Source organism: Paraburkholderia nemoris, assembly GCF_905221015.1.
Lineage (GTDB): Bacteria > Pseudomonadota > Gammaproteobacteria > Burkholderiales > Burkholderiaceae > Paraburkholderia > Paraburkholderia nemoris.
The window spans coordinates 1-46,231 of sequence record NZ_CAJNBO010000043.1 but is presented as its reverse complement, the minus strand read 5'-3'; the positions used below and the strand labels follow the sequence as shown (position 1 = coordinate 46,231).

Genomic DNA, 46,231 nt, shown 5'->3' with positions numbered 1-46,231 from the left:
GTTTGAATTCGAGCGTGTACTGCGCCCGCTTTGCCTTGACCGTCATCGTTTCTTCTCCTTGCTTGAGTTTACACACTCAGCAAGAGATTCGTTTTTCGGGGGCAAGGTCACACCTAGCTGCCCTCAGTATCGCCAATGTTTTGCATGGCGTCACGTTAGACCTCGAAACGGTAGACCGGCCACCTCTATTCAACGTGTTAGTTCTGAAAATGTGCCGCGTAAGTTGACGGGCAGCCGGCGGCCATGAACGGTCGTTCGACACCGCCTCGAAGATGGTTGACAATCGCTATCCGATCTCTCGGTAGTCATCCTATATCGCAATCAACGCGCCATGAAACCCCACCAATACGCTTTCGCATCGATCACCTGTGCGCTCGCACTAGCTTCCTTCCATGCTTTCGGTGCGCCGCCGTTCCCCAAGGCCATCAGGGTGTTACACATTGAAGATGGCGGAGTTTACACGACTGATTGGACCGTTTATCCGATTCGAGTTGAAAAAATCAACATGAGCACTCAGAAGCCTGAAGAGATGGTTTTGGGACTCTTCGAGGATGGGAAAGACGGCGGGTTTCAAGGAATCGTACAGATTTACTGCGATGAACCGGTCACTTCCTTCGTGGCGACTGGCTTTAGCGGCGAGCAACATTTCAATGGGGTCTCGTTAAAAGACATCATGAAGAGCGACGTGTTTCCCCGCAAACTCGTTAGCAATATCTTTGCTTTATTTTGTAAAGGCTCCTCGCTGAATGCGGTTGATCTCAACATGAGGCGCTATTGATCGCCATTTTAGGGCGCCTAACCCCGCTGCGCATTCGTTTGCGAACGGCCGTGGAGCGACGCCGACGTCCCTTCAGGGCTGATTTATGTCTTTCGCATACATGCTGCCATCAGTGATCGATTGAGGTCTGCACCGGATCGGGTTCGGCAAAACTTCGGACGTTGATCCGTCTCTGTCAGGTCGGCGACAATCAGACAGCACGAACGGTAGGGAAGCTTGAATCTATGCTGATTGGATTAATGCCGTGTTTTTTCAGCCAACGGCCAGACCTTCGTGCAGAATACCTACCCATCCCATTAGTGCCCATCTGAAACATCGGGCTCGGCAGCGTCCAGAGCATCGAAGAGAGTAATGCTCGGGTCATGTTTAATGATGGTTCTAATCTTTACTCTAAATATGAACAGCCTACCTCAAAGTACCCAGCCGGAACTCATCGTGCGCGGCAGCCGCTTTGCGATGCCGTTTCTCGTTGTAGTTATGCTTGTGATTGCAGCGTGCTACGTCTTCTTCGCGCAATCGAACCCATTTTTAGGATTTGGCGATGTTTTTATGCTTTTTGCTGTCCCTCTCGTGGCGCTAATAAGCATGAACTTCACGACTCGTGCTGTATTTTTTGACGATCGGTGTCGAGTGAGCCGCACTGTGATTTTTTACCAAAACATCGTCAGTGTAAATCGAGGGCGGTTTCTTTTGACTATTCGGTACAACCGACCGAATGAGGCACGCGCTAAACCGCGTCGTGCCAAGTTGTCGTTTTATGAAATGCGGCGGTCCGAACAGGAAAAATGTCTCGAAATTCTGCGTACGCATCTCCCAGGAGCAGCCGTTTCAAACCTTTAGGTTTCGAGGTGGAACACAGACGAGCGACTAAAGTGGACGGGGCGCAGTTCTAGTTGACAAGCGCGAGAGGGCGCGGATGACATCTATAAAGAAACTCAACGATATCAAGCTGGTATCGATTCTCGCGATTGCCAATATCGCAATCTTTCTTTTCCTTTGGATGCAATCGGGCTATAGCAGTCCCGACAATGGGCGCCTGCTTGACTGGGGGGCCAATTTCGCCCCGCTAACGCTGACCGGAGAGTCCTGGCGCTTGCTCAGCAGCGCTTTCCTGCATGCGAACTGGCTGCACCTGGCGCTCAATATGTACATGCTGCTGATACTGGGCAGCCTGCTCGAACGCATGGTCGGTTCATTGCGGTTTGGCGTCATTTATCTGCTGTCCGCGATCGGCGGGAGCTTGCTGAGTGCATTCTGGCATGGCTACCACGAGGTTAGCGGTATGCAACAGGCGTTGGGCGAACTGATTCCCGTGACAGCGATTCGTCCAGTGGTCAGCGTCGGTGCGTCGGGTGCGTTGATGGGTCTCGCCGGCGCCGCAATTGCGTTGGCAATTTGGCATCGGGACGGCTGGCCTCGCGATTCGCCCATTCGCATCAGCGGTCGCGCCGTTGCGCAGGTTATCGCGATCAATCTGGTGTCCGGTTTCTTCACGGCCGGGGTTGACCAGGCCGCGCACTGTGGCGGTCTGATTGTGGGTTTTCTGGCTGCGCTCGTTCTCTGTCAGGGCGATCCCACGAAGTCGATTTTTCAACGTGCCGGCTTGCCGCTGGTAGTCGGAGCACTCGGCAGTGCGGCGCTTTTCGCGGTAGCCCAATACGGTCAAAGCCCCGCCTTGCTGGATTGGAAGTCCCAGATCTCGGCCCAACGTGCCGAAGAACAGGCTCACCAGAACGCCATCAAGGAGACTCAATCCGCTGAGCAGATGATCCGCGAAGACAACCAACGCCGCCCCGCACCAGTCGCCGCCAGCACCGCCGCCGGCGCGGTCATTAGCGTGAGCAGGAATCCCGACCATATGGCTATCGGCTCGTCGGGTAAGTATGTCTACGTCACGGACAATGCCGCCAACACGCTGAGCGTGGTCGATATCACGAAGCGCGCGGTGATCCGCACTATTCAGGGAGATTCCTTCAAGGCGAGCCAGTGCCTCGATAGCTACTGCCGTGGCGTGGGTGCCGCGGGTATCGCGGTGAGCGCAGACGAACGCTATGCCTATGTCGCCTCGATGCGCGAAAACAGCCTGGTGCGCATTGATTTGTCGACCGGTACGTTGCTGGACGCGGTCAAGCTGGGCAGCTTCCCGCGCGAGGTGCTCCTCTCCCCGGACGGAGACAGGCTCTTTGTCGCCAATGGCCAGGAAGACAGCGTTTCCGTTGTCAGCGTCACGCATTGGCCCCGGGTCATGGCCACACTGAAGCTGTCGGACCAGCCCGTTGCGCAAGGGGAGTTCAGGCACCCGGTCATGATGTGGCTATCGGCAGATAATCGCCGCTTCTTTGTGAATACCGTGTCGAAGTCTTCCATGCTCGAGTTCGACACCCAGACTTTCCGTCTCGTCGGGGAGCATGAACTGAACGGTTTCTCCGCTGCCATGCCCATATCATCCGCTCGTGGCGTGTGGCTCTCCGGCGGACAACCCGCATTGGCGTGGGCTGATCCGGATACGCTCGCCGTGCGCAAGACCTATCCTGTCTGCACCTCGTCCGCCCAGATGATCGCCGGCACCAATGACGGCAAGCTCGTCGCCGTCGCGAACACCTATAGTAAAACGCCGGCGGTGAGCGTGATCAAGGTCGCCACGCGGCTCTCCATGGGAAGCTACCCTGTCGTAAACGGCGCTTCGCAAGCGATCTTTGGCACGGACAACAAGACGCTCTATGTCATCGGCTCCGGGCAGGATAGCGGCACGCTCTCGATTCTCAATCTCGACAAGTATGTCGCGGGGGATGATGGGGAGCGAGGCGACTTCCTGTGCCCAGCCTCGGCGGAAGGGGAATCGCAAGGGTCCTGAGGCTGGAGGACGGTCTTGAGCCTCCCGCCCACTGATGAAGTGCGAGCGACCGGGTGTCGATCGACACCCGGACAGAAGTAACTCAAGTGGCGGCCGTGCTAAATAACACTCAGTTTTGATTCACGCGATCATGTCGTTCAAACCGTACGTAAACTTTGGCGTCGGCGTCATGTGAGATGCATTGGCCTGGAGTCGACGTTGCTATTTTCTCCCGTTGTCCATTCGATAGGCACCGCCGTGTTCGCCTTCAGCGTCGAAATGATTCGCCGCGGTTAGGTGCCAGTACGACGAATGCTTAATCAGTGGGGGAACATGCCGTTCACACTGAGATTGTGCTGTGCGTTCATGAGTTGGTCCTGCCACTCCTCCTGCGCCGTCTTCACATGCGGCGCATCCCAACGTACACCGTTGACGAACACCGTGCGCCAGCGCAAGTAACCCCACAGGAAATAGAACTCGCGGCCGCTTTTCTGCAAGGCCAGCCCCTGAGTAACCTTGGGATCGGTCAATACTGCACTGTCGGTCGGCGCCGTTGGATCCTTGGCCTGACGTGCCTGCTGAGCCGACTGCATCCCCGCATCGTAGCGCTTCAGTTGATCGGTCTCGTCTACCGTCAACGGTGATTTCGGTTCCTGCGAGAGGATGACGGCTCCAGCCGGACCGAGCGTCGTCAAGCCGGCCTCCTTCACCGCGTCCCACGCGCTGGTGGGCATCGCCCCCTTCATGCGCGCCTCCCACGCGGCATGCTCGCGCTCATAGGCCGCCTGCTTGTCTTTCAGCCTCTTGATCTGCTGGTAGTTCCACACGTCGTCATCGTCGCCGAGCGGCTTGAACCACGCGCGTGAATCGTGCATGTAGTTGTCGTAGAGCGCCGCGATCGCATCCTCAGGCGCCCCCATGTTCCAGTCGTCACGCACCTCCAGCCACTGCTGCCATTTCTCCTGAAGCTGGGCTTCGACCGTACCCTTCACCGAAGCACCCAGCACGGCTGCCGGCAACCCCACGACAACGGCCCCCGGTACCAACATCGGTTCAAGCACGGCCACAGTCTTAGGATTACTGCGGATCCAGGCCCCCACGCCTTTTACGGCGTAGCGCGCCAGGCTCGGACCGCCATTCTTCTCGCTTTCCTGTAAATCAGCCCACTCCGCTCTGAGTTCCTCGTTTGCACTGTCAAGATCCGCGGCGTCCTGCGGATATCCGGCCTGCGCTGCCTTGTAGCCCGGCTGATCCCGCAAGTTATTCAGCCGCTGTTTGCGCCAGCGCAAGTAGAGCCCGTAATGCGCACGCATCAGGCCCGGAGTACCGTTCTCTTTGGCGTAGTAGTAGTTCTCGCTGGTCTTCACGTAGGCGGTGAACGCTTGCTTCAATCCAGCGGATATCCTGAAGGCATCCGCCGACCTTGCGGCAATACCCGGTCCCTTGATGTCCAACGGCACGCCGGCCTTGCGCGCCTCACGGTACATGTCCAGCAGCGGCACCTGTGACAACTTGTCGGCATCGCCCTGGCCACGTCCCTGTTCAGCGGGCCCATAACCGCCGCCGACATCGGAATGCACGCCCGGGTAGACGATCTCTTCGCGATCGCCCACCGTGTGATCGATCAGATCCAGCGGAAACGAACCACGCGGCTCGTGCGCCGCCACCATGTGCACGCAGCGGCGGACATGCGGCGGTATAGCCATCAATTCGGCGCGCCCCCAGCCACCGTGGCCGTCGCACAAGGTTGCGGCCGTACTCTGGGCAATCCCCACTGTGGCTACCGTATCGAATATGCCGAGAAAATCGACCGATACCGGCACGCCGCACAGGGTGAACCCGTCATCCAATGCATCGACCAGCCAGTTGCAAAAGGTGCGTGCCTCGGCGGAGCCACGAGAGAAACCGAATACCGACAGGCGGATACGTTGCAGCTTCGGGTTGCCCTTGGTCAGTTTATCGCCGACGCGCGCGTTGAGTTGAGCGCGACGATCAAGTAGCACTTTACGTCGTTTCTCGTCCCAAACCTGCAGGGCTTCTTTCCACCGCTGGGAACCAGAGAAGTCTCGCCACAATTGCGCCCACGACGAATCCTTGTTCCACGTAAGTTCGACGCCGGTGTGCTCGGCGGAGATCATGCTCATGGCACCCAACGTGGTACTGGCGCGCGCGTTGACATCGCCAATGCTGCCCGGGCGAGGGGGCGAGCCGCCGAGGTTGATGCCTGCGAAGTTCATGTCGGCGCTCATCGCTTTCGCGATGTCTTTGTCGACCTGGCCGGTGGCCAAGCTAAGCGAGACACCGTGAGCATACGTATGTACCGTATTGTGAAGTTGCAGCAGCGCCCAGTTGATGCGGCCTTCACCCGCCCAACCGGCCGCGGCACCCGCCGCGGCCTGCAGACCCACACCATAGTCGCCTACCTCATTGACAAACGGTGTGCCGACGCCCGCCACATAGATACGTCGATGATATTGATCTAACTGATAAACATCCAAGAGCCGGGCTACGTTGCTGTGCTTATTACCCGGCCGATCTCGCTCAGCATTATTCCGCGTGCCGTCGAAGAAGAGACCTATATGCAATGTTTTGCAACAGCTCATCCCCTCGTCCTCTGTAAGACGGCGCAGAATTGCCGCTTGCTCGTCCTTCGTTACCACACCGATATCAGGCCTCTCAGCCGATGCAAAACGGAAACTCATGGCTTAATCCTCTTATCGGGTGCAGGGCAGCGTGGATCGCTATTCTTCAGAGTGAAATGACCCGGGCACGACGCGCCTGGCTCCTGCAAGCCTTCGGGAAAATCGGGGTATCCTGGCGCCCAAGGCGACGCATACACCTTGATCTTGTCATTGGGGAAAAACAGCACGTATAAAAATCCATCCGAGAAATATTCATATTTCTCGACAGGCACCACGCGGCTCGCCAGTGCATTCGGATTCTTCTTGTATAAATTGTCGTCCTGCCACTGCACTGCGACAGTCAAACCAGGATGCCATTTCTTCGGCAACGAAACACAACAAATAATCGTTCCGCTCCAGCTACCGATACGGCTTGGGATCGCGGCTCCCCACGTGCCGTCGGTATAGAAATCGCCAATGGGTATCTCCGTGTAGTTCAAACCAACCAGCTTGAGCCCCATCGTGTCGTCTTCTGTTTGCGGCGCGGGCGAATCCGCCGCGCGCGAGCACGCTGAGAAGAGCAACAATACGAGGGCTAGCGGAGCCAGCCATTGGACGAATTTCGTCATCGTAGAACGGTGATTCATGAAGGCCTGATTCTCTTATCGGTTTACAAACAGCGCGGATCGCTGTTCTTCAATCTGAAAAGCCAAGTGAAGCGACGATGTGAAGCGAAGCACAACTTGCGCGAGCATGGACAACACTCGATCGCGCGCATCCGACGCCGACGCCACCCGCCGCACCAAAGCACATGTCCCACGTTCAACCCTCGACCAGCAATCCGGCCGCCGTGAGCGCCGCTAACGCTACCCGCGAGGCAGCCGCCGGCGAGGGCAACTCACCCGCCATCGCCGCACTCACACATGCATGGACCTCCGACGCCGAGGCCGTCAAGCGCCCAAAACTCTCCGGTCGCTGGCGAATATGGAAAATCAGCGTATCGACTTTTGCCGCCTGCTTGAGCGGCTCCAATTGCAGCGCGTCAAGCCAGTACGGTCCTTCATCGGCAGCAGCGGCCTCGCGGTTTGCGGTGTCGATCGCCTGCGCGTCGACCGGCACAAGCGCCGCCGTGCGATCGAAAATCCACCAAGTGTCTATACCTGCGAAAAAGCGGCCACGCTGAGCCACGGTCAAGGCACCGGCCAATACCGGCAGGCATCGCGTGTCGGCAAAACGCATGAGAAACGCGTCGCCGTTTTCGGTCCGCGCCTCCAGTTGCCTACGCAGATGCGCCGTCAACTCGGCGAGCCGGTACGTGGTGCGCAGCAGACTAAACATGGGACGCCCGGCGGTGCGCTGCAAGAGCTTGGTACAGACGGCATCGAATCGCTCCGCGTCCTCGGGAAGCGGCATGAGGCAAGGCGATATCCGCATCAGGTCGTCAGCTTCGTACACGCCATCGTAGAGCGCGACGACAGTGGCTCCGAGCCCAATAGACGGCAATTCATCGCGCAGCGGCGGCGAAAACACCATATCGAACAATGCGTAATACCGAATATCGGTACCCGGCGGCGGGTCGAACGCGTCGCGCAGTTGTTCCAATGCATCATCCGGATACGGATCAATCCAATCGGTAGCGTCCACGATCACGCGAGCTTGGTGGCCAGAGGACTATCCGGTTGCGTCGCGAGCAACAGGCACGCGACACGGACTTTCTCTGGAAATTGAGGAAGGGGCGTTTGCATCTGATCCGGGCAGACGAATGCTTGCTGCATCCGGGACACGAGGAATTCCGCAGGCGGTGGATTCGTACCGCCGTGGGCTTGTTGCTGCCACGCGGCTGTTAACTGGGAAATAGCGTCCATACGGGTCCCATTACCTATTCGAGCGTGTTTTATTTACCTGCGATGTGGCAACGGACAATCCAGTTGCGGAAATATTTACTCAACGATTGCCGCTAGGTTAAGCTGGATCGGAGCGTTTTCGGATGAAATCCGCGCTAATCCTCAGTAGAATCTGCTGTGGAATTTACCATAGGAATACGGCGGTGCAGCCTGTCGAGTTTTGTCCGGTTCATTTACTATTGCTGTCCGCGGGGGAGACCTGTAATGACACGTCCATTTATCGTGTTATGCGAAAAACATAGCCACGGTGGCACTGTTACTAGCACCTCGACAATCGCGGCGACCGCCAGTAAAGGTAGTGCGCACAATAAGCAGGTCACGTGTCCCATTCGCCGCGATAATCACATTGCGGGCAACGACGATACGGTTGTTATTGAAGGCGCAGGCTGAAAATAAAAGAACGATGAACGGGGAAAATGCATGAGCCAGCGTTCGACGTTACGCAACGTGGCCTCTGTGGCCGCGGTGTTCGTCCTGGTGTGGGGGATCGCACTGATTTACTGGAAGTCGATCTATCGAGTGCCTAGCGGGCAAGATCTGCTGCTGGTTGGTATCGCGCTGCCGGTGTTGTTGATCGCCAGTTTCATCGGCGTGCGCAAGAGCATTGCCCTGACGCGGACGCCAGTACCCGGCGCGCCCGCGATAAAAGCTACCGCGCCCCCCCCCTCCATTGCCGGCGACGATTCGTCGACATGGACGCTCGCCGTGCTCGACAGCAGCCTGTCCCTTCCCGCCGGCACCACCTCCGACGAAATTGCCGCGCTGGCAAGACAACAGCAGGTGGTCGGATTGCATGCCGAACTGAGGCGGGCCGACCAGACACGCATTTTTGCAAGCAACGTCGCCTCGGTTTCGCTAGACGATTTCGATGAAAACCTGCTCCCTGACGGCACCGCCGCGAACCTTGGCGACCAACACAGGCGCGCGCTGATGCTGGCTGGCGAGGCGCTCGACGATCTGATGCAACGCCATGCGGTGGTGACCCTCGCCGCTCATGAAGACGCGCACCCGGATGTCGCACCCTTCGAACTTCATCTGCTGCTGCCCGAGCGCTGGAAGCGCGAGGCACCCACCCTCGCCACCTGGTTAGATGCGCACCTGGCTCGCGAACCCTGGTCGCCAGCTACGACGCGCGCGCGCGTGACGACCGTCGCCAATCCGGTTCAGGCCTTGGCTGTAGTAGACGATCTGAATGTGTCGCTCAATCGAGATTCATCGCCGGCCCGCCATATCGTGCTGGCCTGCGACTCGTGGCTTGGGGAGAACGAGATGACTCTTCTCGAACGCACCGACCGGCTTTACGGTCGCAATCGCCCGGACGGCCATGTTCCTGGCGAAGGCGCTTGCGCCCTGATGCTCGCGCTTCGAGGCGAAAACGCCGCGTTGCCGGTGGCGCGGGTCCATCGCATGCGGGCGGCCGAGCGTTTGTCCTCCGCCGACGAGCCGGAGCAAGCGCGCGACGACACGACGATGCATCTACTCGACAGTGCGCGCACGCAAACGGCGGCGCCCGGTCTGGAGATGAGGGCCTGCGCGCTGGTCAGCGACGCCAGTCAGCGCACTAGCCGGCGCACCGAAATTACCGGCGTGGCCGAGTCGGTCTGGCCCGGTTCGAATGCGGAAAGCCGGTGCCAGCACCTTGGCTTCGCCAATGGGGAGAGCGGCGCGGTACTGGCGCTAAGCGCGGTCGCGATTGCTGCGGCCCATAGCCTCAACGAATTGCAACCGACTTTTGCGGTTTCCCTCGCCGACCCTCTGGCGCGAGCCGCGGTGCTGGTCAGCCCGCCCTGGACGGCGCCGGTGCACGCGCAAACCGAGGCGCGTACGGGCGCTGCCGCATAAGCGCATCCACACAAGCCGGGCCGCGGAGTGGCAGCCGGGTTCGTATGGGCTGTGCGCTTCCCGTATCCTGTGCGAACGATATCCCTGCGAGAGAATGACTCATGGACGACCTGGTACGCTATTACGAACGGGAGCTTGCTCTCTTGCGCGAGCGGGCACGCGAGTTCGCGGAGCGTTACCCCAAGATCGCCACGCGCCTCGCCCTCAGGGGGGATAGCGGGAGCGAAGATCCTCATGCAGAGCGTCTGTTCGAAACGTTCGCGTTGCTCGCGGCGCGCGCGGCGAAAAACATCGAAGATGACTATCCAGAGTTCACGAAAGCATTGATCGGGACGTTGTACCCGCACTACCTGCGCCCGTTTCCCTCCTGCTCCATCGCCTGCTTCGATGTGGACAGCAGCCGGGCCGCGCAAATGTCCTCGTCGGTTACTATCCCGCGCGGTACGGAACTCTATAGCCGTCCCGTGCGTGGAACGAAAGTATTCTTCCGTACTGCGTACGATGTGACATTGTCGCCACTGCGATTGACCGGTGCCCGCTTTCACGCCATCGCGCAGGTGCCGAGTCTCTCCCGTGCGCCAGCCGGGGCTAGCGCGCAGATTTCGCTGACTTTCGGGATTCAGTCGGGCCATGCTTCGGCAGCGGAATTGCAGTTGGATTCGGTCCGGCTGTACACGCGGGGCGAACCGCTATTTACGGCAGCGCTTCGCGATGCGCTGTCGATGCGCGCGTTGTGCGCCTATGTGGAACCCGGACAAAGCGGACGCTGGATTGCACTCGACCGCTTCCCCTTCACCGCTGCCGGGATGGCTCGTGCCGACGCGCTGGTACCGTACCCTGAAACGTCGGATCCTGCCTATCTGCTGCTCAGCGAATATTTTGCTTACCCGGAAAAGTTCGGCTTCTTCGATTGTGATCTCCGGCAGGCTGGCCGTTTAGGTGGAAGACAGTTCACCTTGCATGTGCTGCTGAAGGATATCCTGGCCGATTCTGCCGAGGCGCGCGTCCTGCAGAGTCTCGCAACGGAGCATGTTTTGCTGGGTTGCACACCGGTCGTCAACCTGTTCGAGACATCGGGCAAACTTGGCGATCAGGCCAGTGCGTCATCGACCGAGGCCGCGTATCCGCTGGTGGTGGACGAGCAAATTGCGCATGCTTACGAGGTGTATTCAATCGACTCCGTCGTCCAGACCAAACAAACCCCGCAAGGCGACAAAGTCTCGGTGTTCGATCCGCTTTATTCATTGCGGCACAGTCTGCGTCCCAACCGCGATACGATTTACTGGAAGTTGCACAGGGACGATCTAGCGGCGCGCAATAGTCCTGGTCTGGAAGTGGCCTTGAGTTTCGTGAACGGCGATCTCGAAGTCGCGTCACCGCCGAACGCCTTGGATTGCAAGCTCACCTGCAGCAATCGCGACCTGCCCGAACATCTCGAGTATGGCTTGCCGGGTGGAGATTTGACGCTGGAGGGCGGTACGCTCGCCCGGCGTATTTCCCTGCTGCACCGGCCTACCAAGTCGATACGCTTCAGGCACGGACACAATGCCCTGTGGCGGTTGATTTCGCAGCTGTCGCTCAACCCTGTGCAGTTGACAGGGGGGGCCGAGCCGATTCGGGACTTGCTTAAACTTCACAACCTTCAGGACTCCGCGATCTCCGTCCGTCAGATAGAGGGCGTGGTGGATCTGACGCAGAAAGTTGTGACAGCATGGGTGCCCAGTCAGCCCTTTGCGGGCATGGCGCGCGGCATTGAAATTCACCTCACCGTCGACCCGGACTGCTTCGCCGGCACGGGTGTTCACGTCTTCGCAAAAGTGATGGACGAACTCGTGAGCTTGTATGTGACCACCAATAGTTTTACCCAGTTGGTGTTGCTTTCCAGTAAGGACGGTGAGGAATTGCTGAGATGCCCACGCCGCACCGGCAGCGCGTTTCTGACGTGAGCGCGACTTTCGCGCACACGCACGAACATGGCATCACACCGAGTCCTGAGCGTTCGACGGCGCGGACGGCTTCTGCGGGAGGCTAACAAGCATCACCCCTCGCGCTGTCGCATCGTTGGTCGAGACGGCGAAAGTCGGCTGTTGCTCCCTGAGGCTGTGGTCGCCGGCCACTGCGATCGCGCTCAGCGCCAGCACCGCACCGCTCTCGCCGTTTGCGAGACCCAGATGCAGGCAGCGCCCGCTGATGTCCGAGTTTGGCCACGCCAGCTCGGCCACAGCCGTCATTTCCGCACGCCGGCTGATCCGTTGGTCGGCGTCGCTGACCAGCGCGCACGCCGCGATCTCCAGTTCGGGCGCCACCGTATGCTTGCGTGCCGAATCGAGCAATTGCATCACAGCGTCTCCCCGCTGTTGGCCGGCTTGCTCGACGGGAGCAGAAAGGCGGCTCGAGATGAGCCGATGAATGTGCGCTGCTGGAACGACATCCGCCGCCGCAGGATGGGCGAGCAACAATGCGCAGGCGCCTTCGCCGAGCACGTGCCCGTTGGGGCGCTGCTGCGTGTAGAGCTGGTCGAGATTGTCCAGCGAATCGACCGTGGCCCAGCCGAGGGATGAATCGAGAGCCAGCACGATGTGACGTGTCGTGAGCGGCTGCTTACGGAGGACCTCGTTCAGTCGGTCCAGCATCGCCAAAGCTTCGACCGGATCGGCCACGCACACCGGGGCGACGCGCTCCATGCGTGGCATCCATTGCTCGCGGGCGAGGTGCGCGTCGAGCCATGCGGCGAGCGTCGCCGCCACCGGCTGCCAACGTTCGGGAAATAGCAGATGCAGCTTGAGCGACGGTTGTTCCGTCGAGATGTTGGCATCAGCGCTCGCGGCGCCGGCCTGGCGTTCCATCAACTCGTCGAGCGTCTCGGCAGCCAGCAGCATCGCGCGCCGGTGTTCGTCGTTCAACGCCTCTGCCGAGTCGGGCGGCAGCAGACTTTCATCGAAACGATCGGGCGCGATTGAGGCGACCCCGCTGGCAAAGATTCTCACGCCGTCGTGGCGCGTCAGATCGGGATGCAGTTTAACCACGGCTGCTTCGCGGGCAGCGTCGCCGATTTCCTCGGGCGTGATACCCGACGGCAGGCGCAGGCTGCTGTCGAGCAATGCCATCGTCCACTGTTGTGCGGAATCGTCGCCGGAAGCCACGCCTGTCGCCTGACCGGCGGGTTGGACGACGCGCTCCGGCTGCCGTATCCGCTCGATACTCCTGCGGCCCAGCGCGAGTCCCACGACCAGCAGCATAGGCAATGCCACGCCGCATAGCAGCAGGTCCCGCCAGGTGGGCGCGTGATAGGTTGTCTTCCAGTACAACGCAGCGACAATCCATACAGAAACGAATATCGCGACCGCTGTCAGGGCGGTGCTCAACCTCGAGCGCTGGACCACGCTTTTCCCTGCCGATCCCTGTGCCGTGCTCATGCGCCGCCGGTGGTCGACTGGCTCGCGATCAGCGTCGCGCCGCAGGCGGTTTTGTAGCCGTCGCGGGCCGCGCCTTCGTTTTCGATGATGGCCGTGTCGTCGCCGTCGGCGATGTGGTTGGGGCCATGAATCGGGCAGGTCACCTTATCGTTGCGGCGGGCAATGTTTTTGCCGCCGATTTTGGCGCTGGTTGCCGCGCTGGTAACGGAGCCGCCGTGACTATGTTTGTCGCCGAGGACAATGAATGGACGTGTCATGCGCTGGTTTCCTTATCGTTCTATCCGTTTGAGCTATGCGTATTGAATGCCCCGAGCGCACTCGGCCGATTGGCTGAAACGGGGATTCCCGATTTTACTTGCTAATGCCGATTGGAAGCGATACTCCAATCAGGGGTTTTAATTGAGGTATCAGCGATTCCGCTTTCAGATAAGGCAATGCCGATGGTCATTGAGGATTTGAATTGCTTCGGTATAGTGCTGCCAATTTCGCGCCATTTGTTAAATATCAGAGTTTTTATGGATAAGCCTCGGACTGTCATTTAAAATGACTGGCCGCAAACGGGGCCGCATCGACACGCATCAAGTGCGCGGGGTGAGGCCGCCGCCGGTCAAAGAAAGCGGTCATATTGGCCGATTAAAGAATCGCCGGTTTCTTATGCGGCAATATGTACTCAAAGAAAGCGGTCGTAATTTGAGAGAGAGCGGGGCCCACATGAGCGTTATTGCGCAATTCACCTCGATGTTCAGCACGTTTAATCGTCTCTATTCGCTCGAGGGGAGCGGGCCTTTATCGGCCATGCAGATTGAGCGCTGGGTTGGCCGCGAGTCGCTTGGCAACAACTATCAATGGGATGTCTACGCGTTGGCCACCGATCCGGGTCTGGATCTGGAGGCGATGCTCGGTCAGCGCGCCACGATTCGAACCACGTTGGGCGACGGTACGGTCGCAACCCGTAGCGGCCTCGTGGCCGAGGCCGAATGTATCGGCTATGACGCGGGCCTCGCCCGCTACTATCTGCAGTTGGTGCCCTGGCTGGCGGCATTGACCCACGGCCGCGACGAGCGCACGTTCGTCAACCAGACGGTGGCCGAGGTGCTCGGCACGGTCTTCGGCGATTACGCCGATATCGCCCAATGGCGCTTCACGACGGACGCGAATCAGCGCATCGAGGCGCTTGGCCCGAACGATTACATCGTCCAGTACCGAACTCACAGCCACTACGATTTCGTCCGCCATCAGCTTGCCGCGGCGGGCCTGGGTTTTTGCTTCGTCGAAGATGCGGATGCGCCGTCCGGCCATACGTTGCTGATTTTCGACGACAGCACGCAGCTTCCCGAAGACGATACTTCCGTTCGCCTCGGTGGCGTGCCGCAACGCCTGAGCGATATGGCGACGGCGGCGGACGACATGATCCTCGGCATGGGGCAGTCGCTGTCGCTAACGGCCGACCGTCTCACATTGATCAGCAGCGACTATCGCAGCAACCAGTCGACCACGGCGGCGGCGAGCCTCGGCAATCCTGGCGGGCCCCGCGAACTGTACGACGACGTCGGACCGGAGGCCTTCGCCAGCCTTCGCCAGGCCGAAGACACCGCGCGGCGCCAGGCGCAAGCGATCGTTTCCGACGCGCGTTTCTGGACCGGCTGCAGCACGTTGCGCACTGCCACGTCCGGCCGGGCGCTGCGGCTAACGCAGGCGCCGTGGGGGCAGGTTCCCGGCGGGGCACAGATGCCCGATGCGTTTCTGCTGACCGCTGTGCAGCATGTCGGTGTCAATAATCTGCCGCAGACCGTCATGGAAACGGTCGAACGGAGTCTCGGTGCATTGCCGACGGCGGATCTCGATTCGCGCGTGCTCAAGCAGGCGAAGGCCGGCGGCTACGCGAATCGTTTCGACGCGGTACCGCGCTCGCAGCCGTGGCGCCCAACGCTGGAGGACGGCACGGGGCAACGCTTGAACCCGGTGTCGACGGCGCTCGGCGCGCAGACCGCCATTGTGGTCGGTCCGCAGGGGGAATCCAGTCCGGGTGCGACCGGTCCGCTTCACATGGATGCGCAGGGCCGATTGCGGCTGCGCTTTCACTGGCAGGCCGAGGGCGACAACGGCACCTATCCGACCCGCGCCATGCAGCGGCTTGCCAGCGACGGTCACGGCCTGCAGCAGATGCAACGGATTGGTCAGGAAGTGCTGGTGCAATTCCACCATGGCCTGATCGACCGGCCGATCGTGCTCGGCGGCCTGTTCAACGGCCGCGGGGAAGGCGGCGAAGCCCCGACGCCCGGCGGTGAACCGGGGCAGCCGCTCGACGAATCGATCTACCGGCAAGCGGCCGACCAGATGGCGAGCGCTCAAGGCAATCTTTCCGGCGGTCACGGTCCAGCCTGGCACGGCGCGGGTGCGGGCGCGAACCGTCACAATCACGCTGGCGCGTTGTCGGGTTTCAAGAGCCAGGGCTTCGACGGCCAGGGGGCCAATCAACTGGTGGCGGACGACAGCGACGGCATGGGCCGCCTGCAGATGAGCGCGAGCCATGCGGCCACGCAGCTCAATCTGGGACATCTACGCTACCAGGCGGATAACTACCTCGGCAGTTTCCGTGGGCAGGGCGTCGAGTTGCGCTCGGATGCCTACGGGGCAGTGCGCGGCGAGCGGGGCGTGCTGATCAGCAGTTACGCGGCGGGCGCGGGGCAGCCCGCGGGCGACGTTGCCCCACTGCGGTCGTTGCTCGCGCAGCAAATCACTCTGGCCCGTCTGCTCGACAAGACGGCCGACACGCACCAGACCCTGCCGCTGGCAGCACAGCGCGGCGTGAAGAGCGCCGATCAGTCAATGATCAACGGCCAGGCCGCGCCGCTCGACGCGCTGGCACAAAGCTTCGGGACCACGGTGAGCGCGGACGGCTTCCAGCAAGGGGTGGCCGATGCACCGAACCGGTCGACGGACAAGCCGCTGCCTCACACGGGTGACGCCGTGCTGGGCATCGAAGCGCATGGCGGCCAGGGTGTCCTCGCCGGACAGGCGCTGCAGTGGGTAGCGGGCGAAACCCTGACCGTCGGCAGCGGCCTCGATACCAACGTGGCCGTGAACAAAGCACTGCGCGTGCACAGCGGCCAGGGCATTGGCTGGCTCGCAGGCGCCAACGCGGCAAACGGCGTGGGGTTGAGCGTGATCTCCGGCAAGGACAATCTTGACCTGCAGGCCCAGCATGACGCGTTGGCGCTGCGTTCACGAGACGAGTTGAAGGTGGCGTCCATCGGTGCGGACGTCGAGCTCGCCGCAAAGAAGACCGTGCACCTCGCGGTGAGCGGTGGCGCGCATCTGACCATCGAGGGCGGCAATGTGACTTTCGGCTGTCCGGGCGCGTTGGTGGTGCACGCGGCCGAGCACTCGTTCGACGGGCCGGACCAGTTGGATACGCAATTGCCTAATTTTCCCGACAAGGTTTGCGTGGAGTGTCTGTTGCACGCAATGGAATCGGGTAGTGCTTTGGCCGCAAAGGCAGCCTGATGCAAATCGCCAATTCGAAATCGCCGAGGCAGGCTATGCGCTCGAGCGTACAGTGCTCGCGCAAGAACACGGGGAAATGACATGGATCTTGTTGCCGCACTGACGGGATATTCGCAGGCCACGCGCCATATCCAGATCGATACCGCATTGCCGCGCAAGTTCGCGGTCGAACGCTTTCACGGTCGCGAAGCCGTCAACGAATCGTTTCGTTTTGAAATCGACTTGCTGTCGAACGAGCCGTTCCTCGACCTGACCCCGCTGCTCGGCAGCGCGGCGCGTTTGCGTCTCGCGACCGGCGCGGGCGAGCGCTGCTGGAACGGCTACATCACCCATGCCGCCTATGCCGACAGCGATGGTGAGGTCACCCGCTACCGGCTCACGCTGGAATCGTGGCTCGCCTTCCTGCATCTGCGGCGCAATTGCCTGTACTTCACCGATCTCGATACGGAAGGCATCTGTGAACGGGTGTTCGGCGATTATCCGGAGGCGCGTCGACGCTACGAGCTCAAGGAGCCGCTGCGCACGTTCGCTTTGCGAGGTCAATATCGCGAGACCGATTTCGCTTTCGCGATGCGCCAGCTATCGGAAGCCGGCTTGTCCTTTCGCATCGAACACGCGCAGGATAGCGGCACGGCACCGTCAGGCGACCACACAGTCGTGGTGTTCGACCGCCGGTCCGAGCTCGGCAAGGGCAGCACGATTGCGTTCAATCAACAGGACGTGGGCGATCCGGACGGCGTGATGACGCAGTTCACCGAGCGTCATCAGATCGTGCCCGACCGGGTTGTCGCGACGAGCTGGAAAGCCAGCGAGTTACTGGCGCTCAGCGGGCACGCCCAGGGTCAAGCCGATTCCGGGGCGCCCGTGATGCCCGTCCGGGAGATTTTCGATGGGCAGCGTGCCGGGCGTTTCGACACGGTCAACGGCGCCCAGCGTTATGCCGAGCAACGCTTCGACGCCTTGCGTCTGCCGAAGCTGATCCATCATGGCGCCGGTTCTTCGCGCACATTGGAGGCCGGCAAAGTACATACGCTGACCGGCTATCTGGACAAGACGATTTCGTTTGTCCCGCTGTCGATCGAGCATGAGGCCGTCAACAACCTCGGTGCCGAGATTGCTCAGCTTCTGGAGTACGGGGAACTGGAGCAGGGGCATTATCGCAATCGCTTTGTCGCGGTGCCCGCGGGCGTGCCGATCGTGCCGCCCTATCGCGATCGGCCGACGGTATCCGGCGTACAGACCGCAATCGTGGTGGGCGAGCCCAACAGCCGGGTTAGCAGCACGCGGGATCATCAGGTGCGCATCCAGTTCCCGTGGATGCGAGGCGTGGCTCCCCTACCCGGCGGTCTCACCGACACGGCGAGCCGCTCGAATCCGGCCGGCCATGCGCCGGGCAACCATCAGTCCGGTGTCGTGGCGCGCCTCGCCGAGCAAACGGCCGGTCCCAATTTCGGGCACAGCTTCACGCCGCGGATCGGTGCGGAGGTGGTGGTCGGTTTCGACTCCGGCAACATCGATATGCCGGTGGTGTTGGGGCAGGTTTACGGCGGACGTGTGCAGCCGCCATTCGCTGCTGGTGAAGGCAGCAGTGCGAATCACCCGGGCACCTTGTCGGGCATGCAGACGCAGACGCTGGACGGCCAATCCGGTAGCCGCTGGGTGATGGACGACGCGTCAGGGCAGTCGCGCCACGAGTTGGTCAATTCGGTTGCGAACAGCGGCCTGTCGCAGGGCTATCTGATCGCTCAGCAGGGCGCCGTGCGCGGCGCGTATCGCGGTGAAGGATTCGAACTGGCCACGCAGGGTTGGAGCGTCGTGCGAGCCGGCGAGGGGGTGCTCGTGTCGAGTACCGCGCGTGCGCAGGGAACCTCTACTCAAATGGACGTCGCCGAAAGCGTAGGCCAGTTGAAACAGGCTGTCGCAACCGCCAAACGCCTCGACGGCTCGGCCACCGGCGCTAAGGCGGGCGGCTTCGCGGGCAATGCCGCACAAGCCGATTTCCTAAAGGCGATCGATCCGCAGCAGGACGGTAAGTACACAGGTGCCGTCAACGGCCAGAGCGCGACTCGGCCGGTGGGCACGCAACGCGACGGCGGCGACCCGGTCGAGCGCTTCGCGACGCCAGCCGTCGTGCTGGAATCGCCGGAAAACATCGCGTTCACCACGCCGGCCAGTGCGGTCTCCTATGCCGCCGAGCATGTGCATCTGACGGCACAAGGCGACGCGCATCTGGCTGCGGGAGCGACCGTGGCAGCCGCGTCGGGCGATGCCGTGAGTTTGTTCAGCGCTGCCGGCGGGCTCAAGGCGATCGCCAATCAGGGGCCCGTGAGCATCGAGGCGCACACGGCCACCATGGAGATTCTCGCGGATCAATCGGTTCGCATCATGTCGACCGAAGACCGCCTCGACGTGCTGGCGCAGGATGCCATCGTACTGCAGCAGGGACCGAACCGGATCACGCTCAAGGGCGCGGACATCACGGTCGAGACGCCGGGGCAATTCCTCGTAAAGGCGGGCTCGCATCCGTTCCCGGGGCCCGCGACGACAACGGTGTCGTTACCCGCACTACCCGTGACGCCGCCACCCGGCGACGTCTGCGACTTTCTCGCTGGCGGCTTCACAAGCAGCGGCGCTGGCGGGACCTCGTCGCTTGCGGTGACGTCGGCGTCCGCGGCGGTACCGGCATCAGCATCGGCATCGGCATCGGCGGCATCGATGTCCGCAACGGCTCCTGCATTCGCGGCGGCGTCCGCAGCCACTCCAGCACTAGCCGCAGCATCGGCACCCGCGCCGGCTGCGCCGCCAGGACCGGGTCCGGCGACGCAGGCTAAGGGCGCGTCGGGACCGAGGCCCTACGTACCGATTTCCAGCGAATTGGCCGGGCCGCCTTCGAAGCAGCCCGCGCCGCCGCCGAGCGTATGCGCCCAGCAACTGCAGGCGGCGAAGCAGGTCGACTACACCGTCAGCATGGGCTGTGCCGATTATTACCAGACGGACGGGTCAGGCCACAAGGTTCTGAACAGCGCCGGGCAACCCGTGCTCCTGAATTTCGGGGGACAAAGCGGGACATTCGACATCGAATATTCGCCTTCGACGTCGACGTTGACCGCCACCGTCATCATCAAGGTTGCATTGAAGGATCAGTACCTGCTCGGCGCCAACGGGCAAGTCGTCATGGACGCAGCTGGTAAGCCCAGATCGATTCCCTTTGATAGCAGTGGACCTGCTCCGGGCATCCAGTTAAAGACCGTCAATCGCACAGGCGGCCTGGCCAAAGTTGCGGGCTTCCAGAAGCGGATCGAGCATGGGTTGAACGCGAATAAGTACTACATGCGGCCGAAGGCCTGCCCCCGCGCTGGCGCTTGCACATGTAAGGTCGCTATTGCGCTGAAAGTGAAGTTCGTCGAGCAGGGCAGATGTCACAAGACCATCAACCTGTTTCCGACCAGCACCCGCTTCAACTCCGAAAACTGGGGGGAAGTACAGGTGGCGTGGGACGGCTTGACGCAACAGTTCAAGCCGATCCCGACGCAGAACGCAGTGGTACACGAGACAGGCCACCTGTTCGGCTGGCCGGACGAATACTTCCTTGACGGAGGCGCGGTCTACAAGGGCTATATCAACGCTCAGAAGGTTGTCGATGTCACCATGAACCAGCTGACCGACAACTGGCAGCGATCCACCAATACGAATTTAATGGGGCTTGGCATGTATAACGCTGCGCCGACGATAGCGAAGTACTACATGTATGGCTTTCGCGACTGGTTCAAAGGCAGGACCGGCATCGAATGGGACGTATTGAAATGAACCGAACAGCTTTGCTGGCGTTGGTTTCCGTGTTTCTTTTCGGAGTAACAGAAATGGCTAGCGGTAAGAATCCTTCCGACTCTTTCGTGATTCGTGACGGCCAAGGCACCGTCAACCCCGCTCCGCCGATGATCGTAACGGTCGAAGATGGCAAGATTTCGTACTATGCGCGCGGGCGCAGCATGAGCGCGCTACCCGAAACTGGTTATACGGGAATCGGCAAATATGTGCTGGATGTGGACAAGCATACTGGGCAGCAGATCGACTCGGTGAAGCAGGCTTTGAGCAGCCACACCTTTGCGCCGGCGCAGGGATTGGGGAGCGGCCCAGTGCTGGATTTTTCGTTCGAGAAGAACGGCCGACAGTATCAGGGCGAATATAACTATCAGTTAGGCGAAGCGTTCAACAACAAGCTTTACCCGCTTTATCAACTTGCCGACAAGGCCCTGAAGAACGGCCACCCGGAAATCAATCTCCATCCGGTCTTTACTGCGCACTCGGGCAGAGACAGTTTCGTTCTCGAGTTGACGTTCGGCAATGACGGGCAGAAGGACATCAGCATCGCGGGACCTGATACATGGTCGCCTGACCTCGCTCGCCCCGACCAACGGAACGTGCGAATCGGCGCGATCAACGGCGCGGGCACGAGCTTTTATGTTCGTCTCGTCAGCAAGTATCTGAGCGAAGCATCGCGACGCTATGCCAAAGAGATCACCGTGAAGCCGGGCGAGCCGGTCACTCTGGCGTTCGCTGTTCCCTACTCCGCTCTTACCTTTACCGACACCTCTTCCTCGCGTCGGATTACCGCAGGAAGCTATCGGTTCATCGGTGAGATGACGGTCGACGTTCTCGCGCCGGCCGAGATGCAAGGAAAGATCTACACGCCAATGAAGGACGTGCAGTCGATCGAGCTACAGGCGCAGTGATAGCTCGCGGCGGGCCATACCGTCGCAGCGATTTTGGGGCATAGAAACATGGTGACGACTCTGGATATTCTGCAGGCACTGCTCAGCGGCTGGTCACAGCAGAACCGCTTCTTGTGGCTGACCACGTCATTGGGCGCTCAGGCGCTGGTGGCCGAAAGCCTGCAAGGGTGGGAGGCGATCGACCACGGCGGTTTCCGGTTCCAGGTGACGGCGCTGTCCGAGCGTCCCGGCTTGCCGCTCGCCCAGTTGATCGGCGCTCCCGTTCTGGCCGAGTGGCTGGCGGCCGAGGGCAGCGATGGGCGTCGCCCGTTGCATGGTCATGTCGTGGCGGCCGAACTCGTCGGCTACAACGGCGGCCTGGCCCGCTACCGCCTGGTCGTGGAGCCCTGGCTCGCGTTGCTGCGCCAGCGTGTGGACAGCTACAACTATCAGGACGCGAGCGTCATCGACATCAGCGAGCAGATTTTTGGCTACCACACACGCGGCGCGGTGGCTCCCGCGTGGCGCTGGGCGGTGAGTGATCGATCGAAATACCGCAAACGCAGTCTCACTGCGCAAGCCGGTGAATCCGATTTCGATTTCCTTGAGCGTCTGTGGGCGGAAGAAGGCATCTTCTATTGGTTCGAGCATGAGGGAGACGCCGATTCTTCAAGCTTCGGCAAACACACGCTCGTGCTGGCCGATTCGAACCAGCGCTTCACGCCGGACAATCCGGAGACCATCGGTTTTCACCAGACGAGCGACGGCGACCCGCAAGGGAGTATTCAACATTTCATGCCAGCGCGGCGTTGGCGCATCGGCAGTGTCGTGCGAGCCAGTTGGGATCACCGGAGCCTGTCGACCCGGCCTACCGGCGCGCGGGCGAACGGTGCCGTGGTCCCGGGCGTGGACCGGGACGTCGCGGGCCCCTATGCGTTCCAGACGGGTTCAGTCGGCGATCAGCGCGCGCAGCAGCAATTGGATGCCCAGCGGGTCGCCGCGTTGCGCAGCGAAGGGGCGAGCACGCGCAGAGACCTGCGGCCCGGCTTGCGCTTTGCGATCAGCCAGCATCCGACGCTGAATGCATCGGATCCGTTTATCTGCCTGCGTGTGCAACACGAAGCCCGTGCGAACCTCGACGCGAATGTTCATAGCGCGATCGCGCAGCGACTCGGCACGATACCGCCGATGCGCGACGTGGATATGAGCGGACAAAACATGGCGACGGCGTTGCACGCGGTGCTAGACGCCGGCACCCACGACAGCGGGCCATTGACGGACGGCGATTCGGCTTATCGAAACCGTTTTCTCGCTCTACCAGCCACCCAGAGTTATCGTCCACTCGCGGATGCCGGTCATGGCGCGCGCGCTCATCCCGTTGCAGTCGCACAAGGCGCGCAAACGGCGATCACGGTGGGCGCGGGCAATCCCGTCCATACCGACCGTGACCACCGGATCCGAATTCAGCTCCACGCTCAGCGAGGGCAAAACGCCGCCAGCCGTGAAGATCATCCGTACGCAGCCAATGCCCCTGCCGATCAGGGTGCCGGCACCTGGACGCGGATGCTGACTCCAGTCGGCGGGGACAACTGGGGTGGCGTGAATGTTCCGCGCGTCGGACAAGAGGTGTGGACCGAATGGCTGGAAGGTCAGCCGGATCGCCCGGTGGCGGTGGCGGCGCTCTACAACGGCCAGGGTAATGCCGATGCCCAGCACAATGCTCAGGCCGGCGGCCCGAGCAGCAGCACGGGCAATGCCGCGGCCTGGTTTGCGGGCAATGGACATCCGGCCGCGCTGACCGGCTTCAAGACGCAGAACATGAGTTTGAGCCAGCAGGGCACGGGGGGCTATCGTCAGTTTCTCCTCGACGACTCGGCAGGCCAGTCCGCTGCGCATCTCTACACGACCGACCACAACAGCGGCTTGACGCTTGGGCATATCAAGCAGATCCAGGACAACCAGCGGCAGGTCGATCGCGGCTACGGCGCCGAATTGAAGACCGACGGCGCGGGCGCGCTGCGCGGCGGCTCGGGCATGTTGATCAGCTCCGCACCCGGCGTGAGCCAGATGGACGCAGTGGCGTCCAGTCAGGTACTCGTGCAGAGTCAAGAACTAGTGCAGCGTCTTGCCGATACCGCGCAGACGGATCAGGCAGAGTTGGGGGTGGCGCCCTCTTCTTCGACGACAACACCCGGTGCAACGGATACTGCGGCGCAAGGCGCTGCCTCCGGTCAGGCGTCGCAACTGGCCGCGGCCAAGGGTATTCAGCAAAGCCACGATGCGCTCGGCGGCGTGCGCGAAAACGGCGCCGCGAGTGAGGGCGGCGGCAGCGGGAGCGCCATTGCATGGAGCCGCCCACATCTGCTTGCGCATGGCGAGCAAGGTGTCGCAGCGGTGTCCGCGAAGAGTCACGTGTGGGTGTCGGGCACGGAGACTGTGCTCAGCGCGGGACAGGATTTGCAACTGACGGCGAAGGGCAAGACCAGCGTGGTGGCCAATCAGGGCATCGCGCTTTATACGCAAGGCATAGCCGGCAAGGGGCGGCCCGTCTCCGGCCAAGGCATCGCGCTGCATGCCGCGACGGGTTCCGTGAGCGTGCAGGCGCAGAACGGCGGGACGCTCAGTGCGTCGGCGCAGAAGGCCGTGACGTTGGCCAGTGCACAGTCCGGAGTCAGCCTGCAAGCGCCGAAGCGCGTGCTGCTCAATGCCGCCAAAGCGTATCTGAAAATGGAGGGTAATGGCATTGAAGTGGGGGCGCCTGGCACCGTCGAGTTTCATGCTGCAAGCCACACGCTCACCGGGCCGAAAAGCGCGCAAGCCCAGGCCGAACTGCCGCGAAGCGAGCCCAAGCTTTGCGAATTCAAAGCCCGTGGTGCCGATGCGATCGGCGCCGGCACCATGAATGCAGCCTGATATGGTTACGCCGGTGCCAAACGAAGCTACGCTGCGGACGTATCCGTACGCGCTGATCAATCCTCTGCAGGTGGATGAGGCCGAGTGGAGGGATCTGCCCTCTGAGCCCGTTGTGCCGCAGCGATTCAAAGGGCAAGCCGAACTCTTCCCCCGGCTGGTCGAATTGCACCGCATGGACGAAGTCGCGCGCGTTGACCTGTCAGGCCGCGCTCAACGATGGGAGACCGAATGCGGCACCCCCTATTTCTGCTCGTTGCTGCAAACGCAAGCCGATGCCGACAGAGTGCGCGACCATCTGGCGCGGCAGATGACGCAATACCATTCTGCCCGCCGCGCATACGACATCGTCCGCTTGTACGATCCGCGGGTTCTGTGGCATCTCGACTGGCTCCTTGAACCCTCGCAGTGGGAAAGCTTGCTGGGTCCTCTGCAGGGCTGGGCTTGGCCGGTCTTCGACGGTTCCTGGCAGTCTCGCGAACACGTCCCGGAGACCACCGATGCCCAGTCACGCCTGCTCTTTTCTCCGCGGCAATGGGACACGCTGCTAAGGCTCGGCGACATCAACGAGACGTTGAAGCGCTTGAGGCGCAATGCGCCCGATCTTCCGAATGACGCCGCACTCGCCCGGCGGATCGACGCCGCACTCGACAGGGCATGGACGGTGCATCGTTTGACCGAATCCAGCGACCGGCAGCTTTACGCGGAACAGGCTGTCCGTTTTCATCCCGATATCCATACCCATCAGGAATTGCGGTCTTGCCTCGCTCTCGCGCTCACCGGGGAGCTCACCTATGTTGGCGCTTGCCGTCATCTGGACGAAGCGGCCATGCAACGTATAAGCAGTGAATTAGAACAATTGAAGGAGCGCACATGACTGCCGCCGCCACTCCCCCGGTCCAAACCTGCCCGTTCTGCGATAGAAGCGGCTTGCCGATTCTTCCGCTGCGCTACGCAGTGGCGCGTACCGACCTCGGCGGGAAAGCGCCAGACGTCGTTGCGCCATTCAATGCCGGCAAAGTGGCTTTGCCTGGCGAGAGTGCCAAATACACACTGCGCATTTTGCGACCGGGCTACCTTTACGTGTTCGACGAAGTCAGAGGTGAGTGGGGCGCATATATCGTGAACAGTCAGGGACTGCTCTACCATTTCGATATCCATTCGAAGACGCCGCCACAGGTTCCGGACAAAACGTTTAACGAAGCTTGCGTCCGCAAGGCCGATCCCTATCTGGCGCGCTGTATCACGGTCAAGGATGCGGCCCGGGCGGGGAATATCTGGCTGGCGTTTTCCGACGTGATGTGGACCGAAGGTGTACTGGCTGCGCACTCGGACGCCGCTTATCGAAAGCGGCACATGCGCTGCATCAACATGGCCGACGTGCGTGCACAAAAGGCGGCTGCGCACATGGACACGTTCAGTAAGCTCAAAAACGTGGCCGAATTCAGTAAAGTACTCAAACCGGATACCGCGGCAACGAGCGCGCGCGACGCGCTTGCCAAACAAGCCGCCGCACTCGAGCAGCAAATCAAACAGATGGAACAGGCGCGGACTGCACATCCGTTGACGGGTTCCGCGGCTCGCGTCGAACAGAAGCAGGAGGCCGACGCCCGAACACGCCTCGCTGAATTGAAACAGAACATGGCCGGTACGTGGCTGCCGGAAGTGACGATTGTATCGGATCGTGCGTTGGGCTTTTCGCAGCAACCGCTCAACTTTCTGGGCGATCAGTCAAAAGGTTTGATGGAATGGGGCAAGCAGGTGGCTAAACCGTATGAAGCGGTTATGGTCGCCGTTCCCGATCCTGTTGGCATTGCCGCAGAACTCGCGCTTCTCATGCGCACACGCATGCAGGCGTTTATGCGTGACGAGCGTAACGATAAGGACCGGCCCCGCAAGACCGCTTTGTCCGGCGTTATCGAGCAGATTCGAGACGCGATCCGGATTCAGGCTGAGCAAGATTTCATCGACGATCGGGAAAAGCGTGCTCAGCAAGACGAGTCGGGATACTCGATGTCTGCCGGGCTGATGGGAGGGATGCAGGTACCCGGTAACGCTGCGCTGGCAGCAATGGACCGCGCCATTACGCCGGATCAATTGCGTCAGGCCGGTGATAAGGAATGGAAGAAGTACGACGATCTGTACTCCGACAAGCAGCGCACTGATTGGCAGGATAGTTTCAATGCCGCGCTGCAGTCCTTCGACCAGAGCGTTATCGGTCCGCTCGCGCTAGCTCATCGCGACTGGATCAAAGGCGACAGATTCTACAACTACTTCGACTGTAATTTCGACAGCACAGTCGTGGCTAGCGGCGTCGTCTACACGATCGTGTTCGGCCAGTGTATTGCCGGTACGCAAGATAAGAAATGTAGCGCGGATGTTTATAACGAGTGGCTTCAGGGCAATCTGAACGACAAGCGCAATATCCTGTTGCGAGCGCTTTGCTTACATCAGGATACGCAGGCAAAAGCCATCCAGAGCGCCGCTGAAAATACCGCGGCGTGGGCGGAGCTGCCGTGGGACAAAATGATGGGCATCGGAAAGGCAACTTTCGATCAGTTGCTTGAAGCTCAGAAAGACGAAATCGGCCGGCTTGCGAGTCTGGTTTCAGGCGCTATTACCGCGACTTTAAAGAAGGTCGGCGAGAGTCAGCGGATTTACTCCGGACTCGTCGCACTCGGGGTAATGGCGCGCAAGCCCTACGTACTGGTGACGATTGAAGGCGGGAAGAAGGCGTTTCGCGCGTCGCTCATCAAGAATATGTTGAAGTTGAGCGGCAAAGCGAAATCGATACCCGCTAACAAGATGGAAAAGGCCGTTGCCGATGAACTGCGCCGGCAGGAGATATGCGGCGTCGATACCAAAGGCAGTGACAAAAAAACCTGGCTATTGATGATCGACCCGGATGAAGTCCACAACATGCCCAAGAACCTGAACGTCGACGATCAGGCGAAGTGGCTGGCGAAGAGCATCCGAACGCCGGAGCAAGTTGACGAACTGAATCTGGCGAATTATCGCGAAGCGGTTGCCCGGGGAAGCGAACGCATCAAGGTGAATATCCCCTTCACCTTCGCTGTTCTGGCTTTGCTGGCGAACGGTTGGGCCATGCATTCCATCATGCAGGGCGAGGAGGACGCGCTGACTGTGCACAAGAACGAGATGCTGCGTCGGGTCTATACGCAGGGACTGGCCATTTTTGGTGCCGTGGCGGATGCCATTGAAGGCGGACTTACTCGACTGTCGGTCGCCGGTATTCGGCTCGGTCAGGCGACCATGCAGGCAGGTGCCAAGATCTTCGGCGTTGTGGGCCGTATTGTGGGCGTCGCGGCCGGGATATTGATGGCCGCATGGGACGGATGGCGTGCGTACGAGGAACATAAGGCCGGTCACAACGGCGCTGCCGCAGCGTATGGGGTATCCGGGCTACTGGGAGCCGCCGCCACGATGCTGTTGTTCATCGGTTGGACCGGGTGGGGCCTGGTGGTTGTCGGCCTGATGGTTATCTGGGCGTTCGTGATGACACTGCTCGTCAACAACAAGATCCAGGATTGGCTGGAGTTGACGTATTGGGGAAAAACAAAGCAGGGTAAGTATCAAACTATGGAGATAGAAATGCAGCAACTGGATGTGGCAACGAAAGGTTAATCATGGAGTACACTGGCCTCATCAATAAGTACAAAGTCAATCGCCCGCTCACGGACGAAGAGCGTCAGAACCGTCTCGATCCCGCGAAGCGCCTGGACGTTTCCCCGAATTATTTCAGCTCCACGATCAGGATAAATAGTCGCTATCTGGAGGTGACGGACAAGTATTACGGCTGGAAAGGCGCTTTGACATTCGTAATGGGTGTCTTGACGATCATCTGTCTGTTCATAGCGGGAGTCGGTGCGGACATTTTCTTTGTCGATGGATTGCTGGGCAATCCCGGGGACCGGCTTGGAAATCTTGTCTTCGGCGCGATCCCGTTTCTGCTCGGCATCGGTCTGGCTGCGGTTCTCCTCTGGCTTATTTCCAGAGAGTGTTTTCGATACACGCACTACCCGATTCGGCTCGACCGGGAGCGTCGGGTGGTGCATGTGTTTCGGCTCGACGGGACCGTGCTGTCCGTTCCATGGAATAAGGTTTTTTTCGCTCTAGGACGAGGCAATCGACCGTTTGGCATTCAAACATGGGATGTGCGCGGGCATGTTCTCGGTGACGATGGCGTAACCGTGGTCGAGACATTCTGTTTTGCGCTGGCGTGGCCAGTGAAAGAAGAGCTTTACCGGTACTGGGAATATGTCCGGCGATATATGGAGGATGGTGCGGCGGCGATCATACCGTGTACGCCGGCGTATCTGCTCATTTCCGATCGGCGTGAGACATGGCGGTTTGGTTTGTTGCGACTTGCCTTGAATTTGCCCGGTCACACTTTGGTGCAAATACTGTTGTCGCCGGCTCTTCTGCTGTTCTCCTTTGCGCGATGGTTTGCGATGCGTAGTTGCAGAATTCCGGTCTGGCCAAAATCCATTGAGGATATGTGCGTTGTCGATCCTGGCGATCTTTGTGCAAAAGATGCGCGTTCGAATCCTGCGAGTCTCTGGAAAGTGATGTAGCGCGAGCGTGATCACGCGGCGGGCGGGGTCACCTCGAGCGGCAAAAAAGCGCGCACGAAGGTGGGTCAAAGAAGTACGGCACGACGCCTGCGTCGACAGACACGCGCGTGATTCACAATGCCTAAGCACGCGTCATAGCCGCGCACCTGCCCGGCTCAATCGATAACGTGAGCATCAAGCCGCCCTCTCGAATATCATCACCGATTGCTGACATAAGGACGACGCGGCTCACTCGAGCAAGCACGCCTCTATTGCCCTATTTCAGCCCGCAAGACTAATCCGACTCGTTGCCCCCAGTCGTCCCGCGGGAACCATCACCCAAAGAGATTTTGAGATGCAAAGTGACCTTGTTAGCTTGCGCGACCTCGTTCGTCAGTTTGCGGATGAACGCGACTGGGACAAATTCCACACGCCAAAGAATCTGGCGACGGCTCTGAGCGTCGAGGCCAGCGAACTTCTGGAGCCGTTTCAGTGGCTACCGTCGGTGTATTCGAATACTTGTGGCTGGGTTGCGAGTGACTTGACTAACGGGGCAGCTTCCAGGAATCGCAGCGCCATTTCTTCGACGAGGCTTTCGAACTGGGCGGGGTCGGCCGACTTCCGGCTTGGGAATTTCCCTCGCACTCCACGGCCAGAGACGGTCACTATTCGGCGCGGCCGGCGTGATGAGTAATGAATCAATAAAGCTTGGGCAATTTCATGCACGAGTCTTCTCCGTCGCGTCTCGAATAGACGCTTACGTGTTTGGGAACCGGTCTCTGCGACCGCTGATGCTGCTTGGTTCGCGGTCGGCACTTGAGCGGACGTGCGCGAAATAAGTTTCTGATGGCGGCATCGGCCGAGTTCGCGCCATCAATCTCGCCGATGCAAATGTCCGCTCTGCTTTCCAACGAGGTCTTTCGCGCTTGAAGTCATCAAACGGTTGCTTCGGGTCGGACTGAGACAGAGGGCATACGCCGCTTACCAGTCCCGATCCAAACAAAAATCAAACCTATATCACCCACCTGAGCACGGCAGCCCTCTGCCACTCCGCCGCGATGCGACTGCGCACCGGCGAACCGCCTCAGGAGTCCGGTGATGCTTCCTACCCCACCCCTCGATTATTTGGTCGCCTATGTGGTCTGCTTCGCGCTCGGCGCGCTGTGGACAATGTGTGTCGGTTGCTACCCTTGGACAGAAATGGAAATAAAAAACCCGCGAAGCCTTGCAGCTACGCGGGTCTCAGGACTTCATCGGATTATCTAAGACATGATCTTGGTGGAGAGGAGGGCTACCAAACAAATCCAACAAACGACCGTCCACAAAAGGATTGAGTTGTTTAATTTCTAAACATACCCCCAATGTTACCCCCAACTGATGCTTGTTGACGTTTGTCGCGTCAACAATGATTTACCGCGATGGTGAGGGCGCGCGACGCACACCCCAACGGATCGAGTACTGCCTTCGGAGGATTGGCGGCGCACCACGATCCTTTATGAATCAATACCTTACGCAATTCACAAATTACAAAACCAAGGCTAAACGGCCCTAATCAAGCTCGATCCGTCCAGCGCAAGCTGCAATTTCGCTGTACCGATGCCCCTTTGTCGTTCACGGAACAGGAGTCCAAGGAAATGCCAAGAGGCGCCGTTTCCGATCCCCAAGAGAACGAGAAGCGAGATCGTCGCCGGTCGGAGAAACTAGTTACTGTGGTCCGTCGTACCAGCACGACTGATGCACGCCATAGTGCGGGACAGCGAACACGTCCCCAGGTGCGCCATGATGGTATTCTCTGAGCCACAGGTACTACCAGTGACCTAAAGCTTCAGCCTCGCTTGCCGATAGACAGATGTAGCCGTTGACTTATGGGTCCGATACTGTTACTTTCGCGCAACTTTTTTGCTGCAAGTCCTTTGAAAAATATGACATTTGTCCGCGTGGAGCTATGACAATGCCCACTGTTTTTCCTGTGCGCGGAAACCACTCCGTCAAGAGCGTAGTGTTCGTGTGCGAGGTGGCATCGAATTTCGGCCCGTCGGATTTTGGAAAGGTGCTGGCGTTCTATGAGAAGTCCCAGCATCTCAAGGAATTTTTCCCGGTCAAAGCCGAACAGCGCGGTGCCTTATCAATCCAGTTGCAAGCCGGCCAAGGCAAGCCGCCTGAGGTGTCCACAACCAATGATCTCACGGGACTTTCGTTTAGTCGCTGGGCTCCAGATGGTAGCCAAGACTGGGTCTTGAACGTACAACCCAATGCTATCCTTGTGGCGTGCAATCGTTATGAACGCTGGGCGCCTTCACTCGAGGTCGCATTACCGTTATTGGTAGACGTGTTGAGCGAGTCTCCGCAAGTTGGGGTCGGAGTGATCGGGCTGCAATATCTCGACGAGTGGACGTTCGTTGCTGGCAAGGATGAACCGGCAGGGCCGTTAATTTTCGCCTCGGACGGCGGCGGGTTGTTAGGCTCGCGTGTTATGCGGGAAACTGGTTCTTGGCACAATAACAGCGGCTGGTTCGAAAACGGGTCAGACGGCTTGGACAAGGTGCTCGCAAACGTCAATGTCACGGTAAACCTTGACGAAGCCACGCGTAAATTCACTGCGTCCGTGGGCCACGTTCAAAGATCATTCTGTCAGCCACCAGTGTTTGCCTTGGCTGACAAGGAAGTCATGAGTAAAGCGCTAACCTTACAGTTTCAGTCGTTGCACACGCGAAACAAAGAACTTCTGCGCGCGATTCTGACGCAGGAGGCTCAAAACCAAATTAGCCTGTTCACGAAATGAATCGACCAACGGTTCGAACGCTGATTGGCGGAAGCGTGCTCTTCATAGGGCTCGGAAGCGCCACAGCGGATGCCACATTAGGCCCGGAATACGATGTAAACCGACCTATGATGATGCTATTAGCTGCCTCCGCTCCGGCCGCAGCTACGAGCGCGTCCCAATGGGCTGCAGCTGAAACTAACACGGCTATCTCGAGTGACTGGATGAACACTCCTCTCTCGCACGAAGCGGAGATCGTCTCCGCATTGGTGCAAAGCCGAATCGACGTCGTCGTAGGCCTCAGCATTTTCGATGCGGCTAAAGCCATATTGGCAACTCAAGGAATCAGTTCTTTCGATGTACGTGCTCGGACCGTCGTGGACCCCGAGGAAGATCTCCACGTGGCAGAAATCGCATTCCTGATTGATGGCGACTTCAACGCCGCAATGCGCGCCGATCGACAACTCACGCGACAGTTGGTGCGCCAGGTCAAGATACCTTTCAACATGTCGCTGACCGTAAGGGAAGCGTCAGAAGAGTTCGCATGAATACCGCGGACGACCTCGCCTCACTCGGCCTGAGCATGGTAGTGGACGAAGCGCCGGAGATCGCTTTGCGTTGTGCGGCAAGTCGCATCTACTATGCGGCGTATCACATTTGCAAGCAGCAAGCCGACACTCACTGCACGCCGCTTCAGGAATCCGACAAAAGCGGACAAGGCCTGCACGCCCAGCTGTTCAAACGTCTATCGGAGAACAGCAAGAACGCCAAGCTGGACGAACTGCTAGATACATTGGCGCAATCTGCGCTAAAAATGAAAACAATTCGTATCGACGCAGACTACAAGCTCGAGAAGGACTTCCGTAAAAAAGACGCCGATCGTTGCAGCAGCCTGCTCGAGGAAGTCAAAGAACTGTGCGGCGAAATCGCTGAGGCAGCAGCGTAAGCTGCTCCCTGCGAAACCTCCCATCAAAATCGCCCCTCACTCCCCGCCACGCCTCCATCGGATAGTGATCAACACCCTTCGCTCACCCAGCAAACCTCTAGACCGCTAGTACGAGCAGCTTCGAGTGGACTGAGGCGCAGGCGTCAACCGCCCTTGGGCGCATCAAAGCGCATCAACGCCGCCAATGCTGGAAAGGCCTTCGCCTCACGTTCTCGGCCGCAACGAGCGATCAACCCGACGCATCAAATGCGGTCAGTCAAGTAAGGCCCGCAGGTGCGGAGGGGACTGCAAAAAACGACGTGACGGCGCCCTTCGTCTACTGGTCCGAATAGTCAGCAGCCTAAGTCGAGATTTCGAGGCGTTCGCGATTATTCCTTGCCGATATGTCGCTGTGGGGACGTGTACTATCACATATGACTACATCCACGTCCGAGGGATCGATGCCAACGGGTAAGCCAGTGACGGTCGCCGATTACATAGCAAAATGGCTTACGGAACAACTCGAGCCCCACGCCGATGCCATCGAAAAAGGCACGGTCTTTTTGGAAGAATTGTCTAAGAAGATCCACGCGGCCGCCGAAAACGTAGCAGCACACCTTCAAGGCCCACTTGTCGCCTTAAGTAAAATCGATTGGGACGACGTCAAACGACGCCTGGACAGCCTACCCGAGAAGTCGAAAAGTGCGATGATTTTGGCGGCATCGAGAGGTTGGTTTTTCGGCTGGAATGATTCATTAGAGGGCGTCCTCACTCTCGTGGAAAAGCTTGATGTTGCCGACTCTAATGACGTTGATGACATCCTAGTCGAATATCATCGCCAAAACTTTGAGTCTTCGGTGCGAGATTTGATTGAGAGGCACCCAAAAAGGGCGGCAGTTATTACGGCCGCCGTACAGGCGCACAATACGTCAACCACTGATGGTTATTTCCTTTCAATACCCATCTTTATCGCTCAAGCGGACGGTTTACTTAGTGAAATTAGTGATCTTCAATCACCTCTCAGCGCCAAAGGGTTGAAAGCGCTTCGCGCGTCGCTCGAAGATGACCTCGAATCCGCAAATCTGTTATATCCCCTTCTGATTCTAGGCGAGCTGGATTTCTTAAAAGGCGCCGCCGAGAGAAAAAGCGCCGCCGAGGCTTCGGGACAAGCATTCACAGCACTAAACCGCCATCAAGTCATGCATGGTGAATCTTGGGACTACGGCAGCGAAATCAACAGTCTCAAAGCATTTTCGTTCCTTCTGTTCGTCGGTGTACATCTACCTTTAATCCGCAAAGAAAAATCAGACTCGGAGAATTACCATTAACCCCTTAGACGAATCCTTGGCATTCTATGCTGAGCGCTATGAGTTGAGCGGAACATGGCTGCTTGTGCCGGGAAAGAAAATTCCAGTTCTCGGCGACCCAACAAATCCACGTTGCCGATTTTGCGGTGAACGCCCTCCCGCCGCCACATTCAGAAAAGTAGCGCATGCAATCCCCCAATCATTAGGCAACACCAGTCTCTTTTCCGCGTACGAATGCGACGAATGCAATGCGCTTTTCGGTCGCACAATCGAAAATGATTTCGCAAATTGGTCAATGCCAATGCGGACCTTTGCACGCATTAGAGGGAAAAATGGCGTGCCAACACTAAAAAACGAAGCGGCTGGATGGCGCATTGAATATGACGACGATAAAAACAGTTTTAACATTAACCATCGCGAAGGAGATCCAGTCTTCACCGTCGATCCTGACCTCAAGCAAATCACCCTGCGGCTCAAACGAAATCCATACACACCCATAGCCGTACTGAAAGCTTTCGTCAAAATGGGACTTTCTCTAATGTCAGAATCTGAGATACAAAATTTCTCGGAATGTATTGGATGGATTCGAGAGGAAAATAACAGCATCGGCTTTATAAGGAATTTGTCCGTCATCTATACGGTTGCACCCGGCGCAATGCCAAATGACAAAATTACGGCGATGGTGTTGCGTCGGCGTGCCGAATATTCAAACGTTCCATATTCGTACCTAGTTTTAATTTACGGCAACGAAATGTTCCAAGTGATGTTGCCATCGCCAATTCATGATCAAGAATTAAATGATCAATCTTTTTCAATCAACCCATTTCCGCATCCGTCGGCACGACTCGGGACACCACGGTGGCGCCTACTAGATCTAATGGGCCGCGAGACAATTCGCGGAGAAATAACAGAATTGAAGGTCGAATTTTCTGGCCGGACACCCGTCACGGGAAAGCAATAATCAACTTTTGTTTCTTTCATGGTCGACCTCGGAAGATCGACCATTCAAAGGCTACCCATAAGTTGTGGCGAGCAATGCGTGCATTGCGTTGCGCAACGCGCAAGAGCCATCGCTCCCGCAGCGTGCGCTCGAACTCCTATGCCTCTTGTCGAACGGGAAAGATCACCTCGTATCACACGAGGTGCCCATCACACCCGACTCAGTTCGGCCGTTCGAAATCAATGCATAGATCGTTGATACGATGTCGATGTATGTATGTATGTACGTTGCTTGCCTATGGTAGACAATTTTGCATCAAAATTTCGCGCGAATCGCGACAGCTCACGCAACACAAAACGATGGTCGCCCCAAGGTGTCTTTTTTATTCACGAACTGGAGGATTCAGATACTTCCTTAATCCATCCAAAGTCTCATTTCTCTCTTTAATTGCCTCACTTGCGATTCGACTCGATGATTTCAGAAATTTTTCCGCTTGCTCGGTAGCTAATCCACTTCTTTTTACCTTACCAGCTACTTTTACAGCTTCACAAGTTTTGATTTGATCAATATCATCGAGTCTTTTGACCTCTTTCTCAAGATAGCCCCAAAACTCTTCGGATGCGTAAAGTGCCTCGACTGCAGAAATTTTTTCACTTGCCCCATAAAAGGCTGGAATTTTAATGCTCTCCCGCAAATCAAGCCACTCGATCAGCTTCTCGTGTTTATTTTTTCCAGCTTCATCGATTACCTTCAGTGCATGGTTAACGGGCAATTCCTCAGAGATTGTTAGATTGCAGACTGGCAACAGATCCAACATCAGATGCAAAGCAGTTTTCTCTAAGTCACCGTCAACCAATCCACCGTGTGCAACCAAGTTACGTAGAACAGGGAATTTAAAGGCGTAATATTCAAAGTAGTGGAAGCTATTTATCTTTCCATCTATATGTTCAAGCTTGTCGTTTAGCGAAGATATATCCAATTGACTCTCAGAAATTCCGATCTCCCGACATATGTCAGCAAAAATTCCTTCAATCTGTAACGGAGCAATACTGACAAATGAAATATAATCCTTCGCGTCAAAGTGCCGCAAAAGCGTATTGATGATCTGCTTGCGTCGGCCAAGCATGTGCGATCTTCCAACTAACGTTTCAAGTTTCATCCGGACGCTTGGTAGTTCGTCAGGAACTCCGTTGATATAGACGAGCGCAATTTCCTTGAATTTTTCTACCGACTGCCTGCAGTCTTTAATTACCTCTCTATACCCCGACACTGGCAGATCTGTAAATTTGTTTGAATATTCATCCAGACTGCGAACATCGTAAGCATCGCGCAATGCTCCCATGAAGGAACGACCAAAGGCATAGGGGCTATCTCCAAAGATGAACCCGAACGGATATGCAACAGCGGAATTTCTAGCTGACTTGTTTATGGCATGGAATTTTATTCCATTTGCCATGAAATCAACAATTTCATCCCTTGCTACAATATTTTTATTCTCGAAATAATCAAGTTGATTTCTATAGTAGCGCTCATCCGCAGAGAGGCGACCATCCTGCCTTTTCTTCTCTTCAAGAAAATTTCTTTCCTGCGAAATGTATTTCAGATTGCCAGTGATCTTTGCAAGGTCTTCGCTCACGCGAATTGACAGTTCCGTGAATTTTTCCCTGGGCTCTACTTCAAGATTAAGATAGTCCTTTTCAATGAAGAGCCAGAAATCTTCGGCCCCCTCTGGAACGTCATCTCTTGGAGTTGAAACCCTGTACGCTGCCTCAACCTGTGCATAACCGACCTCATTGTCAAGATCCAGCAAGTTACGCAAGAATATCTTTGCAATACGTCTTTTGCCGATCTTAAAGACGTCATTTTCCGCCAGGATTTTTGTGACAAGCTGCATTAGCTCGCCGTATGTTGTTGAACTGTTATAGGCCATAGGTCTCCCTAGAATTGTTGCTACCATACTGTATCGGGTCGCTGCATTTTCGCACCACCAGGACTGTTGCTCGGCGTCGCGATGAGTTGGAATCGCCCGCCCGATCGAGCTGTGCCCCCGATGCCTCGGACTACAGGATGATGTTTTCGGGAGCACGGCTCCCGGCCATCGTTTGCCTGCTTTCGATCGTGTCGCGATGGGAATGATTATCGTGCAATTGGTCGGCAAACGACCTTGGCTGTCGCCAAAGCTCTCCACCCATACCTGAAGGACAGGAACAGACGCTCATCTATCTGACCTACTGAAAAGCTTTAATGGCCACCCTCGTATGACTCCACAAGAAGCCCCGTCAATACCTGACGACCTGAATTCTATTGCCGAGGAGGTCGCTGAAGATACCCGGGCGACGAGAAGCGACTACATCGCCGCACTGAAAAAATTCGACGCCGCTATCTGTGAAGCGGTCGCGGTAAGCCAAGCAGCCTCGGGACGGTTCGTCGAGGCCAACAAAAGCTACGCTACTAGGCTGTTTGTTCGTCTTTGCGCGCACGGCATAGCATTGGTTCGTGCAGTTCCGCTTACGCGATGGGTGAAATCCGACCATGAGGATTGGGATTTTTCTTGTGCCGCGCCGCACGTACGAGCGATTTTGGAAGGCTATTTGCTTTTCTCGTACATCATTGAGACGCCCAAGTCACCCGAAGAATTGTCCGCTAAGATCAATATCATGCATCTTAACGACTGCATGAGGCGCGTGAAGTTATTCACAAATTTAGAAAGCCACGATGAGATTGCGTCTTTGGTCGCCCAGGCAGACGAGCTTCGTGAGCGGCTCCTTAAGAACGAATTCTTCCTGTCGATGCCAGAGCCAAAACGAAAGCGATTTCTCGCTGGTGAGTATCTAATGATCGACTCGCGGGATGAAAGACTGAATAAACTTGGTATAGCACCGAGGACTTTTAGCGTTCTTTGGGACTTGCTTTCGCAGAACACTCATGTCCTGCCATTGTCATTCTATCGTCTGGAGCCAAATGGCCGAGGAACAGGGTTGGAGAACGCTACTGATAGAAATTATCTGACTCGTTTTTTGACCATCGCAGCCGAGACGATGGAAGAAGCAACGAATTTAATGGTTGGGGCGTTTCCCGACGCAACAGACGTGCGCAAGGGCGTTAAATCCGGATTTTCACCCGGACCACGCTCAAATGAGATGGCGAAACAAGCTGCTCAACGCAAGAAAAATCGGTAAGCCGCTTGCATACCGCTGGCGGTAGCAACAGATCGATTTTGAGGATTCGTCGGCGCGCGATTGCCGAATAGTTGTTGGATTGTGCCGATTGCATCGGGCAGCAGTTGGCCACGACCGTCCGTTCCACTTCGGGAAGCGCTATCGACAGCTCGTTAAGTCGAAAGTCCGCCCCAGATAGGCTACGGTCGGTCGCGGGACAGTTGTGCCTTAACGGCCCCATTGGACGGCCTATAGGCACAGTCAGTGCGACGGTGTCGCTATCGTTACGTTTTTTTCACGAACTGTGCATAGGGGCTGGTGGCGTCCGGCTTCGTTGCCGTCACCCGCGACCGGCTCGAAGGCGTCATGCCGAACTCCACCAGCATGCGGCTCAACTGCTCGTATGCCGTGTTGGCAACCGTCACGAATGGGGACTTGACGGGATAACCCGCTGCGCCTACTACCACCGGGCCAAGCTTTACGATTTGCTCGTTCGCATATTGCCAGCGCACGAACGCCTCGCAATACAAACCGAGTGCGGTCGTGTCAAGTGCGGTCAACAAACCGGCGGCGCGCAAGGGGTCGGCGATAGTCGGCCAGTGTTTGCGGGCGACCGGCGACAGCCAGTCCGGGATAACCACTTCAAGCCCTGGAAACGGCTCGGCGTCCGGAAGCGGGCGCTTGCCGGGATTGCCGCGCGCAAGCTTCAACGCGGTCGGAACGGGTTTTCGTCCACGCATTTTCACCGTACTCCTTGATACGAACGCACCCTGCGTTACAACATAGGCTACCGGTTCACGCTCGGCGCGCTCCAATTGAAAACCGTAATTTCGCGGCCGTAAAAAAATGCGTATCGCCACGGTCACAAGCGGTTCGACTCTAGGGATTGACACCCCCTAGGGGGCGTGTAGCACCGTGCGAGGCATCGCCACGCCGCCCGCCCATGCGGTTTGACCCCGTGGGCATAGCCCGAGCGCCGGCCTCTCTAATTGCTGCGATTGCGACGGCGGGTGCACAACGGCAAGCCGTCGCCGTCGTGCCCGCCAGACTGCGTTTATTGCATATAGCCCCTGACTTCGGCCACGATGTCAGAAGCGGTCTTGTCACGACGAAGGTCCCACAGCTTGCGCGGAATGAACGCGAACGCGGGCTTCATCGCGGCATCCACAATTTCCGCACAGCGCGTCACCATCGCATCGCTAGGCATCAGGCCATCGCGGGCCAGTTCGCGGATTGCCCCTTGCGCTTCGGCAAGCTGCGCGCGGGCCGCGCCGATAGCGTCGATGTTTGACGTTACGGCCTTTACCCGCGCCCCTGTCCAACTGCGGTTCGCCGTTTCATCAGTGCGAACGGCGTTTCGCAGCAGGCCATCGGCGAAACTCAGGTCGTCCAGCGCGTCCGCGAGTTCGGGCGGCGCGCTACGCTCCAGTTTTGTCAGGATTGCCTGGCGCGCACCCTCATCCGCCAACGCCGCGACGACAGCACGCGCCGTTGCCTCCTTGTCGCGGCGTTCGGCTTCGCGATATTCGGTCACAGCCTTTTCGAGAGCGGCGTGCGCGTGAGCGGCATCTTTTGCGAGAGCGGCCAGTTCGCGCTCGCGGTTCGGCAACGCCTTCAATTCGGTGGCAAGCGCGGCGCGGCGCTTGTCGGCTTCCGCGCGTTGGCGGGCTTTGAGTTCGTCCACGAGACCCGTGTCTTTTACGAGCAATTCAAGTGCTGCAAGGCGTTCGGGCAGCGGCGGGGTCGGCAGTTGCATGATTCACTCCTATTCGGATTTGAGAGTAGTTACTGAGGAATAAGCACGACGCCACCTTCGGGCCGGAATTCGACGCGGAAGCGGGTATAGCTTACGGCACCGTCCAGGCGGTCCTTCGGAATCAAGGCGAAATACTCCTGTCTGCGCTCGTCCCAACTGAACTTTTCAAGCAACGATTTTGGCACAATTACAGTATTCATGATTAGGGTTCCTCTTCATTTATCGAACAAAACAACCGCCGCTCTGACCTTGCGCGGACTTTCCGGCCCGTGCTCCTACAAATCGTCCTGCATGTCGGAAAAGTAGCCGCCGCATATCGCGCGTTTCGTGCCGCCCGTCGTCGTCGCCTCATCGAATTGCACGGCCTTTCGCTCGTGTTGTACGTGGTACGCAGCCAGCGCGCCGTGCGCAACGATATCGAGCGCCGGTTTTGCGTCGCCGCTCTTATCGACCCACACCTTCGGCGTGAGCGCGCCGGCTAGCGCTACGGAATCGCCGTCATGGAACGCAATCACGTTGACGAGCAGTGATTCGCCGTCGCCAGTCGCGGTGCGAACCATTGCCGTAACGAACGTTTTGCCGCACTGCCCGGTGCGGCTCTGCGCGGCGCCGTACAGCTTCCCAGCGATAAGACCGTCAATCATGTTCACCTCGCTATTGCGGCCGCAGCGGCCCAAGTGTGAATTTCAACGATACCCGTTCCCGGCTTCCCGAATTTCCCGTTTTTCCCGAAAACAGGATTTCCCGGAGACCACCTTTCCCGAAATTTCCCGCCGCCCCTATAAGGGGCGGGGAATTTCGGGAAGGACTTTTCAGGCTGGTTCGGGCTCTTACCTGCGCCATAACCAACCGTCCTTTGCGCCGTAGATTTGCCGCGCAACGAGCCCACTGATTGCCTCTCTGGCGCGCTCGTTCCGTCGCTTCGGCTCGCAGGTCAAATGCGCAGCTACAATCGGCACCGCGACCTCAATTTCGAGACAGGGGCGACCATACGGCGCGTCGCCGTTGTTGAAGTTGCGGGATTCACGCAAGGGCTGCGCGAGTGCATTTAGCGCAATCTGCTGATTGGCACCTTGGGGCAATTTCACGCGCTCGACCAAGTCGTCGCTACCGACCGGCACGACGACGCAACTCGTTACCGGCTCGCCGTCCTCGTCTTCGCCTACATCAATTGCACGAAGCTCGAAGGCGCTCTTATCGCCATCGGCATCGTCCTTGGATTTAGCGACGACCCATTCGCGGCGGGCATCGGTCCGCGAAACCTCAATAGCCGCGTCGAGTGCGGCAAAGAGCGACGAGTGCCCGCGCAGCCCCTTCGCGCTATCCTTGCCGGTATGGTGAACGAGCAAGACTGTGCAGCCCGTGCGCCGTTGCAACTCCTTGCACGCGGCGATAAGCGCGCCCATATCGGCGCTCGAATTTTCATCGGCGCAAGGTGCAGCGCGATTCAGAGTATCGATTGCGAGAAGCCCGTTTTCGCCGCCGCCCGCAATTACGGCGTTCGTGAGGTCGTGCACGTCCTCCTCGGAGCGCAGGTCGAGCGGTTGCGCGATGAAGCGGAAATTTGCCGGAAGCGAGCGACCATTACGAGCGGACCACGCCTGTGTGCGCTTTCCCATACCGCGCTCGCCTTCGAGTGCGCAGTACGTGACAGGCGCACGCATAACGCGCCGTCCGAACCAATCGGCGCCTTCGGCAACGGCCGCGCACAGATCGAGCGCAAGAAACGACTTGCCCGAACCGCTCGGACCGTACAGCGCTGCCAACGAATCGGCCGGCAACACGCCGCGCACGAACCAGCGCAGCGGCGGCGCGTTCAACAGGTCGTCGGACGACAGCAGCTGGTAGCGCATGGGCGGCGTCTTCGCCGCACGCAATAGGTCCGTCAGCGCGTCGGGGCCGCAATCGGCTTCGTAGTCGTTCGCGTCGTAGTTGCCGGGCGCATCGGCGGGCATCGCCACCCACGCGCCGCCGATATCGCGGGCGATAGCTTCCGCGTCCGCTTCCTTCCCCTTGTCCGAGACAATGACGATGCGCGCGGCGGGGTAGCGCCCGCGCAACAGCTTCGCGATGGCGCGGACGCGGCCCGAACCGAACGCAACCACGGCGGCGGCGTGGTAGTCGGCCTTGGCGCATGCCCAGCCTTGGCCCATTCCTTCGACAACGTGAATGGTGCCGTCCGGCACAATCACGCCGACGATGAACACGCCATCGCCGAACGATGCCCCTGGCACATTCAGCTTGTCGCCGCAGGCTGCAGGCGGAATGAACTGAGCCGTGCGTAACGCGCCATCGAGCGAGCGAACCGGTACGACGAGCGAGCCAGCCACGCGCTTCCCGCGAATCATCAGCGGGTCGTCAGCAGGGACAACGCGCAAGCCGTCAGGATTGCCGCGCTTTGCCACGATATAGGGATGGTCTGCACCGGCGGCCGGATAGCCGTCGAACGTCACGCCCAGGTCGCGTGCGGGCTTCTGTGCGGCTTGCGGATTCACCCTCCCGTTTGTTATCGCATCCGACGCGCGACCGGCATATGCGCCGCTTGGGCACGCTTGCGGGTCAATCCAGCCAGCTTCCTTAGCAGCCCAAAACAACGTGCCAGCGCCGATTCCGGCACCTGGCTTGATACTGCGCCATGTCGACTCAAATTCCGTTTCTCGGTAGCTGTCCGCCTGCGCGGACCACTCGCGCACCGTACCGATATCAATTTTCGCCGCCCTTGCGGCCATCAGCAAGCGCACCCATTCATCATGGGTACATGAGGGATCAAGAGCAAACAGCGCCGAACGGGCGCGGCCAATGTCGTCGTGCCCGTTCAGCATTACGCGCCCTTCCTGCAAACGTGGCGCGCAATCATGCGGCGATCAGCGGCCGTAAGATAGTAGACACCGCGATATACAAGCAAGCCATCGCAGTCGAGCGAGCGGACCATCACGCACGGGATGTCGAACCCCTTGCCGCGCAAAGAAGCAATCTGCGACGGCGAGTTCGAGCAACCGGCAATGCGGTCCATCTCTTCGCGAGGGCGCGGGCGAACCATCAACGCATGCAACACGCGCAACTGGCGCGGATTCTTGACTTCGGTATACTTGCGACGTGTATTCGCGCTCAATTCGGCTGTGCGGGGTTGGGCGTTTTTCTTTTCCATGGCCTCGCCCTTCCTATTCGTTGTTGTGACTTTCTGTGTAGCGACGAGGTGCGTCATCGTCAACCGGGAGCGCGTCCAACATAGTCAGCACCGCATCATGCAGCGCGTCCAGTCGTACCAACATCACTACTTTGGACTCCTTCGGCTCCGTGCTCGTGCGCAAAACGACGAGGTCCGGTTCACCGAAGACCGTTTCGATATGGAGATGCAAGGCGCTCATTACTTGCCCTCCGAACGATAGTTCACGGGATCGGAAAACCAGCGATGAAGCTCGCGATTGGACCACGCGGCGCAACGCTGTGAGAGGTGCTGACGGCGGGGGAAACGGCCTTCCAATTCACGTTTGCGAAGTGTTTCGCGACTGAACGGAACGAAGACACGCAAGTCGTCCCAACGCGAAAAGCCGTCAAGGGGCAGAGATTCAGATGTGGGAAGATGCGCGCCGTCGGTCGAGGGCGCGTCTACTACTTTGGTCGCCATGATTGAAACCTCGCAAAAGGTTGTTGAACATGGCGCCATTACACGTGCGATACGGCAGCGGCATCGCTAGTTGGCAAAAGCAGTTGCTAGCTGGCAATCCGTCTACTTGCTCAAAAGCTCCATCCCGGCAGCGATGTTGGCGCGAAGATTTGACGGACTCAATCCATGGCGGTTAGCGTCTGGAAGACGGTCCAGAATATCCCTCACCCCCTCCGCAATCTGGCTGGCGTTTGGCGTATCACCTTTTTTATAACGGTTGGACTTCTCCGCCAACAACAGGGCAAGCGCCGCAACCTGCTTCTGCAGAGTCGCTCGCGCCTTGGCGGACGACTCGGAACACGTCGCGTCGTCCCCGGCTTGATCCGCGCGATCGAACTTCGCCTCAATCCGCTCCAGTTCGTCGGCGGTCACAACTATGTCTCCTTGACCAGGAAAGCGCGTTTCGCAAAAGTAGCTGATCCCGTCGATGACGTCGTACTCGGCAAACTTCATGAGCTCCCAAACGGAACCGTCACCGGCTAACAATACTGTTCCGTTGAATGACCTTCCGTCCCACGCGTCCCCTACGGCGAGTTTTCGCACCCATTCGCGCGCGGCTGAATTTGACTGCATGTCAATGCGGAAGAGGCCGGACTGGAATTTAACTTCTCCGTCGCGTTTGTCATCATGGAATAGCGAACGGCTCGTCGCATCAAGCGACGAGGGACGCATAAGCGCCTCCTCAAGGAACCAATAAACTCCCAGCTCGCCGTCGGCCATCAGTCGGAGAATGTCCGCCTGTGTAACGGGCTCGCCGAGCGTAAGCGACAAGCGCTCGGCAGCTTCACCGAGAGAATTGGTTTGCTTTACTTTGTAGAGCTTCCTCATTGCGTTCCCTTGTATGCAAAAGTGCGTTTTACATGGGCGTTGCACGACGTAGTTTGCTACGCGTCGTGCAACATCCCTCTGGGAACGACGGGGGCGCTGGCCTTGAGGGTTTCGAGATAATCCGCCCACACTTGCATCATCCGGATACGGTCGTGGATAAACCTTGTGCGGTTGTATGCAGTCCCCAACGCGTCCGGCACCTTGTGGGCCAGTTGATGCTCAATTACTTCGCTCGGGAAGTGAAGTTGCTCATGCAGAATCGTGCGCGCCATCGCGCGGAATCCGTGGCCGGTAATTTCGGTCTTGGTGTCGTAGCCCATACGGCGTAGCGCGGCATTGATCGCCGCTTCGCTCATTGGCTTTTTGGGATCGCGACCGGGGAAAACATACTCGCGATGCCCGGTTAGCGCATGAAGCTCCCGCAGGATCGCGACGGCCTGCCTCGCGAGTGGCACCAAATGCTCGGTCTTCGTTTTCGACGTAATATAGCGCCATTCGGCGCGTTCCAGATTGAACCCCGACCAACGCGCCTGGCGCAGTTCACCCGGCCGTACGAACCAAAGCGGTGCGAGGCGAAGCGCGCACTGTACGACGAAAGTTCCCTGGAAAGCTTCGAAGGCGCGCAGCATGTCAGCGACTTTCGCCGGTTCAGTTATAGACGGGTAATTTTCATGGCCCGCTGGCGGTAGTGCACCGCGTAGATCGACCGACCAGTCGCGCTCTGCACGCCCCGTAGCGACGGCGTAGCGAAACACCTGCCCACAGTTTTGCAACGCTCTGTGTGCGGTATCAAGTGCACCCCGTTCCTCAATTCGACGAACCACAGACAAAAGTTCCGGCGCTTTGATGTCTGCTATCGCGCGCCCCCCAATCCAAGGGAAGACGTCGCGCTCGAACCGTCGAATGATCTTCTCGCCGTGGCTTGGCGCCCATCCCGGTGCGTGCTTCGCGTACCATTCACGCGCTACATTTTCGAAGCTGTTAGCAGCCAGCTCGACACGCGCCGCCTTTTGAACCTTGCGCTCGACAGCGGGATCAACGCCATTCGCGAGCAATTTGCGGGCGGCGTCGCGCCGCTCACGTGCGTCTTTCAGGCCAGTTTCCGGGTACACGCCGAGCGACAGAAGCTTCTCCTTTCCGGCGAAACGGAATTTGAGTCGCCAATATTTTTGACCGGCGAGCGTCACAAGCAAGAACAGGCCGCCACCGTCGAAAAGCTTCGTCGGCTTCGCGTCGGCCTTTGCCTTCCTGATAGCTGTATCGGTGAGCGACATTTGGGGGTATCTTGCACTGGGGTTAACCAAGTACCCCCGAATTTACCCCCAGTTACCCCTAGTTGTCAGTAGGGAAAGTTTGTAGTCGATGGCAACAAAAAACCCCGCGAAGTCAAGCCCGGCGGGGTTTTCTGGTAAAACTTTGGTGTTGCTTGGAAAGTCTTTGGTGGAGAGGAGGAGGATCGAACTCCTGACCTCCGCATCGCGAGCCCAGCCTTAGGGCATTCGCGATTTCTAGCGCTTGCCAGTCTTAAGCCTGTGGCGCCAGCCGCAATTACTCTTCCGGCCTATGCCTCCAATAGTGGCGGTCACTTCACGTCTATGTAGGTCAGTCTCATTAACTTCGTCCCACAGTCGCAGAACTGTGGCGCCAGTCGCACTTACTCTGGCGCCCTACGTCTGCAGACTGCGTATTTCACACCAAGCTGGACAGCGATTTCGCGCCAAGCTGGACAGGCATTTCACGCGAAGGTGGACACGGATTTCACGGCAAGCTGGACAGCGATTTCACGCGAAGC

Annotated in this window: 35 protein-coding genes and 1 pseudogene; 20 read left to right on the top strand and 16 right to left on the bottom strand. The window is 58.6% G+C overall.

What is annotated here, in order from left to right:
- The 4 genes from KHO33_RS38010 to KHO33_RS37995 form a co-directional block, all read left to right on the top strand.
- The coding region (locus KHO33_RS38010; protein WP_211629281.1) for a hypothetical protein at window positions 1–227 on the top strand (227 nt) is incomplete at its 5' end.
- 104 nt (window positions 228–331) lie between these two features.
- On the top strand, window positions 332–778 hold the full coding sequence (locus KHO33_RS38005) for a hypothetical protein (protein ID WP_200567832.1): 447 nt from the start codon (window positions 332–334) through the stop codon (window positions 776–778).
- A gap of 369 nt (window positions 779–1,147) precedes the next feature.
- A complete protein-coding gene (locus KHO33_RS38000; protein ID WP_200567831.1) occupies window positions 1,148–1,618 on the top strand; it encodes a hypothetical protein in 471 nt (156 codons plus the stop codon).
- A 76-nt stretch (window positions 1,619–1,694) separates the two neighbouring features.
- A complete protein-coding gene (locus KHO33_RS37995) occupies window positions 1,695–3,632 on the top strand; it encodes a rhomboid family intramembrane serine protease (RefSeq protein WP_200567830.1) in 1,938 nt (645 codons plus the stop codon).
- A 299-nt stretch (window positions 3,633–3,931) separates the two neighbouring features.
- Here KHO33_RS37995 and KHO33_RS37990 read toward each other — a convergent pair whose 3' ends face one another.
- The 3 genes from KHO33_RS37990 to KHO33_RS37980 form a co-directional block, all read right to left on the bottom strand.
- A complete protein-coding gene (locus KHO33_RS37990; protein ID WP_200567829.1) occupies window positions 3,932–6,313 on the bottom strand; it encodes a T6SS phospholipase effector Tle1-like catalytic domain-containing protein in 2,382 nt (793 codons plus the stop codon).
- A complete protein-coding gene (locus KHO33_RS37985) occupies window positions 6,310–6,879 on the bottom strand; it encodes a DUF3304 domain-containing protein (protein WP_200567828.1) in 570 nt (189 codons plus the stop codon). The genes KHO33_RS37990 and KHO33_RS37985 overlap by 4 nt, the downstream gene beginning before the upstream one ends.
- A 175-nt stretch (window positions 6,880–7,054) precedes the next feature.
- Entirely contained in the window at window positions 7,055–7,882 is an 828-nt protein-coding gene (locus KHO33_RS37980) for a DUF4123 domain-containing protein (RefSeq protein ID WP_200567827.1), read from the bottom strand.
- A gap of 674 nt (window positions 7,883–8,556) precedes the next feature.
- Here KHO33_RS37980 and KHO33_RS37975 point away from each other — a divergent pair.
- Both KHO33_RS37975 and tssF read left to right on the top strand, forming a co-directional pair.
- A complete protein-coding gene (locus KHO33_RS37975) occupies window positions 8,557–9,978 on the top strand; it encodes a hypothetical protein (protein ID WP_200567826.1) in 1,422 nt (473 codons plus the stop codon).
- A 101-nt stretch (window positions 9,979–10,079) separates the two neighbouring features.
- Window positions 10,080–11,924 carry a type VI secretion system baseplate subunit TssF gene (gene tssF, locus KHO33_RS37970; protein ID WP_200567825.1) on the top strand — a complete coding sequence of 615 codons (1,845 nt, stop codon included), beginning with the start codon at window positions 10,080–10,082 and terminating at the stop codon, window positions 11,922–11,924.
- A gap of 33 nt (window positions 11,925–11,957) precedes the next feature.
- Here the strand turns inward: tssF and KHO33_RS37965 are convergent, their stop codons facing one another.
- Both KHO33_RS37965 and KHO33_RS37960 read right to left on the bottom strand, forming a co-directional pair.
- Window positions 11,958–13,394 (bottom strand): hypothetical protein, encoded by a 1,437-nt coding sequence (locus KHO33_RS37965; RefSeq protein WP_234480863.1) that lies wholly within the window; start codon window positions 13,392–13,394, stop codon window positions 11,958–11,960.
- Window positions 13,391–13,651, bottom strand: coding sequence for a PAAR domain-containing protein (locus KHO33_RS37960; protein ID WP_074281713.1), 261 nt, complete (start codon window positions 13,649–13,651; stop codon window positions 13,391–13,393). Before KHO33_RS37960 ends, KHO33_RS37965 begins: the two co-directional genes overlap by 4 nt.
- A 454-nt stretch (window positions 13,652–14,105) precedes the next feature.
- Here KHO33_RS37960 and KHO33_RS37955 point away from each other — a divergent pair, with 454 nt between their 5' ends.
- The 13 genes and pseudogenes from KHO33_RS37955 to KHO33_RS37900 all read left to right on the top strand — a co-directional run bounded on the left by KHO33_RS37955 (window position 14,106) and on the right by KHO33_RS37900 (window position 35,051).
- A complete protein-coding gene (locus KHO33_RS37955; protein WP_200567824.1) occupies window positions 14,106–16,901 on the top strand; it encodes a type VI secretion system Vgr family protein in 2,796 nt (931 codons plus the stop codon).
- Between the two features lie 81 nt (window positions 16,902–16,982).
- A complete protein-coding gene (locus KHO33_RS37950) occupies window positions 16,983–20,708 on the top strand; it encodes a type VI secretion system Vgr family protein (protein WP_200567823.1) in 3,726 nt (1,241 codons plus the stop codon).
- Window positions 20,690–21,634: a hypothetical protein gene (locus KHO33_RS37945; RefSeq protein ID WP_200567822.1), complete on the top strand. Its 945-nt coding sequence runs from the start codon at window positions 20,690–20,692 to the stop codon at window positions 21,632–21,634. The genes KHO33_RS37950 and KHO33_RS37945 overlap by 19 nt, the downstream gene beginning before the upstream one ends.
- 48 nt (window positions 21,635–21,682) lie before the next feature.
- On the top strand, window positions 21,683–24,526 hold the full coding sequence (locus KHO33_RS37940) for a type VI secretion system Vgr family protein (protein WP_200567821.1): 2,844 nt from the start codon (window positions 21,683–21,685) through the stop codon (window positions 24,524–24,526).
- Between the two features lies 1 nt (window position 24,527).
- A complete protein-coding gene (locus KHO33_RS37935; RefSeq protein WP_200567820.1) occupies window positions 24,528–25,400 on the top strand; it encodes a DUF4123 domain-containing protein in 873 nt (290 codons plus the stop codon).
- The gene (locus KHO33_RS37930) at window positions 25,397–28,168 is read left to right on the top strand and encodes a T6SS effector BTH_I2691 family protein (RefSeq protein ID WP_200567819.1); all 2,772 of its coding nucleotides are present in this window, start codon (window positions 25,397–25,399) and stop codon (window positions 28,166–28,168) included. Before KHO33_RS37935 ends, KHO33_RS37930 begins: the two co-directional genes overlap by 4 nt.
- A gap of 2 nt (window positions 28,169–28,170) precedes the next feature.
- Window positions 28,171–29,118 (top strand): DUF6708 domain-containing protein, encoded by a 948-nt coding sequence (locus KHO33_RS37925; protein ID WP_200567818.1) that lies wholly within the window; start codon window positions 28,171–28,173, stop codon window positions 29,116–29,118.
- Between the two features lie 334 nt (window positions 29,119–29,452).
- A pseudogene (locus KHO33_RS42415) lies at window positions 29,453–29,602 on the top strand (nucleotide pyrophosphohydrolase); the annotation flags it as partial.
- A gap of 1,446 nt (window positions 29,603–31,048) precedes the next feature.
- Entirely contained in the window at window positions 31,049–31,879 is an 831-nt protein-coding gene (locus KHO33_RS37920; protein WP_200567817.1) for a TIGR04255 family protein, read from the top strand.
- 203 nt (window positions 31,880–32,082) lie between these two features.
- A complete protein-coding gene (locus KHO33_RS37915; RefSeq protein ID WP_200567816.1) occupies window positions 32,083–32,406 on the top strand; it encodes a hypothetical protein in 324 nt (107 codons plus the stop codon).
- A complete protein-coding gene (locus tag KHO33_RS37910; protein WP_211629279.1) occupies window positions 32,403–32,804 on the top strand; it encodes a hypothetical protein in 402 nt (133 codons plus the stop codon). Before KHO33_RS37915 ends, KHO33_RS37910 begins: the two co-directional genes overlap by 4 nt.
- Window positions 32,805–33,244: 440 nt before the next feature.
- Window positions 33,245–34,111, top strand: coding sequence for a hypothetical protein (locus tag KHO33_RS37905; protein WP_200567814.1), 867 nt, complete (start codon window positions 33,245–33,247; stop codon window positions 34,109–34,111).
- A 16-nt stretch (window positions 34,112–34,127) separates the two neighbouring features.
- Entirely contained in the window at window positions 34,128–35,051 is a 924-nt protein-coding gene (locus KHO33_RS37900) for an HNH endonuclease (protein WP_200567813.1), read from the top strand.
- Window positions 35,052–35,412: 361 nt separating this feature from the next.
- Here the strand turns inward: KHO33_RS37900 and KHO33_RS37895 are convergent, their stop codons facing one another.
- On the bottom strand, window positions 35,413–36,960 hold the full coding sequence (locus KHO33_RS37895; protein ID WP_200567812.1) for a hypothetical protein: 1,548 nt from the start codon (window positions 36,958–36,960) through the stop codon (window positions 35,413–35,415).
- 328 nt (window positions 36,961–37,288) lie between these two features.
- Between KHO33_RS37895 and KHO33_RS37890 the strand changes: the two genes are divergently transcribed.
- Window positions 37,289–38,209 carry a DUF5677 domain-containing protein gene (locus KHO33_RS37890; protein ID WP_200567811.1) on the top strand — a complete coding sequence of 307 codons (921 nt, stop codon included), beginning with the start codon at window positions 37,289–37,291 and terminating at the stop codon, window positions 38,207–38,209.
- A gap of 263 nt (window positions 38,210–38,472) precedes the next feature.
- Here the strand turns inward: KHO33_RS37890 and KHO33_RS37885 are convergent, their stop codons facing one another.
- From KHO33_RS37885 to KHO33_RS37840, 10 genes are all read right to left on the bottom strand, one after another.
- Window positions 38,473–39,054, bottom strand: coding sequence for a phage terminase small subunit P27 family (locus tag KHO33_RS37885; protein ID WP_236074808.1), 582 nt, complete (start codon window positions 39,052–39,054; stop codon window positions 38,473–38,475).
- 188 nt (window positions 39,055–39,242) lie between these two features.
- Window positions 39,243–39,944, bottom strand: coding sequence for a hypothetical protein (locus tag KHO33_RS37880; protein WP_234480862.1), 702 nt, complete (start codon window positions 39,942–39,944; stop codon window positions 39,243–39,245).
- A 29-nt stretch (window positions 39,945–39,973) separates the two neighbouring features.
- A complete protein-coding gene (locus KHO33_RS37875) occupies window positions 39,974–40,144 on the bottom strand; it encodes a hypothetical protein (protein WP_200567809.1) in 171 nt (56 codons plus the stop codon).
- Window positions 40,145–40,219: 75 nt separating this feature from the next.
- On the bottom strand, window positions 40,220–40,588 hold the full coding sequence (locus tag KHO33_RS37870) for a single stranded DNA-binding domain-containing protein (protein WP_200567808.1): 369 nt from the start codon (window positions 40,586–40,588) through the stop codon (window positions 40,220–40,222).
- Between the two features lie 186 nt (window positions 40,589–40,774).
- Window positions 40,775–42,766 (bottom strand): AAA family ATPase, encoded by a 1,992-nt coding sequence (locus tag KHO33_RS37865; protein ID WP_200567807.1) that lies wholly within the window; start codon window positions 42,764–42,766, stop codon window positions 40,775–40,777.
- The gene (locus KHO33_RS37860) at window positions 42,766–43,092 is read right to left on the bottom strand and encodes a hypothetical protein (protein WP_200567806.1); all 327 of its coding nucleotides are present in this window, start codon (window positions 43,090–43,092) and stop codon (window positions 42,766–42,768) included. Before KHO33_RS37860 ends, KHO33_RS37865 begins: the two co-directional genes overlap by 1 nt.
- A 13-nt stretch (window positions 43,093–43,105) precedes the next feature.
- Window positions 43,106–43,312, bottom strand: coding sequence for a hypothetical protein (locus KHO33_RS37855; protein WP_200567805.1), 207 nt, complete (start codon window positions 43,310–43,312; stop codon window positions 43,106–43,108).
- The gene (locus KHO33_RS37850; protein ID WP_200567804.1) at window positions 43,312–43,572 is read right to left on the bottom strand and encodes a helix-turn-helix transcriptional regulator; all 261 of its coding nucleotides are present in this window, start codon (window positions 43,570–43,572) and stop codon (window positions 43,312–43,314) included. Before KHO33_RS37850 ends, KHO33_RS37855 begins: the two co-directional genes overlap by 1 nt.
- 102 nt (window positions 43,573–43,674) lie before the next feature.
- Window positions 43,675–44,439 carry a hypothetical protein gene (locus KHO33_RS37845; RefSeq protein WP_200567803.1) on the bottom strand — a complete coding sequence of 255 codons (765 nt, stop codon included), beginning with the start codon at window positions 44,437–44,439 and terminating at the stop codon, window positions 43,675–43,677.
- Window positions 44,440–44,495: 56 nt separating this feature from the next.
- Entirely contained in the window at window positions 44,496–45,713 is a 1,218-nt protein-coding gene (locus KHO33_RS37840) for a tyrosine-type recombinase/integrase (RefSeq protein WP_200567802.1), read from the bottom strand.
- Window positions 45,714–46,231 lie beyond the last annotated feature (518 nt).

What these genes read in the sequence shown, in the direction of transcription:
- KHO33_RS38005 (WP_200567832.1), top strand. Translation starts at nt 332, where the DNA reads ATGAAACCCCACCAATACGCTTTCGCATCGATCACCTGTGCGCTCGCA.
- KHO33_RS38000 (WP_200567831.1), top strand. Translation starts at nt 1,148, where the DNA reads ATGATGGTTCTAATCTTTACTCTAAATATGAACAGCCTACCTCAAAGT.
- KHO33_RS37995 (WP_200567830.1), top strand. Translation starts at nt 1,695, where the DNA reads ATGACATCTATAAAGAAACTCAACGATATCAAGCTGGTATCGATTCTC.
- KHO33_RS37990 (WP_200567829.1), bottom strand. Translation starts at nt 6,313, where the DNA reads ATGAGTTTCCGTTTTGCATCGGCTGAGAGGCCTGATATCGGTGTGGTA.
- KHO33_RS37985 (WP_200567828.1), bottom strand. Translation starts at nt 6,879, where the DNA reads ATGAATCACCGTTCTACGATGACGAAATTCGTCCAATGGCTGGCTCCG.
- KHO33_RS37975 (WP_200567826.1), top strand. Translation starts at nt 8,557, where the DNA reads ATGAGCCAGCGTTCGACGTTACGCAACGTGGCCTCTGTGGCCGCGGTG.
- tssF (WP_200567825.1), top strand. Translation starts at nt 10,080, where the DNA reads ATGGACGACCTGGTACGCTATTACGAACGGGAGCTTGCTCTCTTGCGC.
- KHO33_RS37965 (WP_234480863.1), bottom strand. Translation starts at nt 13,394, where the DNA reads ATGAGCACGGCACAGGGATCGGCAGGGAAAAGCGTGGTCCAGCGCTCG.
- KHO33_RS37960 (WP_074281713.1), bottom strand. Translation starts at nt 13,651, where the DNA reads ATGACACGTCCATTCATTGTCCTCGGCGACAAACATAGTCACGGCGGC.
- KHO33_RS37955 (WP_200567824.1), top strand. Translation starts at nt 14,106, where the DNA reads ATGAGCGTTATTGCGCAATTCACCTCGATGTTCAGCACGTTTAATCGT.
- KHO33_RS37950 (WP_200567823.1), top strand. Translation starts at nt 16,983, where the DNA reads ATGGATCTTGTTGCCGCACTGACGGGATATTCGCAGGCCACGCGCCAT.
- KHO33_RS37945 (WP_200567822.1), top strand. Translation starts at nt 20,690, where the DNA reads ATGGGACGTATTGAAATGAACCGAACAGCTTTGCTGGCGTTGGTTTCC.
- KHO33_RS37940 (WP_200567821.1), top strand. Translation starts at nt 21,683, where the DNA reads ATGGTGACGACTCTGGATATTCTGCAGGCACTGCTCAGCGGCTGGTCA.
- KHO33_RS37935 (WP_200567820.1), top strand. Translation starts at nt 24,528, where the DNA reads ATGGTTACGCCGGTGCCAAACGAAGCTACGCTGCGGACGTATCCGTAC.
- KHO33_RS37930 (WP_200567819.1), top strand. Translation starts at nt 25,397, where the DNA reads ATGACTGCCGCCGCCACTCCCCCGGTCCAAACCTGCCCGTTCTGCGAT.
- KHO33_RS37925 (WP_200567818.1), top strand. Translation starts at nt 28,171, where the DNA reads ATGGAGTACACTGGCCTCATCAATAAGTACAAAGTCAATCGCCCGCTC.
- KHO33_RS37920 (WP_200567817.1), top strand. Translation starts at nt 31,049, where the DNA reads ATGCCCACTGTTTTTCCTGTGCGCGGAAACCACTCCGTCAAGAGCGTA.
- KHO33_RS37915 (WP_200567816.1), top strand. Translation starts at nt 32,083, where the DNA reads ATGAACACTCCTCTCTCGCACGAAGCGGAGATCGTCTCCGCATTGGTG.
- KHO33_RS37910 (WP_211629279.1), top strand. Translation starts at nt 32,403, where the DNA reads ATGAATACCGCGGACGACCTCGCCTCACTCGGCCTGAGCATGGTAGTG.
- KHO33_RS37905 (WP_200567814.1), top strand. Translation starts at nt 33,245, where the DNA reads ATGCCAACGGGTAAGCCAGTGACGGTCGCCGATTACATAGCAAAATGG.
- KHO33_RS37895 (WP_200567812.1), bottom strand. Translation starts at nt 36,960, where the DNA reads ATGGCCTATAACAGTTCAACAACATACGGCGAGCTAATGCAGCTTGTC.
- KHO33_RS37890 (WP_200567811.1), top strand. Translation starts at nt 37,289, where the DNA reads ATGACTCCACAAGAAGCCCCGTCAATACCTGACGACCTGAATTCTATT.
- KHO33_RS37880 (WP_234480862.1), bottom strand. Translation starts at nt 39,944, where the DNA reads ATGCAACTGCCGACCCCGCCGCTGCCCGAACGCCTTGCAGCACTTGAA.
- KHO33_RS37875 (WP_200567809.1), bottom strand. Translation starts at nt 40,144, where the DNA reads ATGAATACTGTAATTGTGCCAAAATCGTTGCTTGAAAAGTTCAGTTGG.
- KHO33_RS37870 (WP_200567808.1), bottom strand. Translation starts at nt 40,588, where the DNA reads ATGATTGACGGTCTTATCGCTGGGAAGCTGTACGGCGCCGCGCAGAGC.
- KHO33_RS37865 (WP_200567807.1), bottom strand. Translation starts at nt 42,766, where the DNA reads ATGCTGAACGGGCACGACGACATTGGCCGCGCCCGTTCGGCGCTGTTT.
- KHO33_RS37860 (WP_200567806.1), bottom strand. Translation starts at nt 43,092, where the DNA reads ATGGAAAAGAAAAACGCCCAACCCCGCACAGCCGAATTGAGCGCGAAT.
- KHO33_RS37855 (WP_200567805.1), bottom strand. Translation starts at nt 43,312, where the DNA reads ATGAGCGCCTTGCATCTCCATATCGAAACGGTCTTCGGTGAACCGGAC.
- KHO33_RS37850 (WP_200567804.1), bottom strand. Translation starts at nt 43,572, where the DNA reads ATGGCGACCAAAGTAGTAGACGCGCCCTCGACCGACGGCGCGCATCTT.
- KHO33_RS37845 (WP_200567803.1), bottom strand. Translation starts at nt 44,439, where the DNA reads ATGAGGAAGCTCTACAAAGTAAAGCAAACCAATTCTCTCGGTGAAGCT.
- KHO33_RS37840 (WP_200567802.1), bottom strand. Translation starts at nt 45,713, where the DNA reads ATGTCGCTCACCGATACAGCTATCAGGAAGGCAAAGGCCGACGCGAAG.